We start from the raw sequence: 55,741 nt of genomic DNA, 5'->3' as shown, positions 1-55,741 counted from the left end.
CTGGGCGGCGGACGGCGCAAGGTAGTAGTGCTCGTCGATCAGGTCCGGCGTGCGGCTCGTCACCGTCGTCGTGGCGATCAGCTTCAGGTGCGGGTACTTCGCCTTGATCGCGTCGTGGAAGGCCGTGAACCGGGCGTCGTAGGAGCCCGAGGAGTCGAACCAGTCCTCGTTGCCGATCTCCACGAACTCCAGCGGGAACGGCTTCGGGTGGCCGTCGGCCGCGCGCTTCGCGCCCCAGGTGCTGGTCACGGGGCCGGTGATGTACTCGATCTCGTCGAGGGCGTCCTGGATGTACGGCTTGAGCGCGTCGCCGGTGACGTGTTCGCCCTTCAGCGCGTAGCCGGCGAAGACGGCCAGGACCGGCTGGGCGTGCAGGTCCTCGACCCATTCGAGGTATTCGAGGAGACCGAGGCCGTCCGTGGACCAGTAGCCCCAGGCGTCGTCCATGTGGCCGGGGCGCTCCCAGACCGGGCCGATGGTGTTCTTCCAGTTGAAGCGGGTCGCGATCGTGTTGCCCTCCAGGAAGTTGCCGCCGGGGAAGCGCAGGAACTTCGGCTTCAGGGCGACCAGCTTCTCCATCAGGTCGATACGCAGGCCGTTGGGGCGGTTGTTGTAGGTCGGCGGGAAGAGGGAGACGTGCTGCAGCCACAGCGTCTCGCCCGCGGCGGTGGGGTCGGCCGTGGTGACGGTCAGCCTCGCGTCGCCGGTCACGGGCGCGCCCGAACCGGTGCGCAGGGTCAGCTCGAAGGGGCGGTCGGGGAACGCGGTGCCGATGTGGGGCACACGAGCGGACGCGTACACCGTTGCGCCGTCCGCCGACTCGATGGCCACCGTGAGGGGACCGATTCGGCGCGATGCCTTGGCGAAGAGCCGGGCCGTGTAGGTGGTTCGGGGGCGTACGGGTATGCCCCAGAAACCGTCGTTGGCGACTCCGGCCCGGCTGCCGGCTCCCGTACCGCTCGGCAGTACGACCTTGAGGGAACGCGTGAGTACGTCGTTGAGGGGCGTGGTGGTGTCGAGCGCGAGGGTCGTGCCGCCGACGGCGGACCAGTGCACGGGCGCGGTGTCGCTGGCCATCATCGAGCGGTTCTGCACCAGTTCGGCGTAGATGCCGCCTTCGCCGGAGTGGTTGATGTCCTCGAACATCAGGCCGGGGAGGATGGGGGACACGGCGTGTGCGGGGTGGGCGACATCGACGCTCAGCAGCGGGGTCGTGGTCTCCACCGGTACCCCGGCCAGCGTCGCGACCTGGTCGGAGGTGAGGGCGGTCGGGAACATCCACACGTCGTCGATCAGGCCGTGCCACTGGTCGACCTGTCCGCCGCCGTAGAGCGCCCGGCCGATCGCGGTGTCGCCGGTGCCGGCCCAGCCCGCGGTGTAGTCGGCCTGGCCCTCCAGCACACCGTTGACGTAGAGGCGGGTGACGCCGGCGGAGGGGTCGCTGACGCCGACCAGGTGGGTCCAGGTGCCGGTGGTGGGGGCCGAGGCGGCGGCCGCCACGGCGGCGCCCTGGGTGGCGTCCGAGGCGAGCCGGGCGAAGGCGAAGGTGCCGGTGTCGTCGCGCAGCCCGAGGTAGAAGGCGCTGACGACCTTGCCGTCGATGCTCACGGCGGTCTGGTAGCCGCCCAGCTGGCTGAGGTTGACCCAGGCGGCCACCGAGAACGCCTTGGAGGTGTCGAGGGCCGGCCCGGGGGCCGCAGCGTTGCCGCCGGCCGTGAGACTCAGGCTGTGGGCGCCGACCTTGCCGGTGTCCCAGCCGGCCGCACCTTGGAGGGTCGCGGCGTGACCGTTGCCGGTGGCGTCGGCGGCGGTGGTGCCGGAGCCCTCGTCGAAGCTCCAGTGCGCGGCCGCGGCGGGGAGTTCCGAGGCGGCGGCGTCCGTGGCCGCGCCGGAGCGCTCGGCGGCCCGGGCCGGAGCGGCAGCGGCGAAGGTCCCGGCCAGCGAGGCGGCGCCGAGGGCCGTCAGGACGGTTCTGCGGGGGAGTCCGGCTTGTGAAGGCATGCGGGAGTTCCTTTGCGAGACGGATTCATCGGGACGGGGACACGTCCGTAGGCAGTTGGACGTGGCGGCTGTTGGACGTGCGGGCGCCGCTGGACGTGCGGGCGCGACTGGACGTGCAGGCGCAGCTGGACGTCCGGAGGCAGCTGGACGTAACGCCCGTCCGTCGATCGCGCCGCAGGGCAGGCCGACGGTCCGCCGACGGTCCGCCGACGGTCCGCCGCCGGGCAGGCGGGCGGACCTTCGGCGAGCGGACCTTCGACGAGCAGACCATCGGCGAGCGGGCCGTCAGGTCAGGAAGCGATGTCCCACTGCTGGCAGGCGTTGTCCAGCTGGGCCCACTGGCGGACGAGCGTGCCGTTCGCGGTGCCGCAGTTGGTCACGTCCAGCGTCATGCCGCTGTTGACGTTGCTGATCGTGTAGTGGCTGCCGGCCGGGGTGACGTCCCACTGCTGGCAGGTGTTGCCCAGCGACGACCAGAGCTGTGTCGCGGTGCCGTTGCCGATGCCGCAGTTCTTGTCGTCCAGGACCTTGCCGCTGTTGACGTTGGTGATGGTGTAGTGGCCGTTGCCCGCGGCGGCGAACTTCCACTGCTGGCAGGTGTTGCCAAGAGAGGCCCACAGCTGCACGGCCGTGCCGTTCGCCGTCCCGCAGTTCTGGGCGTCCAGCACCTTGCCGCTGTTGGTGTTGGTCAGCCGGTAGGCGGTGCCGGTGACCGGGAAGGTCTGGGCGGCCTGGGTGTAGCCGACCGAGACGATGTCGGCCTGTACGGCGTTGTCGGCCGCGTCGGTCGGGTAGCCCGCGGTCATGACGCCCTCGAAGAACGAGCCGTCGGACCAGTTGCTGTCGTCACCGCCGGTGCCCAGGACGATGGCGCCCTCCTTGGACATCGGGATGTAGCCGCCGGTGGTCGGCAGGCTGCCGTTGTAGTCGGTCTTGAGGGAGCCCGACTGGGCGTTGCCGTCCTTGATGGCGTACGTACTGGTGCCGTTGTTCTTCAGCAGGGCCGTGACGAAGGTGCTGGAGTTGCCGGTGTTGTTGCTGTTGGTGCCGTTGCCGCCGGCGAACAGGCCGTTCTCCAGGTCGCCCATGACCCAGGGGCCGGAGCCGGCGCAGGGCGAGAACCAGCACTCGGTGCCGAAGTTGACGGCGTCCATGTGGCCGTTGCCGGTGTCCTTGCTGTTGGTCTCGGCGTTGCCGTAGTCGAAGCAGCAGTTGCCGTCGACATGGTGCCCGCTGGTGACCATGTAGGTGCCCTCCGGCCGGCTGCCGGTGGCGACGCCGGTGGTGCTGTTGTCGCGGTAGCCGACGCCGGCCTGGACGGAGACGCCGTAGACCTTGTGACCGCCTGCGGTCACGGGCAGGGCGTTGGCGATGGCGCCGACGTCCTGCCCGCCGTTGCCGCCCGGACCCTCGATCGTGAGGTGGTTGCCCTTGCCGCTCTGGTCGAAGATCTCGGTGATGATGCACTCGGTGCCGGAGCAGAAGGAGTCCTGGGCCGCGGCATTGGCGTAGCCGCCGGCGCTGAGCGTCCCGATGTTCGCCGTGGCGTTGTCGGAGAGGCGTTTGACCTGGTAGAGCGCTCCGCTGTACGAGGCGAGCAGGGCCCGCGTCGTGCTGTGCGCGGCGACACAGGGCGTGCCCGCGGCGGCGTAGACGTCACACGGGAGGGACGAGGCGGCCTGGGCCGTGCCCGCGGTGCCGATGGTCGCGGCCAGGATGCCGGCGACGAGTGCGAGGACGGCGCCCACCACCCTCAGCCGGAGAGCTGTCAGGTGTCTGACTGTCACTGTGAACCTCTTCCGTCTTGCGTTCTTCGCCGGCTCGGCGCCACGTGTGCGGGAATTGTGGGCGCTAACAATCGAGGCTGTCGTATGCCGCCGCTCACCTGGAGCTCTTTGGGGGACGGGGGAAGGGGAGGCGGTCGGAGTACGCGCTTCCCCGCAGGTCAGGCAGGTTGTCCGGGCTCTGTCGGGGTGTGGCGCGCATGGTGTTCTCGGGCGGTGGGGGGGTGATCGCCCGGTCTTGCGACTCCGTCTTTTTACGCCGGGATGAACAGCCGGTCAACACTGTTGCACGGTCAAGAGAGTGGAAACAGTAGGTGCGAACTCCGGCCCTTCCGGCGTGTGTTCTGGGCCTGATCGAGCTCTTCCTGAGGGTGAATGCGCTGTTCGCGGGGCCCTTACCTCTCTGGGGTTCTGTTGCTGTGCCGAGAGCGAGCCGTCCGGAGTCTTGACCCCGGCAGATTGTGCGCGCTAACAATTCCTCCGCAGCGAGTCGACCCCACTCGGAGGAGCAGCCCATCGGAAACATCGGAAACAATGGCAGTGACGAAGGGGGTGGAGCGTGGACGTGGAACGCGCACCGGTGATGGCGGACGTGGCCCGGCTCGCGGGCGTCTCGCACCAGACCGTCTCTCGGGTGCTCCACGACCACCCGAACGTACGGCCCACCACCCGGGACCGGGTGCTCGCCGCGGTCCGCGAACTCGGCTACCGCCCCAACGCCGCCGCCCGCACCCTGGCGACCCGCCGCACCCGCACCCTGGGTGTGATCAGCTTCAACACCACGCTGTACGGCCCGGCCTGCATGCTTTACGGCATCGAACAGGCGGCCAGGCAGCACGAGTACTTCGTCACCGTGGCCGCCGTGGGCACCCTCGACCGGCGTTCGGTGCTGGACGCCGTCGACCGGCTTCGCGGCCAGGGCGTGGAGGGCATCATCGTGATCGCGCCGCAGACCACCGCGGTCGCGGCACTGGCGAACGTACCGCCGGACGTGCCCCTGGTGGCAGTCGGCTGCGGCACCCACACCGAACTGGCCTCGGTCGCCGTGGACAACGAAGCGGGTGCCGAACTCGCCACCACCTACTTGCTCGACCTCGGCCATCGCACGGTGCACCACCTGGTCGGGCCGCGTTCCTGGCTCGACGCGCAGGAGCGCGAGGCCGGATGGCGCAGGGCCCTGGAAGAGCGGGGCGCTGCGGTGACGGAACCGCTGGCCGCCACCGACTGGACGGCTCGCACCGGATACGAGCTCGGTCGACGGATCGCCGCCGACCCCGAGGTCACGGCGGTGTTCTGCGCCAACGACCACATGGCCCTCGGACTGCTGCGGGCCCTCCAGCAGGCGGGGCGCAGAGTGCCCGAGGACATCAGTGTCGTCGGGTTCGACAACATGCCGGAGACCGAGTACTTCGGCCCCTCGCTGACCAGCGTCCACCAGGATTTCGACGAACTCGGCCGACGTGCCGTGGGCGCACTGATCGAGATCGTCGGCGCTCCCGAGGTGGGGCTGTCAGCGTCCGACCGGACACCTCACATCGTCATCCCGCCCACGCTCGTGGTGCGTACCTCGGCGACCCGCCCTCGCCCCTGAAACAAGGTGACGGTCGGTTCACGTGACGGTCGGTTCACGTGACGGTCGGTTCACGTGACGGTCGGTTCACGTGACGGTCGGTTCACCTGACAGTCGGTTCGCGGGAGCCCGCGGCGCAGCCCTAGTCACGCCGCAGCAGCGTCGACATCGTCGCCTCCAGATACCCCGGAAACTCCCCCGCCGACGGCAGCGCGCCCGGCACCGCATGGCCCAACTGGCTGTGTCCCAGATAGAAGCTGTACGCCATCAGCGCTCGCCCCCGCGCCGCCTCCTCCCCGAAACCCAGCTCGGCGAAGAGCCCCGTCAGGTAGTCGATCCGGCGCTCCGTGACCTGCCCCAGCGCGGCCGCGACCTGCGGGTGGTCCGTGCTGGCCAGGAGGGAGAGCTCCAGCGGGTCGGCTGCGCCCGGCTTGGTGACCCGGCGGAACAGGGCGCGCAGTCGCCGCTCCGGGTCCCGTTCCGTCTCCACCGTCGCGATGATCTCGTCCGTGTTCGACTCGACCCAGCGGGCCAGTGCTGCCTCGATCAGGGCCTCGCGGTTGGTGAAGTGCCAGTAGAAGCTGCCCTTCGTGGTGCCCAGGCGGGTGGCGAGCGGTTCGACTGCTACTGCTGCGAGGCCGCCGCCCTCCCGGATGGCGGCGAGGGCCGCGTCCGCCCAGTCGCGCGCGGTGAGCCTGGGCTTCCTGGTCTGCTGCTGCCGTTGTGCCATCTCCATACGCTACCGTATGGTTTCCGTACGCCAGCGTATGGAGGTGCGCGATGCGCAAGGACAGGCCCGTGGCGGTCGGGTTTCCCGAGGGGGCTCGGCTGATCAGGGCGGCTCTGGCCACCCCCGACTATCAGGACGCGTACGCCATGGAGCTGCGGCCCGGGATGCCGCGGGATCCGGCTGCCTGGACGGGCATCCTGCGCAAGGCCTTTCCGGTCGCCGCGCGGGAAGACGACGAGGTGCTCATGGAGGTCAGCGCGGGCGGGCTGGATGCCTGGGCTTCCATCCTCATCGATGCCGATCACGTCGTGCTGTGCAGCTCCGTGAGGACCAACTCATGGCGGTCCAGGCTGTATTGGGGTGTGGTGAAGAGGGTGCATCCCTTCATGGCCCGGCTCATGATGGTCCGCACCCATCGTCGGCTTGCCCTCGCAGCCCGGAACGGCGTCACCTAGGCAGCAGGACAGGACGTCACTTCGGCAGCCGGCCCGCCACGTACTCCTCCCGGAGCGTGTTCTTGCGGATCTTGCCCGAGCCGGTCAGGGGGAAGCCTTCGACGAACACCCAGGTGCGGGGCGTCTTGTGCGGGGCCAGGTGGGCGCGTACGTGGTCGAAGAGTTCCTTCTCCAGCACAGTCTCATCCACCGTCTCACCCACCGTCCCGCCCGCCCTGTGATCCGGGTTGAGGCGGACGAAGGCCGCGACCCGTTCGCCCCAGACCGGGTCGGGGACACCCACCACCGCGACCTCGGCGACCGCGGGGTGTTCGGCCAGGACCTGTTCGATCTCGCGCGGGTAGATGTTCTCGCCGCCTCGGATGATCATGTCCTTCAGGCGGCCTTCGATACGGCAGTAGCCGCGCTCGTCCATCGAGGCGAGGTCGCCGGTGTGCAGCCAGCCGTCGGGGTCGATGGCGGCCGCCGTCGCCTCCGGGGCGTCGAGGTAGCCGGTCATGACGTGGTAGCCGCGGGTGCAGAGTTCGCCGGTGGTCCCGGGTGGTACGACCGTTCCCGCCGCGTCCACGATCTTCACCTCCGCCAGGGGGAGGGGCTTGCCCACCGTGTGGGCGCGGTCTTCCGGGGTGTCGTCGAGGCGGGTGATGGTGATACCCGGGGACGCCTCGGTCTGGGCGTAGATGATGGCCATCGGGACGCCGAAGACCTCCTCGATCCGGCGGACCAGTTCGGGTGGGACCGAGGCGCCGCCGGACAGCATGAACCGCAGGGACGAGAGGTCGGTGCGGGGGAGTGCCGGGTGTTCGAGCATGGCGATGAGCATCGTCGGCACGCCTCCCAGCATCGCGCAGCTTTCGGACTCGGCGAGTTCGAGCACCAGGCCCGGCTCGAACTGCGGGGGCAGGACGTGGGTGCCCAGGCTGATGATCGAGGCCAGGGTGGCCAGTACGCAGCCCGCCGTGTGGAACAGCGGCATCGGGTTGAGCACCGCCTCGCCCGGCTGCAGCCCGAAGGTGCGGACGTAGGCCAGGCGCGCGTTGTTGGTGATCCCGCGATGGTGCAGGATCACGCCCTTCGGGATGCCGGTCGTGCCCGAGGTGTACTGGATCTGGGCCGGTGACGAGGCGTCGACCTCGGGCAGCGCGCGGTCGGTCGAGCCCTCGGCGCAGAACTCCGCCCAGTCCTCGAACAGCACGCTCGTGTGCAGGTCGGGCAGGTCGGCGCGGATGTCGGCCAGGGTTCGGGCCATCGGAGTGCCGCGGTACTCGCGGCGCAGGAAGACGCCCGCCGCACGGGAATGGCCGAGCACATGGCGCAACTCCGCCTCCCGCAGCGCCGGGTTGACCGTGACGAGCGTGATGTCCGCGAGGGCGGCGGCCAGTTCGAGGATCACCCACTCCGGGATGTTGTTCGCCCACACCGCGACGCGATCGCCCGGCGAGAAACGGCCGAGCAGGGCCCGCGCCGCGCGCTCGGACTCGTCGAGCAGTTCGCCATACGTCCACCGGCGGCGCTCGGCGGGGTCCGGCACGCCCTCGACCAGGGCGACCGTCTCCGGTGCCAGCCGGGCGGCGCGGCGCAGCAGTGATCCGACGGTCTCGTCCAGGAGTTCCTCGCCGGACTCGCCCGCCCAGTACGACGTTGCCACCATGTCAGCCCCCGGAATGCTGTGCGCCGTGCGTCTCGGATCGGATACGGCGTCAGTATCCGGACCGCGGCCCGCGATACGCCAGACCGCCCACCCCGTTCCGTGCCCGCGCGGCTACGCGGACGGCCCCAGGGAGCGCGCGGTCACCTTCGCCAGATGCCGGGTGAACACCTCCCGGGTGTCCGGCGTCAGGGTGCGCAGGGCCACCAGGGCCGTGATGACGACATCGCAGAGCTCGCCCTGGACGTCCTCCCAGGTGTGGGTGATCCCCTTGCGCGGGTTCTGGCCGGTCGCGCCGATCACCGCCTCCGCGACCTCGCCCACCTCCTCCGACAGCTTCAGCATGCGCAGGAGCATGCCCTCCTGGCCGCCGTGCGGACGGTTCGCGTCGAGCCAGGTCCACAGGTCGTCGATGGCCGCCCAGACGTCGGGGGAGGCCGGGGGCTCGGGAAGGGCGGGCGTCTCGGTGGGAGGGGCCTGATCAGTCATGGGCCCAGCCTGCCCGCCGAGGTCACTCCCTGAACAGCGCCTCCTCCTCCGCGAACAGGGCCTCCTGCTCGTCCGGCTTCTTGTCCCGCAACCGCTTGTTCCGCGCCCCCACGACCAGCGCCGTGGCCGCCGCCGTCACGCCGAGTGCCGTCGGGACCATCCAGCCGCGGTCGAAGACATGGCCGAGCGCGTGGTCGAGGGAGAGACGGCCGGGGCCGGCGACCGCGAGGCCGGTGGCGGCCAGGGCGAGGGTCGCCGCATACTCGTAGCCGCCCTCAGCGTTGAAGAAGCCGTTCGGGGCGTGCACCGCGGACGCCCCGGCCATCGCGCCGGCCGCCGCCGCGCCCGCCGCCGGGGTCGCGAGGCCCAGCGCCAGCAGTGCGCCGCCGCCGGCCTCCGCGAGGCCCGCCGCCGTGGCGCTCGCCTTGCCGGGTGCGTAGCCGACCGACTCCATGAACTGGCCGGTCCCCTCGATGCCGTGTCCGCCGAACCAGCCGAACAGCTTCTGCGCGCCGTGCGCCGCCAGCACGCCGCCGGCACCCAGCCGGAGCAGCAGCAGGCCCAGATCACGCCGGTCGTAAGAGCTCATGATTTCTCCCGGGACAGACAAGGGGACATGCAACGGGGACACACGACGGGGACATGCAACGGGTTCCGGCAAACGGGAACACTCCCCTCCGCGTGTCCACGGTCCCACTCCTCACACCTCCCGGACCCCTGCACGCAGCCGTTCGGGTGGCGGGTCCCGGCGGGCGGTGTGACTCTGCTGGCATGACGATTCAGCCAGCCAAACTCAGCGACCCGGTCGTCCGCGCGTTCGTCACCGCCGTCAATGCCCACGACCGGGACGCCTTCCTGGCCCTCCTCACGGAGGACGCGACCATGGCGGACGACGGCGCCGACCGGGACCTCGCCGACTGGATCGACCGGGAGATCTTCTCCTCCAACGGTTACCTGGACGTCGACAACGAGTCCCAGGGCGGCCGCGCCCTCCTCGCCCACTACCGCAACGACGCCTGGGGCGAGATGCGCACCCGCTGGAACTTCACCATCGAGGACGACGGCCGGATCTCCCGCTTCGAGACCGGGCAGGCGTAAGCCACAGCGGAAAGCGCGCCCGGAATGTTCACAAGCCAGGGAGAAACCTTTGAGCCGGACTGAGTAAAAGGTGTGTCAGGGCTGAGAAAGTCGGTTGCCGGGTCAGAATTCCGTAAGACAGGCAATTCCTGTGCCGTGGACGGCGTACTGCCGGGAAACTGCTGTTGGGTGGGTGTTACGGTCCCCGGGTGCATGGTTCTTCCCCCCTCTCCCGGCGTGCCGCTCTCGGCCTTGCCGCAGCCGCCTTTCCGCTTGCCTCGGCGACTCCCGCATCCGCTGCCGGCACCGTCGTCGGCGGTGAGCGACTCGCCCGTAAGGGAATTCAGGTGAGCGGCGCCACAGACCTGCCCGGGAAACTCACCGCAAGTGCCTGGATCGTCGCCGACTGCGAGAGCGGAGAGGTTCTCGCCTCGTTCGCCGCGCACCGGCGTCTGCCGCCCGCGTCCACGCTGAAGATGCTGTTCGCCGACACCGTCCTGAAGAAGTTCCAGCGGAGCGAGCGGTACAAGGTGACCGACGCCGACCTGGCCGACATCCCGGCCGGCTCCAGCCTGGTCGGGGTCAAGCCCGGGATCACGTACACCGTCGAGCAGCTGTGGCAGGGTGTCTTCCTTCGCTCCGGCAACGACGCCGTGCATGTGCTCGCGCACATGAACGGGGGAGTGGCCAAGACGGTCGCCGAGATGCAGGCCAAGGCCGAGGATCTGCAGGCCCTGGACACCCATGTGGTCAGCCCCGACGGCTTCGACCACAAGGGCCAGCTGTCCTCCGCCTACGACCTGACCCTCTTCGCCCGGCACGGACTGAAGAACGCCGACTTCCGTGAGTACTGCCACACCAGGATCGCCGACTTCCCGGCCGGCGGCAGGAAGACCTTCCAGATCCAGAACACCGACCGTCTGCTCACGGGCGCGTGGGGCCTGAAGACGTACGACGGACTGATCGGCGTCAAGAACGGTTACACCAGCCATGCCGGCAACACCTTCACCGGTGCCGCCACCCGCGGCGGCCGGACCCTGCTGGCCACCGTGATGCACCCCAAGAGCGGCTACAACGCCGTCTACGAGGAGACGGCCGCACTGCTCGACTGGGGCTTCACGCACGGCGGTTCGGCCGAACCGGTGGGCACGCTGGTCGAGCCGCTCAGCGAGGGCGGGGCCAGGGTGACACCCACCCGCAAGACGGCCCGGGCGGCGGCCGGCGCCCCGGGCGCGGGGTCGGACGACCCCTCGGCGTGGCGGCTGATGGAGGGCGCGGGCGGCACGATCGCCCTGCTCGCGGGCGGTGTCTGGGCGCTGCGCAGACGCGGCAAGGGCGGCGGCAGACACGCCAACTGACGGACGCCGCAGCCGACTCGCCTACGAGGCGGCCGACCGACGTTCGCGGCAGCCGTTCCATGCACCGGTGCGTACCTCGCGGTCCCACGCGAGATCCACCCCCACCCGATGCGATGGAACGGCTGCCGCCTCCCCCCTCGGTTTGGACTACGGAACTGCACTCCCCCAAGTGTGAAGCTCTTGTGGAGGAGATTTGAGCATAAGTCCACGACCGGCTGCAATGGTCCGGACGCACTAATTCCGCTTGTGCAAGTTGACGGTTTGAGGATCCGCAGGTCCGGTCAGCCGCGGCCCACATACGGCATCGCGGTCGCCAGAACCGTCGCGAACTGCACATTCGCCTCCAGCGGCAGCTCGGCCATGTGCCGCACCGTGCGCGCCACATCGGCGACGTCCATCACCGGCTCGGGCGCGATCTCACCGTTGGCCTGCAGCGCCCCGGTCTGCATCCGCGCGGTCATGTCGGTGGCCGCGTTGCCGATGTCGATCTGCCCGACCGCGATGTTGTACGGCCGCCCGTCCAGCGAGAGCGACTTGGTGAGCCCGGTCAGTGCATGCTTGGTCGCCGTGTAGGCGACGGAGTGCGGCCGAGGTGTATGAGCGGAAATCGAACCGTTGTTGATGATCCGTCCGCCCTGCGGGTCCTGCGCCTTCATCTGCCGGTACGCCGCCTGCGCGCACAGGAACGCCCCGTTGAGGTTGGTGTCCACCACATGCCGCCAGGCCTCGTACTCCAGCTCCTCCACCGGCACCCCGCCGGGACCGAACGTCCCCGCGTTGTTGAACAGCAGATCCACCCGCCCGAACCGCTCGACCACGGCGGCGAACAGTGCAGCCACGTCCTGTGGCCGTGAGACGTCGGTCCGTACGGCGAGACCGGCGCCGCCCGGCACCAGCGCCGCCGTCTCCTCCAGCGTCCCGGGGCGCCGCCCCGCCAGCGCCACCGACCAGCCCGCACGCAGCAGCTCCACGGCGACCGCCCGCCCGATGCCGGAGCCGGCACCGGTCACCACCGCGATCCTGGACCGCCCGCCGGTCCCCTGCTTCTCAGTCTCCATGGCATTCATGGGCCCGCAGCGTAGGCGAGGGTCCGGCATACGGGACGAGACCGTCCGCCATCCGGGTCCGGGCGGCCCGAGGGGCAAGTGACATTCGGCACTGTGTGCGAGCTGAGACCATAGGGGCGGAGCACTCGGAGAGGGAGGGGCGCATGCCCGAGCAGGGGGCGTCGACACCGGACATGTCGACACCGCACATACCGCAGGCGGCCGGACCCGGAGCGGAACCGGCCGCCGCCCGTACCGTTCCCCGTACCGGACTGCTCGTCACCCTGATCCTCGGCGGCCTCACCGCGACGCCCCCGCTGGCGATGGACATGTACCTCCCCTCGCTCCCCGAGGTCACGAACTCCCTGCACGCACCCGCGGCCACCGTCCAGCTCACGCTCACCGCCTGCCTGCTCGGGATGGCGCTCGGACAGCTGGTGGTCGGCCCGATGAGCGACCGGTGGGGCCGCCGCCGGCCCCTGCTGATCGGCATGATCGCCTACGTCGTCTCGACGGTCCTGTGCGCCTTCGCGCCGACCGTCGAGCTGCTGGTCGCGTTCCGGCTCGCGCAGGGGCTGGCGGGCGCGGCGGGGATCGTCATCGCACGCGCCGTGGTCCGCGACCTGTACGACGGCGCGGCGATGGCCCGCTTCTTCTCCACCCTCATGCTGATCGGCGGGGTCGCCCCGATCGTCGCGCCGCTGATCGGCGGGCAGATCCTGCGGGTGACGGACTGGCGGGGCGTGTTCGTGGTGCTCACGGTGGTGGGCACCGTGCTGACCGCCTTCGTCTGGACGAAGCTGCCCGAGACCCTCCCCGCGGCCGAGAGGCACGGCGGGGGAGTGGGCGAGGCCCTGCACTCGATGCGCCGCCTCCTCGCCGACCTGCCCTTCACCGGTTTCATGCTGTCCGGCGGGTTCGCGTTCGCCGCACTCTTCGCCTACATATCGGCCTCCCCGTACGTGATCCAGGAGATCTACGGGGCCTCCCCGCAGACGTTCAGCCTGCTGTTCGGCCTGAACTCGGTGGGGCTGGTGGCCGTGGGCCAGATCAACGGAAAGCTGCTGGTCGGAAGGGTCCGCCTGGACCGGGTGCTCGGCGCGGGCCTGCTCGTCGTCATCGCCGCCGCGACGGCCCTCCTGCTCATGTCCACCGGAGCCCTCGGCAAGGTCGGCCTGGCGCCCGTCGCCACGGCCCTCTTCGTCCTGATGTCCGCGATGGGGGTGACCCTGCCCAACGCCCAGGCCCTCGCCCTGATGCGCACCAAGCACGCGGCCGGGTCGGCGTCCGCGCTGCTCGGTACCTCCTCGTTCCTCATCGGCGCCGTCGCCTCCCCGCTGGTCGGGATCGCCGGAGAACACACCGCCGTCCCGATGGCCGTCGTCCAACTGGCCGCGGCGCTGGTGGCACTGGGCTGTTTCGTGGGAATGTGCCGACCCCGGAGCGGACGTACGAGCGTGGAAGGAGCGGGGAGCTGAGCGCACCGAGACTGCGCAGGGACAGTCCCGAGCGGGCCGGACTCGACCCCGGCGAACTGCGCCACCTCGTCCAGGAGGTCCACGACCTCACCACCGGGGACCGCCCCTGGGCCGCGGGCGCCGTCGTCGTCGCCGGGCGCGGGCCGGTGATCGCCGTCGAGGAGGCGGCCGGCTGGGCCGTCAGGTACTCGGCCTACGACCCCGACACGGACCGCGGTGTCGAGCTCCCGCCCGCGGAGCGGGTTCCGATGACCGTCGACACACCCGTCGACGTGGCCTCCCTCACCAAGCTGTTCACCGCGGTCGCCGCCGTGCAGCAGATCGAGCGGGGCACGCTCGGGATCGATGCGCGGGTCGGGGCGTACCTGCCCGAGTTCCGCGCGGCGGTCCGGCACGGCATCACCGTGCGGGAGCTGCTCACCCACACCTCCGGGCTGCGGCCCGAACTTCCGCTGTACGACTGTGCCGACGACACGGAGCGGCTGGAGAGGCTGCGGGCGGAGGTGCCGATCGGGGTGCCCGGCACGTACACGTACTCCGACCTCAACTTTCTGCTGTTGCAGTTCGTTCTGGAACGGGTTTCCGGGCGGACCCTGGACGTCCTGATCCATGACGGGATCACCCGTCCGCTGGGGATGCTGTCGACGGACTTCGGGCCCTGTCCCGGGGCGGCGGCCACGGAGGATCAGCGGCGGCCGTGGGCCAAAGTCGACCGGGGGATGGTGCGGGGTCTCGTCCACGACGAGAACGCGTGGGCGCTGGGCGGTATCGCGGGCCACGCGGGTCTCTTCTCGACGGGGCGCGACCTGGCGGTGTTCTGCCGCACGCTCCTCGCGGGCGGCTCGTACGGGCCCGCCCGCATCCTGGGCACGGACTTCGTGGAACTGCTGCTGGCCCCGCCGGGGCTGGGGTTCGCGGTGGACCAGCCGTGGTTCATGGGGGAGCTGGCGGGGCGGGGGGCGGCGGGGCACACGGGGTTCACGGGGACGTCGGTGGTGCTGGATCCGGCGACGGACACGTTCTTGGTGCTGCTGGCGAATGCGGTGCATCCGCGGCGGCGGGGCCCCGACAGCCGCCCCCGCGCGGCAGCGGCGACCCGCCTGGCACGGGCGGTGTACCGCAGCCCGTCCGGGGCCTGATTTTCGCCCCCGCCGCTATTTTTTCAGCCCGTCCGGCGTTCGAGGACAAGGCCGTTCAGGCCGACAGGGGGTCTGGGGGCGGAGCCCCCAGGGGACGGGGCGGGAAGGGGCGGCGGGGGCGAAATAGAATCGGCGGGTGAACGACCCCGTAGCCCCGGCCGAAGCCCTGCGCCGCAGTCTTGCCGGCCTCCTCGACGGGCTGCCGCCCAGGCAGGCCGCCCAGGCCGTAGACCGCCTCATCGCCAACTACCGCGGAGCCACCCCCACCGACGCCCCCATCCTCCGCGACCGCGCAGACGTAGCCGCCTACGCCGCCTACCGCATGCCCGCCACCTTCGAGGCCGTGCACTCCGCGCTGGAGGCGTTCGCCGACGCCGTGCCCGGCTGGACACCCGGGAGTCACACCGACCTCGGCGGCGGCACCGGCGCCGCCACCTGGGCCGTCACCGCCACCTGGGACGGCACCCGCCCCGTCACCGTCCTCGACTGGGCCGAACCCGCCCTGACCCTCGGCAAGGAAATCGCCGCAGCCAACCCCGCCCTGCACCAGGCCAGTTGGCGCCGCGCCCGCATCGGCTCCGCCCTCACCCTCGACGCCACGGACCTCCTCACAGTCTCCTACGTCCTCAACGAACTCACCGAACCCGACCGCACCGCCCTCGTCGACGCCGCAGCGGCCGCCGCGCAGGCCGTCGTGATCGTCGAGGCCGGCACCCCCGCCGGGTACGGCCGGGTCATCGAGGCCCGCGACCGCCTGATCGCCGCCGGGTTCCACATCGCCGCCCCCTGCCCGCACAGCGCCCGCTGCCCGATCGTCCCCGGCGCGGACTGGTGCCACTTCGCGGCCCGGGTCAGCCGTTCCTCCCTGCACCGCCAGGTCAAGGGCGGCTCCCTGCCGTACGAGGACGAGAAGTTCAGCTACGTCGCCGCCGCCCGCTTCCCCGTGGCCCCGGCGCCCAACCGTGTCGTACGCAAACCGCAGATCCGCAAGGGCCAGGTGCTCCTGGACCTGTGCGAGACCGCACCCTCCCTCGGCCGCACCACGGTCACCAAACGCCACGGCGACCTCTACAAGGCGGCCCGGGACGCGGACTGGGGCGACCCCTGGCCGCCGTACACCTCCCCGTCGTAGAACCGCAGGCCGTCGCACCACGAGCCGCGCGATCTACGACGCCGCCCTCGCACTGGTCGGTGAGATCGGCTACCCGAGGACGACCATCGAGGGCATCGCCGCCCGGGCCGGCGTCGGCAAGCAGACGATCTACCGGTGGTGGGGGTCGACGGCGGACGTCCTGCTGGAGGCGTTCCTCGACCTCGGTGCGCAGGCTGCGCGGGAGGCGGGCCAGGAGCCGTACGTCATCCCGGACACCGGCGACCTCGCCGCCGACCTCAAGGCCGTGCTGCGGATCACCGTCGACCAGCTGAAGCACCCCCGGTTCGAGGCGCCCTCCCGGGCGCCGGCCGCCGAGGGCACACCGACACCCTCGTCGAGTACGCCCTGCACGGTCTTGCCCCTCGTACCCCGGATGTCCCTTCTGGCACCCCGGAGCGCGGCGCGGTGGGACAATAGGGCATGCTGTTGCGCACGACAGCGAGGCGAGGGTGATAGATGAGCGCGGAGTTGGGCGGCCGAACCGGCCGGCAGGGCAAACTCTCCCAGTGGCTGCGTGGCCGCCGCCCGAAGGAGACCGGCGCCGACGACGCCGGCCGTGAGGCCCTGCTGCTCGCCGCCGCCGGAGCGGGTCTGCCGCTCGCCCCCGCCGCGCACCCCGCCCCCGGCTACCGCTGCTCCTGCGACCGCGTGGGCTGTCCCACTCCGGCCCGGCACCCGGTGTCGTTCGCCTGGCAGACGCAGTCCACCACCGACCGCGCCCAGATCGAGCGCTGGGCCCGCCACCAGCCACAGGCCAACTTCATCACCGCGACCGGCATGGTGCACGACGTCCTCGACCTGCCCCTGGAAGCCGGCCGGGAGGCGCTGGAGCGGCTGCTCGCCTCCGGCATCGAGGTCGGGCCCGTCGCCGAGAGCGACGACGGCCGCCTTCTGTTCTTCACCCTCACCCGGGGCACTCCCGAGGACGAGGACGAGTGGTGGCCGTGCGAGCTGGACTGTCACCCGGAGACGATGGACGAGCACCCGGGGCTGCGGTGGCACTGCCGTGGCTCGTACGTCCTCGTACCGCCTGCCCGGCTGCCCGGCGAGGCGAGCGTGCACTGGGTGCGGGGACTTGAGCATCCGCTGCCGGATCCGCTGAGTCTGCTGGAGATCCTCACGGATGCCTGCGCCCGCTATGCGGGGGAGGAGCCCGACCACGCGGGTGCGGGCTGGCCCCTGCGGCACTAGCTCCGCAGGGAGCGCGGTGACGAACCTGCGGGCCGGTGGGGGCTGGTCGCGCAGTTCCCTGCGCCCCTTTGGGGCGCGTCTACGACCCCTGCGCGGATGTCAACCCCTCCAGCCGGGACAACACTGACACCGAGTCGCCGCCGGTGCCCCGCTTCGGGTCCAGAGCCACCCCGTTCGACATGTACTCCAGCGTCAGCGACTGCTTGATCTCGCCGGTCGTCAGTGCCTTCACGCTCGCGGTCTGTGCGGGGATCGAGGTGCCCGTGGCGGCGGTCTGCTTCTCGTAGCGGCGGTTGGTGAAGAAGACCAGCGCACCGCCGTCCGCCGTGCGCAGCGCCAGGGGGGCGTAGCTGCCGCTGATGAGGGGCTCGTCGATGAACTGCGTGACCAGGCCCGGCTTCCTGGACAGCTTCTTGCGCTGGGCGCGCCACTGGTCGGTGTGCGGACCCGGGGCGAAGACCTTCCCGCCGTTCTTCAGGTAGGACGCGTAGTCCTTGCTCAAGTCCCCCGGCGGGACGGCGAATTCGGTGGAGTTCACCGGTACGGCCTCGGCCCAGCCGGCCGCGTCCTTCTTCACCTTCGGCAGCGTGCCGGGGCGGATGAGCGTCAGATACGCCACCTTCCACGGCCGGCCCAGGCCGTCGCGCTGGAACACCAGCAGCCAGTGCAGATTGCCGCCCTTGTTGCCCTGGGCCTCCGCGACGAACCAGCGGGGCCAGCCCGCCTTCTTGGGGATCGTGTACGTCACGTCGGTCAGCTGCAGCGGGGTGTGCGCCGGATTGCCGGCCGGGCTGAGCGTGTGACCGGCCTTGAGACGGGCCGCGTCGATGTCGCCCAGGGCGCCGGTGACATGGTCGGCGTCGAGCGAACTGTCGTACGCCTTGTCCGCCTTGTTGTACGCGGACGTGAACTGCTCGAGCGCCTTGGCCGCCTCGGCGCGGGTGGAGGAGGGGAGCACCTCGCGCTCCCCGTGCACCACCACACAACCGCTCGCCGTCAACGACAAAGCGGTCACCGAGGCCGCAATCAGTGCGAGTCGCTCAAGCCTGCGGAGCCTTCGAGGGCCGCGATCCCTGCTCATCAGGTGTCTTCACCTTCCCCTTCCCGGAGGCGAACCCTACCGGGGCGAAGAACAGCGCGAGCGTCGGGATCAGGTACAGCAGCCACACCGTGACCTGGAGGACGGTCGGGTCCGGCTGGAAGTTGAACACGCCCTTGAGGAGGGTGCCGTACCAGCTGTCCGGCGGGATGGTGTCGCTGATGTCGAACGCGAGGTGCGTCAGGCCGGGGATCCAGTCGGCCTCCTGAAGGTCGTGGAAGCCGTACGCGAGCACGCCCGCGGCCACCACGACCAGCATGCCGCCGGTCCAGGTGAAGAACTTCGCGAGGTTGATCTTCAGGGCGCCGCGGTAGAACAGCCAGCCCAGGAGGACCGCCGTGGCCAGGCCCAGCGCCACGCCGATCAGGGGGCGCGGGGTGCCGTCGCTGGCCGCGTGGACCGAGGCCCACACGAACAGGGCGGTCTCCAGGCCCTCACGGCCGACGGCGAGGAACGCGGTGGCGACCAGGGCGCCCGTGCCCATGGCGAGGGCCGCGTCCAGCTTGCCGTGCAGCTCCGACCTCAGATGCCGGGCGGTGCGCCGCATCCAGAAGACCATCCAGGTCACCAGGCCGACGGCGACGACCGAGAGCGAGCCGCCGAGGGCCTCCTGTGCCTCGAACGTCAGCTCCTGGGAGCCGAATTCGAGGACGCAGCCGAAGCCCATCGCGATCAGCACGGCGATGGAGATGCCGATCCAGATGGGCCGGATGGCGTCCCGGCGGCCCGTCTTGACCAGGTAGGCGATCAGGATGCAGACGACCAGGCTGGCTTCCAGCCCCTCGCGCAGACCGATCAGATAGTTCGAGAACACGGCTCACGCCTCCTTGGAGAACAGCGTGCTGCCCCACCAGTCGTCCTTGTCGCGGACGCCGGGCGGAACGGCGAACACCGCCGAACCCACGTGCTGGATGTACTCGTTGAGGGCGTCCTTCGCCGACAGGTTGCGCTGCAGCGGGATGAACCCCTTGCGCACGTCCCGCTGGTAGGCGAGGAAGAACAGGCCCGCGTCCAGCCGGCCGAGACCGTCGGTGCCGTCCGTGAAGGAGTAGCCGCGGCGCAGGATCGTGATCCCGTTGTTGGAGTCGGGGTGCGCGAGCCTGACGTGCGCGTCGGGCTTCATGGCCTTCAGGAACGGCTTGTCGTGCTCCTTGGCCTTGCCGACCGGAGCGCCCTCGCCCTTGTCCCGGCCGAAGACGTCCTCCTGCTCCTGCAGCGAGGTGCGGTCCCAGGTCTCGATGTGCATGCGGATGCGGCGGGCGACGAGATACGAGCCGCCGGTCATCCAGTCGGGGCCGTCCTTCTCGCCGACCCACACGAACTTCTTCAGACGGTCCGTCTCGGTGCCCGCGATATTGCGGGTGCCGTCCTTGAAGCCCATCAGGTTGCGCGGGGTCTGCGCGTCCGGGGTCGTCGAGGAGGTCTTGCCGAAGCCGAGCTGCGACCAGCGGACGTTGACCTTGCCGAAGCCGATGCGGGCCAGGTTGCGGATCGCGTGCACGGCGACCTGCGGGTCGTCCGCGCAGGCCTGGATGCACAGGTCGCCGCCGGTGCGGTTCTTGTCGAGGTTCTCGCCCGGGAACTGCGGCAGGTCCACCAGCGCCTCCGGCCGGTGGTCCTTCAGCCCGAACTTGTCGAACAGCGAAGGCCCGAAGCCGATCGTCAGCGTCAGCCGCGAGGGCTTGAGGCCCAGCGCCTCACCGGTGTCGTCCGGCGGGGCCTCGGCGAGACCGCCGTACGCGCCCTCCCCGACCGCCTTGCCTGCCGTCATCCGGCGCGCGGCCTCGGTCCAGTCCTTGAGCATCTGCACGAACTCGGCGCGGTCGTCCGTCTGTACGTCGAACGCGGCGAAATGCAGCCGGTCCTGTACGGGCGTGGCGATGCCGGCCTGGTTCACGCCGTGGAAGGCGACCGCGGCTCCGGCCTCGGCGGCGGTCGGGTCCACGTCGTTGCCGGCGCGGGTCATCGCGACCGCACCGCCGGCCGCGGCGGCACCGAGCGCGAGCCCCGCACCGCCCCAGCCGATCAGCGAACGCCGGGAGGGGGCCTTGGAGCCGGCCGCCTCGGTGGTGGCGGCTTCCTGGGTGTCCGTCATGGTGTTGTCCGTCCCCTACTTCACGACGGCGGCGGCGAGCTTGGACAGCGGCTCCGCGAGCGCGTTCACCGCGTCCGAGAGCTCCTTGCGCTGGTCCTCGGTGACCTTGTCGTACGACACGAAGCCGTCGGAGGTCTTGTCCGTGCGGTACTTGTCGAGCAGCGTGTTCAGCGCGGCGAACTGCTTGTCGAGCTCGGTGGTCAGCGCCTTGTCGTTCGCCTGCGCGACCGGCTTGAGCAGCTCGTACGCCTTCTCGGCGCCCTCGACGTTGGCCTTGAAGTCGCTCAGGTCGGTGTGCGAGTAGCGGTCCTCCTCACCGGTGACCTTGCCGGTGGCGACCTCGTCGAGGAGCTCCTTGGCGCCGTTGGCCATGGAGGTCGGGGTGATCACGGCCTTGCCGACCCGCTGCTGCCAGTCCTTCAGATCGGTGACCAGCTGGTCGGCGAGGGTCTTCTGCTCGGCGCCGATCTTCTTGTCCTGCCACAGCGCCTTCTCCAGCGCGTGCCAGCCGGTCCACTTCTGGCCCTTCTCCAGGCCGTCGGCGCGGGTGTCGGTCTTCGGGTCGATGTCACCGAAGGACTCCGCGATCGGCTCCGTGCGCTCCCAGCCGACGCGGGAGGGGGCGTAGGCGTCCTGGGCGGCCTTGAGGTCGCCGGCCTTGACGGCCTTGGCGAAGACCTCCACCTTCGGGAGGGTCGCGTCGGCCTGCTCCTGCGCCCACTCGCGGTAGTCGGCAACGGCCTTGTCCAGCTTGGGGTTCCGCTTCGTGGCGGCGCCGGATCCGGTGACGGTCAGCTTCTGCCGGACGCCGTGGCCCTTCATACCGGGCCGGCAGGCGATCTCGTACTCGCCCGCCTTCACCTCGGCGGTCAGCGTGTACTTCGTACCGGAGCCGATGTTCTCCTTCTCGGAGACGATCCGGTCGTCCGGGAAGAGGATCTCGACCTCGGTCGCCTGGGAGCCCTTGTTCTCGATCTTCAGGGTGACCTGTCCGGCCGGCACCGACTTGGTGGAGGTGTCGCACTTGGAGTCGGCGGCGGTCACCTGGACCGCGGCGTCACCGTCGCCCTTGCTCTTCTCCGTGCACCCGGTCACGGCGGTCAACGCAGCCGCGGTGGCGACGGCGGTGACGACGGAGAGTCTGGCGGCTCGCATGCAGGCTCCTGAGGCTGGCGAAAAATCGCGTGTCGAGGCTCACTAGGGATGGTGAGGCTCGCCTAACTTATCTAAGCCTTGCCTGCGTAATACCCAGCCATGCGGTGATTCAGCTCTCATGGACGCTGTATGAGCACGGCACGATCACGGTGGCTCAAAACGAATCCCAAGGTGAAGTCAAGGAATGGTCAAGCAAACGGCTTCGGGGTGATCGGAGGAGGGTGAGCGGGGCGTAAGACTGTGTCCATGGACAGGGGACGCCGTGAACTCCTCGGGCCGGGGCGGCTCGTACTGCATGTGCAGGACCGCCCTGCCCCGCCGACGTTGCGTTTCGAGACGGCGGGGGACGGCCGGATCCTGCTGCGGCAGGAGGAGCGGCCCGTGCTGCTGGGCCGGACGGCGGGCGACGGTTGCTGCAGGGAGCTGTATCTGCACGGCCTGGGCGGCTACCGCTCACCGCTCCCGCCCCTCCGCTCGACGCTCATGCGATCGTCGGTCAACTGGTTGCACCAGTACGCCCGTTGGCTGGAGGATGCGGACGGAACTCCGTTCCAGGACGGACGCTGGGAACTGGCCCATCGGCCGGTCTTCCAACCGGGAGTCTGGACCGAGGACTTCCTGCGGGACTGGCCGGCCGCCCGCCTTGGCCTGTACTGCGGGGGAGGATGGCACGGCGTCCTGCCCCTGCGCCGGCTCTCACCGCCGGACGCGGCGCGGGTGAGGGCGTACCGCAAGCACGCCCGCGAGGGCACCCTCGCACCCGTACTTCTGTGGTGGGTGACCTTCCTCGACGGCTGGGTCATCCTCGACGGTCACGACCGGGCGGTGGCCGCGCTCGCGGAGGGGCGGACGCCGGAGGGCGTGGAGGTGAGCCGGGTCCCGGACGAGGAGGATTGGCGTCGAGTGGCGGACGAGGTGACCGAGGGGCACGAGCACCGCATGGCACAGCTGGCGGACCATCCCGCCGGCCCCGCAGTCGACCGCCGGCGGGCGACCCTGGAGCGGGCGTACGCCGAAACCCTCGCCACCCTCCCGTACGGCGTGGGCCCCACTCCCTTCCTGCCCCTCTCCGATGGCCCCGCCACCTGGGAAGACCTCGCAGCCCGAGCAATGTTTCAATGCCCCCGTGACTGACTACGACGTGCTCCGCGTCTTCTGTGCCCCGAACGGCGGCTACGGCAACGAACTCGGTGTCGTCCGCGAGGGATCCGTCATGCCCGACCGGGCGGAGCGGCAGGCGTTCGCTGCGAAGCTCGGGTTCAGCGAGACCGTGTTCGTCGACGATCCCGAGCGCGGCGTCGTCGACATCTACACCCCCACCCTGCGCCTGCCCTTCGCCGGCCATCCCTGCGTCGGCGCGGCCTGGCTCCTGGACGTGGAGGAACTGGTCACGCCGGCAGGGCTGGTCGGGGCGCGCCAGGACGGGGAGTTCAGCTGGATCGAGGCCCGCGCCGAGTGGGCCCCGCCGCGCACATTGCGCCAGTACGCCACGGCCGCCGAGGTCGACGACCTGCCCGTCCCGCCGAAGGGGGAGTGGATCTACGCCTGGGCCTGGGAGGACGAGCCGGCGGGGCGGGTGCGCGCGCGTGGTTTTCCCGGCCGGGACGACGGCATCGATGAGGACGAGGCCACCGGGGCGGCCGCGCTGCTCCTCACCGAGCGGCTTGGGCGGGCGCTCAACATCACGCAGGGGGCGGGGTCGCAGATCCTTACGGCTCCGCAGCCTTATGGGTGGGTGGAGATCGGGGGGCGTGTGTATCTGGAGCGTCAGCCCGAACGCTAGGGCCCGGCCCCTATGCGCTCAGCGGGAACTCCTCGCCCAGCGCCCGGAACACCGCCGTGTTCAAGGCGAACGCGCACTTGCACTCTGCGACGATGCGCTGCTTCTCCAGGTCGTCCGCCCGGATGCTGTCCAGCAGTTCCCGGTAACCCCTCTTGAAAGCAGCCGGGTTGCCGACCCCCTCGAACACGTAGAACCGCACCCCGTCGCCCTTCCGCGCGAAGCCCCACGTCTTCTCCGCCTTGTGCCGGATGATCTGGCCGCCGGAGAGGTCTCCCAGATATCGGGTGTAGTGGTGGGCGATGTAGCCGCCGGGCCACCGCTCGGCGCACTGGCGCACCCGGGCCGCGTACGCCGCCGTCGCCGGGAGTGCGCGCATGGCCGCGCGCCAGTCGGGGCCCCGCAGATGGGCCAGGTCCCGCTCCAGCGCCGCCAGCCGGAAGAGTTCCGGCCGGATGAAGGGCCCGGCCACCGGGTCGGAGGCCAGCCGGTCGGCCTCGGTCTCCAGGGCCTCGTAGACGAACCACAACTGCTCGGTGTAGCGCGCGTACGCCTCCACGCCCAGCCGTCCGCTCAGCAGGTCGCTCATGAACGTCGAGGTCTCCGCCTCCGTGTGCTGCTCGTGGGACGCGGTGCGGATGACGGTCGAGAAGGAGTCCATGGGCCCCGTCTTTCGAGGTTGCCGACAGGCTGTCGGTAAAAGTGTACGAGAAAAGACCCGCCCCGGCAGCAGGGCGGGTCTTCGAAGATCGCTAGGGGATGGCCACGGGGTCGCTACGGCAGGGTGAGGATCTCCGCGCCCGACTCCGTCACCACCAGCGTGTGCTCGAACTGGGCCGTCCGCTTGCGGTCCTTCGTGACGACCGTCCAGCCGTCGTCCCACATGTCGTACTCGTGCGTCCCGAGGGTCAGCATCGGCTCGATCGTGAACGTCATCCCGGGCTGCATGACGGTCGTCGCGTGCGGGCTGTCGTAGTGCGGGATGATCAGGCCGGAGTGGAAGGACGAGTTGATGCCGTGGCCCGTGAAGTCGCGGACCACCCCGTAACCGAACCGCTTGGCGTACGACTCGATGACCCGGCCGATGATGTTGATCTGGCGGCCCGGCTTGACCGCCTTGATCGCGCGGTTCAGCGACTCGCGGGTCCGCTCGACCAGCAGCCGCGACTCCTCGTCGACGTCACCCACCAGGTAGGTCGCGTTGTTGTCGCCGTGCACCCCGCCGATGTACGCCGTCACGTCGAGGTTGACGATGTCGCCGTCGCGCAGCACCGTCGAGTCCGGAATGCCGTGGCAGATCACCTCGTTGACCGAGGTGCACAGGGACTTGGGGAAGCCGCGGTAGCCGAGCGTCGACGGGTAGGCGCCGTGGTCGCACATGTAGTCGTGCGCCACCTTGTCCAGTTCGTCGGTGGTGACGCCCGGCGCGATGAGCTTCGCCGCTTCCTCCATCGCCTGCGCGGCGATCCGGCCGGCGACCCGCATCGCCTCGATCGTCTCGGGCGTCTGCACCTCCGGCCCGGTGTACGGCGTCGGAGCGGGCTTGCCGACGTACTCGGGACGGCGGATGTTTCCGGGTACGGAACGGGTGGGGGACAGCTCCCCTGGTACGAGCAGCGACTGGCCAGACATGCCAGTGAGTCTAACGAGCGGGCGTGGGGGAACATGTCCCTGGCGAGAGGAGCAGGTCATGCCCTTGTTCAAGAAGCGCACGGTCGGCAAGCCGGGCGAGTGGTACTACTGCCTGGAGCACAAGAAGGTCGAGGAGGGGCCCGAGTGCCCCGCCAAGGACCGTTTCGGGCCGTACGCGTCCCGGCAGGAGGCCGAGCACGCGATGCAGACGGCGCGCGAGCGCAACCTCGAGTGGGAGAACGACCCCAAGTGGCACGACGCCCCCGCCGGAACCCCTGACGACGACTGATCAGGCCTGCGCCGCAGTCCGTGCCGGTGCGGCTGCCGTCCGCTGGTCGCGCAGCCGCAGTGCGTGCTCGTTCGTGCGCACGTCGTACGTCATCAGCTTGGGCAGGCACAGCGCCAGCAGCCCCACCGCGCCCGCGCAGAGCAGGCCGCCGGACCAGACGGACGTCCGTACGCCCCACCAGGCGGCGAAACCGCCGGAGCGGACCTGGCCGACGGTCGGCCCGACCGAGTACGACAGCAGTTCGATCCCGGCGAGCCTGCCGCGCAGCTCGTCCGGGATCGTCTGGTTCCACATGGCCCCGCGGAAGATCCCGCTGACCATGTCGCAGGCGCCGGCCACGGTCAGGAACAGCAGCACCAGCCATACGTCGCCGACGACGCCGGCGGCCGCGATCGCCAGGCCCCACAGGGCGGCCGACAGGACCACCATCCGCCCGTGCCGGTGCACCCGTGAGGTCCAGCCGCCGGTCAGCCCCACCAGCATCGACCCGAACGGGACCGCCGCGTACATCAGGCCCAGCGCCCAGTTCGCGTCCAACTCGTCCGCGAGGAAGGGCAGTACGGCGAGCGGCATGGCCAGGAACATCGCGGCGAGGTCGACGGCGTAGGTGCCGAGGAGTTCCTTGCGGCTCCAGGCGTATCGGGCGCCCTCCGCGATCGCCTTCAGCGAGGGCTTCGCGGCCTCGTGGGCGGCGGGGGAGGCGGCGATGCGGACGATGAGGAGCACGGAGACGACGAAGGTCGCGAGGTCCGCGCCGTACGCCCAGCCGAGGCCCGCGTACGCCACGACCACGCCCGCAAGCGCCGGGCCCGCGACGCCGCCGACCGTCCAGCGCAGGGAGTTCAGGGCGGAGGCGGCGGGCATGTGCTCGTGCGCCACGATCCGGGGCCAGAGGGAGTCGATGGCCGGGCGCTGTACGGAGACGAGGGCGGAGGACAGGGCGGCGACGGCGTACAGCGGCCATACGGCAGGGTGCGGGAGCAGGGCATTGGCCAGCAGCGCCGCGCTGAGCAGGCCCTGTCCGGCCTCGGTCCACACGATCAGTTTCCGCTTGTCGAGTGCGTCGGCGAGGGCGCCGCCGTACAGTCCGAACACGAGCAGCGGCAGCAGTTCCACGGCTCCGATCGCGCCGACCGCGGCTGCGGAGCCGGTGAGTTCCTTGAGCTGCACCGGCAGTGCGACGAACGTCAGGAAGCTTCCGAAGTTCGAGATCGTCCCCGAGACCCACAGGCGCCGGAAGTCGGCGGAGGCCTGCCAGGGGGTGAGGTCGGGGAGCAGCGCGCGTAGCCAGGTCACGAGGGGCCATGGTCGGCGTGTCCGCCCACCCCAGGCAACTGGTTTTCGCCCCCGCCGCCCCTTCCCGTCCCGACCCTGGGGGCTGCCGCCCCCAGACCCCCGCTCCTCAGCCCCTCCGGCGTTTGAGGAGCGGGGGTCCGGGGGCCGGCCCCCGGTACGGGACGGGAAGGGGCGGCGGGGGCGAAATCCTCGGGCAAGGTCACCAGCGGGCCGGCGGCGGAGCCGTCAGCTGTTCCGCCAGGCGGTACAGGCGGTCCCGCAGGCGCCGGTTCCCCCGAGGCGCCGGCAGCGCGTTCTCACCGGCCGCCGCACTCACCAGGTGCTGCACCGTGTCCAGGTCCAGCTCGGACCCCTCCGGCACAGCCAGCGATTCGTGAGCCATGGCAGCGAGCTCGCCCTCCCCCGCCCCGAGCGCCATCACCGTCGCCCCGGCCCGCCGCACGTCATGCACCCGCTCCAGCAGCGAACCCTCCGGCCCGGTGGGCGACACCACCAGCAGCGTCTCCCCCCGCCGCGCAGCCGCCAACCGCCCCAGCCCCACCGCCAGATGCGCCGGATCCGAGGCACGCGCCCCGTGCCGTACGAGCGTCGGAGTCAGCTCCGGCGTCCCCGACCACGCCGCCTCGTCCACCAGATGCGCCGCCAGATGCCACGGCTCGTACTCCTCCGTGCCCACCAGCAGCAGCCCCCCGCCGTGCGACACCACCGACCCGCGCAGCACCCCCGCGAACCGCCGCGCGGCCCCCAACCACTCGGTCCCGGCGAGCACTTCACGCAGCAACGCGACACGTACGGCGTCCATGCCTGCGCATCCTGCACCAGTCGGCCACCCGTGACCGGGCGTTCACCCCGAATTCGCCCGACCTGGCGACAGGGGCGATGACAGAAGCCACCCGCCCTCCGTCGAGCGCTCACGTGACCCGGCTCACCTGACCGACAGGGCCGGCCGGGGCGGACGTAAAGTCGGCCCATGACCTCTACCGACAGTGCTGCACAGACCCCCGCGAAGGCCCCCGCCAAGGACCCCTGGGACCTGCCCGACGTCTCCGGGCTCGTCGTCGGCGTCCTCGGTGGGACCGGGCCGCAGGGCAAGGGCCTCGCCTACCGGCTGGCCAGGGCCGGCCAGAAGGTGATCATCGGCTCGCGTGCCGCCGAGCGCGCCCAGGCCGCCGCGGACGAACTCGGGCACGGCATCGAGGGCGCCGACAACGCCGAGGCCGCGCGCCGCAGCGACGTCGTCATCGTCGCCGTACCGTGGGACGGCCACGGCAAGACGCTGGAGTCCCTGCGCGAGGAACTGGCCGGCAAGCTCGTCGTCGACTGCGTCAACCCGCTCGGCTTCGACAAGAAGGGCGCCTACGCGATCAAGCCGGAGGAGGGCAGCGCGGCCGAACAGGCCGCCGCCCTGCTGCCGGACTCGCGGGTCACCGCCGCCTTCCACCACCTGTCGGCGGTCCTCCTCCAGGACCCCGAGATCGCCGAGATCGACACCGATGTGATGGTGCTCGGGGAGGAGCGGGCCGACGTCGAGATCGTGCAGGCGCTGGCCGGGCGCATCCCGGGCATGCGCGGCATCTTCGCCGGCCGGCTGCGCAACGCCCACCAGGTCGAGTCGCTGGTCGCCAACCTGATCTCCGTGAACCGCAGGTACAAGGCACACGCCGGGCTCCGCGTCACGGACGTGTGAGCGGATGGGGGACACTGGACGCCGTAACGGTGTCCCCCGGCCCGCCGACAGGAGTCGAACGAAATGCCCCGCCTTGGCCTCTATGCCCTGATCGTCTTTGTGCTCGCCGTGGCCGCGGCCGTGGTCTCCTTCGCGCAGGGCAGCTGGCTGGGGATCGTGTGGATCCTGCTCGCGGGGCTGTCCAGCAACATGTGCTGGTACTACTGGAAGCGGGGCCGGGCCGAGCGCCGGTCCTCCGTCACTGGCTGACCGAGCAGACCTCGTTCGTACCCTGCCAGAAGCGGTAGAGCTCCTGGCCGCAGTACGTGCCGAAGTCGCTGATCCCGAGGCTGCGCAGGATCGCGTCGATCACGTCGAAGAACGCGGTGTTGACCGACGGCACCCACAGCAGCGCGAACACGAACAGCAGGCCGAACGGCGCGAAGGGCTCCACCTGCCGCTTGATCTTGTACGACAGCCAGGGCTCGATGACGCCGTAGCCGTCCAGGCCGGGCACCGGCAGGAAGTTCAGGATGGCGGCCGTGACCTGGAGCAGGGCGAGGAAGGCCAGCGCGAACTGGAAGTCGCGCGGCACGCCGTCCAGCGCGTGCAGCCAGAACGGGGCGGTGCACACGGCCGCGAACAGGACGTTCGTCAGCGGACCTGCCGCCGAGATGAGACTGTGCCGCCAGCGGCCCTGGATGCGGCCTCGTTCGATGAACACCGCGCCGCCCGGCAGCCCGATCCCGCCCATGATCACGAACAGCACCGGCAGCACGATGCTCAGCAGCGCATGCGTGTACTTCATCGGGTTCAGCGTGAGATAGCCCTTCGCGCCGACCGAGATGTCACCGCTGTGCAGGGCGGTACGCGCGTGTGCGTACTCGTGCAGACACAGGGAGACGATCCAGGCCGCCGTCACGAACAGGAACACGGCCACGCCCGGCTGCTCGGCGAACCCGGTCCAGGTGGCCCATCCCGTGACCGCGGTGACGGCCAGGATCCCCAGGAAGACGGGGCTGATCCGCCGGTCGCTGCGGCTGGTGGTGGCGGTGGTCATGGGACTCCCTGGACAGTGCGTGCACGCGGTGGGACTGCCCGACGGTACCGGGCGTACGTGGAAAACGTCTCGCGGGGGGACGGTGGTTCCGTGGAAGGGTGGGGACATGGGGGATCGGCATGTGTGTTCTGCGCGGCCCGGCAGAGAGCACGGTCGCACCGCCCCCTGACCGCGCCGCTCGCCCGAATCCCATGACCGCCCCTGACGTCAACGGAGACAATGGACCCCGTGCGCTATCGCATCCTCGGCACCACTCAGGCGCTCCGCCCCGACGGCACCCCCGCCCCGGTCGGCGGGGCGCGGCTGCGTGCACTGTTGACCGTGCTGGCGCTGCGCGCCGGGCGTACCGTGCCGGCCGGCGTCCTCGTCGACGAGGTGTGGGGCGGTGAGCCGCCCGCCGACGCGCCGGGTGCGCTGCAGGCGCTGGTCGGCCGGCTGCGGCGGGCGCTCGGCGCGGACGCCGTCGCCTCCGTGGAGGGCGGCTACCGGCTCGCCGCCCGGCCCGACGACGTCGACCTGCACCGTTTCGAGCGGCTGACCGGCGAGGGTATGCGCGCGCTCGCCGACGGCGACCCCGCCAAGGCGGCCGTCGTCCTCGACGACGCCCTCGGCCTGTGGCGCGGGCCGGCCCTGGCCGACCTCCCCGACCGCACCGCGGAGGCGGCCCGCTGGGACACCCGCCGCCTCGACGCCCTGCGCACCCGCCACACCGCCGCCCTCGCCCTGGGCCACGCCGAGCAGTCCCTCCCCGAACTGACCGCCCTGTGCGACACCCACCCCCTCGACGAGCCCCTCCAGGCCCTACGCCTGCGCGCCCTCCGCGACGCGGGCCGCACGGCGGAGGCACTGGCCGCCTTCGAGGACGTACGACGCCTCCTGGCAGACCGCTTGGGAGCAGACCCGGGGAGCGAACTGAGGGCGCTGTACGGGGAGTTGCTGCAGCCGGAGGTCCGCGGCTCACGGGCACCGGCCCGCGGCAGCGGCACCCCGTGGGGCGGTTCCGGGCGGGAGGTCGGTGAGCGGTCGGGGGAGTTGTCGGGGGCGGAGGAGGAGGATGCGTGGGCGCGCGGTCATGTGACCGGCGCTCCCTCGGGCGGCTACAGGCCGAACAGTGGCGAGCGGTCAGGCGGCCACGAGCGGCACCGTGGCCGGCGGTCGGACGGCTACGGGCGGCACAGCGCGGAGCCGGCGGCCGACTGGCCGGGCACCGTCGGTGGAGGTCCCGTCGGCGCGGCGTCCGGTGCCGGGCCCGCGGCGGACGGCCTGCCAGACCACGGGCCGGGGGCCGACGGTCGGCCGGACCACAGGCCCGCCGCACGCCCGGCGGCTTCCGCCGCTGCCGTCCACGCCCCGGCCACTCCCGTGGCCGACGGCCCACAACCCCGTGGCAACCTCCGCGCCCGCCTCACCTCCTTCGTCGGGCGGGAGGCCGACATCGAGGCGATCCGGGGCGATCTCGCGGCGGCCCGGCTGGTGACGTTGCTCGGGCCCGGCGGGGCCGGGAAGACGCGGCTGTCGCAGGAGGCCGCGGAGGCCGTGCGGTATGCGGCTCGGGACGGGGTGTGGCTGGCCGAGCTGGCGCCCGTCGACGACCCGGACGCCGTACCGGAGGCCGTGCTGACCGCCGTCGGGGCCCGCGAGACCGTGCTGTACGGCGCGGGGGCCGAGGCGATGCGGGCAGCAGGGGCCGAGCGGCACGACGACCCCGTCGAGCGGCTCGCCGAGCACTGCGGGCGGCGGCGCATGCTGATCGTCCTCGACAACTGCGAGCACGTCGTCGAGGCCGCCGCCCGGCTGGTGGAGGAGCTGCTCGAACGCTGTCCGGAACTGACGGTGCTCGCCACCAGCCGTGAACCCCTGGGCGTACCGGGGGAGTTGCTACGGCCGGTGGAGCCGCTGCCCGAGCCGGTCGCGCTGCGGCTGCTCGCCGACCGGGGCGCGGCCGCCAGGCCCGGATTCCGGGTCGACGAAGATCCCGAGGCCTGCGCCGAGATCTGCCGGCGGCTCGACGGGCTGCCCCTGGCCATCGAGCTGGCCGCCGCCCGGCTCCGTATGCTGACGCCCCGCCAGATCGCCGACCGGCTCGACGACCGCTTCCGGCTGCTGACCTCCGGCAGCCGTACCGTCCTGCCCCGCCAGCAGACCCTGCGCGCGGTCGTCGACTGGTCCTGGGATCTGCTCGACCAGGAGGAGAAGGAGGTCCTGCGGCGGCTCTCCGTCTTCGCGGGCGGCTGCGATCTCGCCGCCGCCGAGGCCGTCTGCGGTCCCGCAGCGCTGGAAACCCTCGGTTCGCTCGTCGACAAGTCCCTGGTCGTGGCCGCCCCTTCGGGCGCCGGAGGCATGCGCTACCGGCTGCTCGAAACCGTCGCCGAGTACGCCGGCGAGCGCCTGGACGAGGCCGGGCGGCGCCCGGAGACCGAGCGCGCGCACCTGACGTACTACCGCGAACTCGCCCGCACCACCGACCCGGTGCTGCGCGGCCCCGGCCAGCTCGCCGCGATCGAACTGCTGGAGCGCGAGTACGAGAACCTGCGCACCGCCCTGCGCCACGCCGTCGCCGAGCGCGACGAACAGGAGGCCATCTGCCTCGTCCTGTCGCTGTCCTGGTACTGGCAGATGCGGGACGCACGCATCGAGGCCCGCAACTGGTGCGCCGAGGTCATGGCCCTCGGACCCGACCCCTTCGCCGCCCCCGCCCAGCCCGCCGAACCGCTCTGGCAGCGCTGCACCGACGTCCCGCCCCCGCTGTCCGGCGAACTCCTCGCCGAGGCCCGGCGCGGTGTCCACCTCGCCCATCTGGCCTGCATGGACACCGAGTTGGATGCCTGGGAGTCACCGCAGGCGAAGCAGAAACTGCGCACCATAACCGAGGTCTACCGGCCCGGCCTCCCGCAGAACTGCCGTACCCCCGGCATCCTCTGGTTCTACGCCGTGATGCTGACCGGCAACGTGGAGCAGCTGCCGGGCATCCTCGACGCGAGCGTCGACACCTGCCGTGCCACCCCCGGCATGGAGTGGGAACTCGCCGCCACCCTGCAGATGCGCGCCAACCTCCTTGCCAACCGCAGCGACTGGGCGGGCGACGCCCGGCGCGACGCCGACGAGTCGCTGGAGATCTACCGGCGGATCGGCGACCTGTGGGGCACCGCCGAGGCGCTGTCCGCCCGCGGCGAGGCCCGTGAACGGATCGGCGAGTACGCGGCGGCCGCCGCCGACTACGAGGCGGCGATGGAACAGGCCGAACGCCTCGGCGCCCGCGCCCAGGTGGCCGTGCTGGGTGCCCGGCTCGGCAGCGCACTGCTGGAGGCGGGTGAGACGGAGCGCGGCGAGCGGCTGCTGCGCGAGGTGATCGGGCGGAAGGACGGCTCGGGCAACGAAGCCATGCCCGCCGCCCGGATGTTCCTCGCCGGGCGGCTCGCCATGACCGGCCGGATGCCGGAGGCACGCGAACAACTGCGGCTGCTGCGCGAGGAGTTCAGAATCGCCCACTTCATCGTCTTCGACGCGTTCATCCTCGGCTCGGAGGCCTTCGTGGAGGCGGTCGACGGCAACTACTCGCAGTCCCTGGACAAGGCCCGGCAGGCGCTGGAGCGGGCCGGGGACCCGCTGTCCGAGGCCATCGCCCCGCATATGCGGCCCCTGCACCTGGCCCTCGCCGCGATGGGCCTCGCGGGTGTCGACGGCGGCAGCCGGGCCCGGGACGCCGCCCGCTGCCTCGGGGCCGCGCGGACACTGCTGCCGGCCGGCCATGTCGCGACGGCCATGGAGCGCGAGGTGTACTCCCGGGCCGAACGGCTCGCCCGCGCGGCCCTCGGCGACCGGGCCTACGAGGCCGCCCACGCGGAGGGCTGCGGCCTCTCCGTGGAGGAGGCCGCAGCCCTGGTCTGACGCGGAACCGACCCTGAACTTCAGCTGTTCGTACGGAACTTGTGGATCGCGACCGGCGCCATCACGGCCGTGATCCCTACCGACCAGGCCAGTGTCATCCACAGTCCGTGCGCGACCGGGCCGCCCACCATCAGTCCGCGTGCCGCGTCGGCGAGCGTGGACAGCGGGTTGTACTCGGTGAAGTTCTTCAGCCAGCCCGGCATCGTCGTCGGCGGGGCGAAGATCGACGAACCGAACTGAAGAGGCATCAGCACCAGGAAGCCCATGGCCTGCACCGACTGTGCGCTCTTCATCGTCACGCCGAGGGTGAGGAACACCCACATCAGCGCCGAGCCGAACAGGGTGGCCAGGCCCACGGCCGCGAAGAGCCCCGGCCAGTGGGTGATGTGGAAGCCCACCAGCACGGCCACCACCATGAGGATCACGCATGCGACGAGCATGCGCATCAGCTCCACCATGATCTTGGCGACCAGCACCGAGCCGCGGCCGATCGGCAGGGACCGGAAGCGGTCCATGACCCCGGAGTTGAAGTCCGTGTTGAATCCGGTGCCCACGCCCTGGGCCATGTTCATCCCCATCATGGCCAGCAGCCCGGGGATGACGTACTGGACGTATCTCTCCTGTCCGCCGCCCAGCGACTGCCCGATGGAGCCGCCGAAGACGTACACGAACAGCAGTGTGAAGATCACCGGGAACAGCACGGCGTCGAACATCGACTCCGGGTCCTGCCGGATCCAGAGCAGGTTCCGGCGGATCAGGGCGCCGGTGTGGCGCAGATGGCCGCGCAGCGGGATGTGCGCATCGGCGGCCGGAGCGGTGGCGGTTGCCGCGCTCATACGGCGACCTCCTCGAGGGTGTCGTTGGGTACGGCGTCCTGCGGGGCACTGGCGCGGTGGCCGGTGAGGGACAGGAACACCTCGTCCAGGCTGGGCAGTTCGGTGGTGATGGAGCTGATCGTGATGCCCTGTGCGATGACCACGCCGGTCACGGCGGTCAACTGTTCGTCGCTGAGGATCGGCACGAGCACCGAACCGCTCTCGGTGTCGACGGTCGTCGTGGCGAGACCGGTGATGCCGAGGTCGTCGAGGGTGGCGGCGAGCGGCCGCAGCTGCTGCGGGTCGGCGGGGCGCACCCGCAGGGTCCGTCCGCCCACCTTGGCCTTCAGCTCGTCGATCCCACCGCCCGCGATGACCTTGCCGCGGTCCACGACGGTCAGCTCGCCGGCGAGCTGCTCGGCCTCCTCCATGTACTGGGTGGTGAGCAGAACGGTGACCCCCTCACCGACCATCCGCTTGACCTCGTCCCACACCTCGTTGCGGGTGCGCGGGTCGAGCCCGGTGGTCGGCTCGTCGAGGAACAGCACCTCGGGCCGCCCGATCATCGAGGCGGCGAGGTCGAGGCGCCGCCGCATACCGCCGGAGTAGGTGCCCGCGGGCCGCCTGGCGGCCTCGGTCAGCGAGAACCGCTCCAGCAGCTCGTCGGCACGCGCGCGTGCCTCCTTGCGGGGCAGGTCGAGCAGCCGCCCGATCATGTAGAGGTTCTCCCAGCCGGGGAGCTTCTCGTCGACCGAGGCGTACTGCCCGGTCAGGCCTATCACCCGGCGCAGCTGCCGGGGCTGGTGCAGCACGTCGTATCCGGCGACGGTCGCCTGCCCGGAGGTGGGGGCGAGCAGCGTGGACAGGATCCGCACCAGGGTGGTCTTGCCGGCGCCGTTGGGCCCGAGCACACCCATCACGGTGCCCTCGCGCACATCCAGGTCCACCCCGTCCAGCGCCTTGGTCTCGCCGTAGTGCTTGACCAGCCCCCGCACGGTGACGGCGCTACCGCCGTCGCTGGGGTTCTTGTCGATTCGCGTCATGCCGATGACGGTGTCAGGGCCGACCGACAAACGACCGACAGGTCACCGACACGGCTTTGCCGACACCTACAGACCGCCGACACTCCGTCCCGGGGCTGGATTTTTCAGCCCGTCCGGCGTTTGAGGACGAGGCCGTTCAGGCCGAAAGCGGGGGGCTGGGGGCGGCAGCCCCCAGGGTCGGGACGGGAAGGGGCGGCGGGGGCGAGGAAACAAAACGGCAGCCCGTCGACGGGGGAAGATCGACGGGCTGCCTCTGTGCCGCTGTGGCTCTAGTGGACGGAGTTCTCCTCCGACGGGAACACCCCGCCGACGACATCCTCCGCGAACTCCTTCACCGCGTTCCCCATGACCTCACGCAGGTTCGCGTACTTCTTGACGAACTTCGGCACCCGACCGGAGGTCAGCCCCAGCATGTCCGTCCACACCAGCACCTGCGCATCCGTCTCGGGCCCGGCCCCGATCCCGACGGTAGGGATGTGCAGCACCCGCGTCACCTCGGCCGCCAGCTCCGCCGGCACCAACTCCAGCACGACCGCGAACGCACCCGCGTCCTGCACGGCCTTCGCATCCCGCAGCAACTGCTGCGCCGCCTCCTCGCCGCGCCCCTGCACCCGGTAACCCATCGCGTTCACGGACTGCGGGGTCAGCCCGATGTGGGCCATGACGGGGATACCGGACTCGACGAGGAGCCGGATCTGCTCGTGCGAGCGCTCCCCGCCCTCCAGCTTCACGGCACCCACCCCGGCGTCCTTGACCAGCCGGGTCGCCGAGCGCAGCGCCTGCACCGGACCCTCCTGGTAGGAGCCGAAGGGGAGGTCGCCGACGATCAGGGCGCGCTGCGTGCCGCGTACGACGGCGGCGGACAGCATGGTCATCTCGTCCATGGTGACGGGCACGGTCGTCTCGTACCCGAGGTGGCAGTTGCCCGCCGAGTCGCCGACGAGGATCACCGGGATGCCGGCTTCGTCGAAGACGGACGCGGTCATCGCGTCGTAGGCGGTGAGCATGGGCCACTTCTCGCCGCGTTCCTTGGCGAGGGCGATGTCGCGAACGGTGATACGGCGTGTGCCCTTGCCCCCGTACAGCGCCTTGCTGCCGTCGGAGGACCTGTTCTGGACAGTCTGGGCAGCCGAAAGCTGCGTCATTGCAACGGCTCCTTCAGTCATCTCGAGGCGCCCTGACGGCGTCCCCGGATCACCCCCATGGTGGCACTTCGTGCCAGCCAGGGCCAGAGGGAACTCCGTCACGTGGGCACGGATGCCGTAGGCGTCGGCGGGCGTAAGGTCCAGGTAAAACATTTACGATACGGCACCGTCTCGTATCGGAATTCGCCTAGTCTGGAGAGCATGACGACTCCACCCGTTCCCGCACCCCGGATACCCGAGGCGGTGCACCGGCGCCGCTGGGCCATCCTCGGCGTCCTGATGCTCAGCCTGCTGATCGTGGTCCTCGACAACTCGATCCTGAACGTCGCCATCAAGACGATCTCCACCCCGGCCCCGACCGGGCTGGGCGCCACCCAGAGCGAGCTGGAGTGGGCGATCAACGCCTACACGCTCGTCTTCGCGGGTCTGCTGTTCACCGCCGGGCTCATCGGCGACCGGGTGGGCCGCAAGAAGGTGCTGCTCGGCGGTCTCGTCGTGTTCGGCGTCGGCTCCGCCCTCGCCGCCGAGTCCGGCTCGCCCGGCCAGCTGATCGCCTACCGCGCCCTGATGGCGCTCGGCGCGGCCTTCGTCATGCCGGCCACCCTCGCCGTCCTCATGAACGTCTTCGAGCGCGAGGAGCAGCCCAAGGCCATCGGCATCTGGGCCGGCGGTGTCGGCCTCGCCATCGCCATCGGCCCGATCACCGGCGGTGTGCTCCTCGACCACTTCTGGTGGGGCTCGGTCTTCCTGATCAACGTGCCGATCGTGCTCCTCGCGCTCGCCCTGATGATCTGGCTCGTCCCCGACTCCCGCGACCCGCGGCCCGGCCGACTCGACCCCATCGGCGTCGTGCTGTCCGTCGTGGGCCTGGTCCTGCTCGTCTACGGCATCATCAAGGGCGGCGAGCTCGCCGACTTCAGGGACGCCCAGGTGTTGTCGACCATCGCCGCCGGTCTCGTCGTACTCACCGCGTTCGTCGTCTTCGAGAAGCGCAGCGACCACCCCTCGCTCGACGTCACGTACTTCAAGAACAAGGTGTTCTCGGCCGCCATGGCCGCCATCGCGCTGGTCTTCTTCGCGCTGATGGGCGTCACGTTCTTCGCCGTGTTCTACACCCAGAGCGTGCGCGGCTACTCGCCGCTGCAGTCCGGTCTGCTGATGCTGCCGCTGGCCGCCGCGCAGATGATCTTCGCGCCGCGGGCCCGGCTGATCGTCGACCGGTTCGGCAACAAGGTCACCACCGGGGTCGGACTGCTGCTGCTCGCCGGGATGCTCGCCGCGTTCGCGGGCTTCGAGGCGGACACCCCGATCTGGGTCCTGGAGGTCGTGTTCTTCCTCATGGGTGCCGGCATGGCCCACGTCATGACCCCGACCAGCGTCGTCATCATGCAGTCCCTGCCGCGCGAGAAGGCCGGCTCCGCGTCCGCGCTGAGCAACACCTTCCGCCAGGTCGGCGGCGCCCTCGGCATCGCGGTCCTCGGCTCGGTGCTGTCGACGGCGTACCGCAACGGCATCGAGGGCAAGCTGGGCCACCTCCCGGCCGGGCTGCGGGAGACGGCAGGCGAGTCCATCGAGGCCACCCTCGGCGTCGCGGCGAAGCTGGGCCCGCAGGGCAGGGCCCTGGTCACCCCGGCCAACGACGCCTTCCTGCACGCCATGCACGTCACCGCGCTGTGCGGCACGGTCGTCGCGATCCTCGGCGCGCTCGTGGCCTTCGTGTTCCTGCCCGGGAAGCCGCCGGCCCGTCAGGAGGGCGAGGAGGAGCAGGAGTTGGTGGCCGCGGCGGAATAGCGTCTTCCGCCGCACTGGGGGGCAGGGAGAATTGCTCCAGCACGACGAAAGGACGCAGCAGTGAGCCTCGCCGACAGCCCGGCCCCTCCCGGGGCGCCCTCCCGGGGACGCCCCCGCAGTGAGGCGGTCGAACGCGCCGTCATAGAGGGTGTGCTGAAGCTCCTGGAGGACGGCGTCACGCTCGCCGAACTCTCCATCGAGCGCATCGCCCGCACGGCGGGCGTCGGCAAGGCCACCATCTACCGCCGCTGGAGCGGCAAGGAGGAGCTCTTCGTCGACGTCGTACGCGCCGCCGAGCCCCCGGACGCCGAACTCCCCGGCACCTCCATGCGCGACGACCTGGTGGCCCTCCTGGAGCAGCTGCGGCAGCGCGGCGTCGCGACCCGCAGCTCGGCTCTCCTGCACAACGTGTTCGCGCAGATGAAGAGCAGCCCCAAGGTCTGGGCCGCCTACCACGCCTCCGTCGTCCGGCCGCGGCGCAGACTGCAGATCGAGATCCTGCGCCGCGGTCAGCAGAACGGCGAACTCCGCGAGGACGTCGACATCGACCTGCTGAACGACCTGATCATCGGCCCGATGCTGGTGCGCACCGTCATGCGTCCGGAGGTGGACGCGGAGATCGACCTCTCCGAGGGACTGTCGGAGCGGATCGTGGACACCCTTCTCGAAGGGCTACGGCCCGTCGAGGGACTACGGTCCGTCAAATCCTCAACCACCTAGACCGAATGTGCGCGTTGCGTCACAGAGGGCGCTTTCCGGGGTTGCGTTCGGAACTCGCCGCGCCGGGTTCGTCGTCCTCGTGCCCGTACGGCCGTCATGCGACGGCAGGGACGGGCTCGATCATCCCCTAGGGTTTCAGATACGGGGGGATGGACGGTTGCACGGCAGGCAGTGAGGCGACACGGTATGGCGCAGCAGGCGTATGTGACGGAGACGGACAACGGCGGCTCGGGACCCGAGCACCGGGGAGACCGGCTTCGGCGCCTGCTCAACCGCATGGTCTCCGGATGGCGGGGCGACCCGAGAATCTGGCGCCGTGGCCTGGTCGTCGCCGCGCTCGCGGTGGTCCTCGCCCTGGTGATGCTGCTGCACGCCCGCATCCCCAACCGCATCGGCAACCTGGGCAGTCTCACCGAGACCTTCCTGCCCTGGCTGGGTCTCCTGGTCCCGCTGCTGCTCCTGCTCGCGCTGGTGCGCAGGTCGGCGACCGCGCTGATCGCGGTCGTGCTGCCCGCGGCCGTTTGGCTGAATCTCTTCGGCGGGTTGCTGACGGACAAGACCGTCGGCGGCGGCGACCTGACGGTCGCCACGCACAACGTCAACGCCGACAACCCCGACCCCTCGGGAACGGCCCGTGACGTGGCCGCGTCCGGCGCGGACGTGCTGGCTCTGGAGGAGCTGAACCCGTCGGCGGTGCCGGTGTACGAGAGGGCGCTGGCGTCGACGTACAGGTACCACTCGGTGCAGGGCACCGTCGGGCTGTGGAGCAAGTACCCCATGACCGGGGTCAGGGCCGTCGACATCAAGCTGGGCTGGACGCGCGCCATGCGCGCCACCGTGACCACGCCCGAGGGGCAGGTCGCCTTCTACGTCGCCCACCTGCCGTCCGTGCGGGTGAAGCTGGAGGCCGGCTTCACGGCCCGGCAGCGCGACAAGAGCGCCAACGCGCTCGGCGAGGCCATCTCCCATGAGCCGCTGAAGCGGAAGGTGCTGCTCGGCGACCTGAACGGCACGATGAACGACCGCTCCCTCAACGGCGTCACCTCCCAGATGCGTTCCACGCAGGGCGCGGCGGGCAGCGGGTTCGGGTTCAGCTGGCCGGCCTCGTTCCCGATGGCGCGGATCGACCAGATCATGGTCCAGGGCATCGAGCCGGTGACCTCGTGGACGCTGCCCAGGACCGGAAGCGACCACCTCCCGATCGCAGCCCGTGTGAGCCTCGCCACCGGCTCGTAACCTCCCGGAATACTGGGCCCGAGAGACTTTGTTCCGTAACTGAACTTAAGCTGGTACGGAACTCAGCTCTCCCTTTGACCTTGAAAGGAACAGGCCCCTTCATGCCCCTGGCCCTGCTCGCCCTGGCCGTCGGCGCTTTCGGGATCGGCACCACCGAGTTCGTGATGATGGGCCTGCTGCCCGACGTCGCGGACGACCTGCACGTCTCCATCCCCACCGCCGGGCACCTGGTCTCGGCGTATGCGCTGGGCGTCGTCATCGGCGCCCCGCTGCTGGCCGCGGTCACCGCACGGATGTCCCGCCGCACGGTGCTGATCGGTCTGATGGCGCTGTTCGTGGCGGGCAACGCGCTCTCCGCCTTCGCCCCCGGCTACGACTCCCTGCTGGCCGCCCGCTTCCTGAGCGGTCTGCCGCACGGCGCCTTCTTCGGCGTGGGCGCGGTCGTCGCCACGAACATGGTCGCGCCGGAGCGCAAGGCCCGCTCGGTCTCGCTGATGTTCCTCGGCCTGACGGTCGCCAACGTCGCGGGCGTGCCGGTCGCCACGCTGACGGGCCAGCACCTGGGCTGGCGGGCCACGTTCCTCGGCGTCAGCGCGATCGGCCTGGCGGCGATCGCCTCGCTGGCGGCGCTGATCCCGCACGACCACACCCACGCCGCCCCGGCAACGGGCCTGCGCGGTGAACTGGCCGCCCTGCGCTCTCTGCCGGTCTGGCTGGCGCTCGGTACGACCGTGGCAGGCTTCGGCGCGCTGTTCGCCGCGTACAGCTACATCACGCCGATGCTGACGGACTCCGCCGGGTTCGCCGAGAGCAGCGTGACCGTGCTGCTGGCGCTGTTCGGTGTGGGCGCGACGGTGGGCAACCTGGCGGGCGGCCGCCTGGCGGACCACTCCCTGCGGGGGACGCTGTTCGGCGGCCTGGTCTCCCTGGCGGGCGTCCTCGTCCTCTTCCCGCTGCTGATGTCGACGCAGTGGACCGCGGCCCTGGCGGTGATGCTGCTGGGCGCGGCGGCCTTCGTCACGGGCTCGCCACTCCAACTGATGGTCATGGAGAAGGCGTCGGCGGCGCCGTCGCTGGCGTCCTCCGCCAACCAGGCGGCGTTCAACCTGGCGAACGCCGGGGGAGCGTGGATCGGGGGCGTCGCGCTGGCGGCGGGCTTCGGGGTCACCTCTCCGGCGTCGGCGGGGGCGGGGTTGGCGGTGCTCGGACTGGCTGTCGCGGGTGCCGCGTATGCGGTGGACCGGCGGCGCGTTCCTGCCGGGGGGCGGGGGCGCGTGGTGGCGGCACACGTTCCGCGGGGGGCGGGGGCGGTGCATCGCTGAGGGCGGCGGGCCTCGCACTCACCGCGCCTTCGGCGTGCCCGATGCCCGGGCCGGCGTGGTCGAGAGAAGCGGGCCCGCCGAAGCCTGAGCACGGACAACTCGGCTTCGGCGGGGCACCGATAGTCAGGTCAGCGGATGCGTGAACGGTCCCGCAACACTCTCAAGGCTTCGAGGGTGATCTCCGGGACGAACAGGGAATCGTTCTCCATGCCCTCGGGAAGAAGAGCCCTCGTGTCCTCCCGGCACAAGAACGTGCCGGGAGGAATGAGGATCGCTCCGCTGGCACGGTTCGCCAGCTCAATGATGATCTTCCACACGTCACCGGCTTGCGGACGTTCGACGCCGATGACGCAGTCGACGACATCCACCTCGGCTTCACTGCCATCGGAGGCACGGATCCAGCACTCCGAGTTGTCGCCGGTCGCTTTCTCGGACGCCGCCTCATGGGGCGACAGTATCGCCCGCACCACGTCTTTGTCCGGCCGGACCGGCTCGCCATCCACGAACTTGTACAGACTCAGGCCCTTAACTCACGTCGACGACCCTGCCCTGAACACAAACTTTATCCCCTTGAGGTGAACAGTCAGGAACGTCGTAGACCGATCAGGGCGCCCTCGACAGCCTCTCCCATCATCTCGATGACAACAGCGTCGTCCCGCATCTTCGGGGGGAGATGTGCGTACTCTTCGTCCCGGCATACGGTCCTTCCGTTACTCAGGTCGAGAATCACTGCTCCCAGCTTGATTGCCACTTCGGCAACGATGCTGAAGGCGCCTGTTCCGCTGCTGTTGTCACTGCGAGTGGGGCGGTCGAAGGAAATACAGTACTCGTCGACGGTTACGTCAGCAGAGCTTCCATCTGCAGCGCGGACCCAGAATTGAAGGTTTCCCTCTTCGTCGACTGTGAGGCCAGTTGCTCCGGAATCGTGAGGCCCCAGGATGTCTCGCACCATTTCCTTGTCGAGCGGAACAGGGTCCTCTCTTTGTTTGACGAACTTGTAGATCCACACTTGGTAGCTCACGGATTTTCCTCTATTGCCGTGAGGCGGGGCGGTATGCGATCTCTATCCCTTGATTCTTGTCGACCACAGCATGCTGAAGAGCGGTAGCCTCTTCTTGGGCGGCGACGTACCACACGACAGGAACACCCTCTGTCGCTGCGACTTGCTTCTTCATGTCGTTGATCGGCTTCGTCGCGAACGGTTTGAACTTGCCTGTGCTGTCATCGATGATTGGGCATGCATGCGGGAGACACCCCGGGGGTTTGTCACTGGGGGCCGACTCGCTGTCGATCATCATGTGCTATGTCGCTGGTCTGAAGCTGAAGTGCGCAAAGGCCGAGGGGGTCCGCACAGTCGGTGTGCGGACCCCTGTCCAGGCTCGCTCTTGGGGGAGGATTAGCCAAGCTTCTGACGGCACTCGGCGAGCATGAACTCGCCGAAGTTGTCCGAGATCTTCTCCATGAGCCCGCCCTCCAGAACCCCGGGGTTCCACGCGTAAACCGGGTACTCGCCCGCCTGGTCCGGCTGCGAGGTGTCGAGGACGACAACTTCCCAGACGTCGTCATGCATGACGACCAAGAAGTGGTGCGGCAGTCCCAGTACCTCGCGGTCCTCCAGGGTGTACGCAGGAGAGCCCAACAACTTGTCTCCCAGGACCGGAGTTTTATATACGCCAGGGAACTCGGTGGGGGGAATCTCCCATGTTCCGAACTCTTCGATCAGGCGCCGATATGAGGGAGGGAAAGCAAGACCCATCTCGGCCTCGGCTCTGGCGATCACCTCTGCTGGGCAGCCGTCGCCATGTTGCACAATGTCCTCGTGGGCACGCATCAGCCTGATCGCCTGTTCGGCTGCCTGTAGACCGCTCGTCATCCGAAATCCTTCGCTCTGTTCTGCCAGTACGCTTTCTTCCACTTCTCGAACTCGGGCCGGTCGATTCCGCTGGGGATCTTGGTGCCCGACTTCCAGTGAAGTTTGCCGTAGTTGTCGAAGTGCATGGCATCCGTCACCTCGGCGATCGGCCCGTCCTGAGTCTGAAGCATGTGGTGCAGATTCAGAGGCTTGTCCGCTCCACCACTCGCAGTCCTGCCCGGACCCATCGGGGCGAGCCCCTGCTGCATGCGCTTCAGGTTGGTCCGACCGTAGGGGTCTTGGGGAGAAACGTAGTCGGGGTTGATCAGGTCGTCCCGCTGGTAGACACGCTGACCTTCGAAGTCGGTCAGCTTCCAGAACTTGCACGGAGGGCCGACGCCCGCTGCTGCCATCCTGGTGATACCAGGGGCGCTGACGGCCTGGCAGGCGGTTGCGACGTCGTCCTCGTACGCGGACACCGTACGCCCGATGTTTGCGACGGCGCCGGGGTCCATGTCCAGAGCCCTGAGAGCCTTGTATGCATCGCCGACGCCGATCCCGGTACGCAGTGAGGCGTCAAGGGCGCGGATGCTGTTGACCACGGCTTCGGTGATCTTGCCGCCGAAGACGAAGGCTGCGATGTCCACGCCTGCCCAGCCACAACCGCCCCAGCTTCCGCCATCGACTCCCGGGGCCACCTTTTTCGCGCAGTCGATCCAGTGCCCGACGAGGATGTCCACCGGGTCGATACCCGAGTTGAACTCAGTCATCGAGAGAGTAGGTGCGGGCGTCGGCGGCGTACTGGGCCGCGTTCGCCGCGTGCTGGTAGGCCTCCTTGGCGTCGCCCTTGGCCTGGTCGGCGAGGTTCTTGGCGGTGTCGGCCTCGGCTGCGGCGTTCTTGGCGTGCGCGTCGGCGACCGCCTGCTGCTGCTCCGCGATGGACTTCGATGCCTGGCCGGTCAGGACGACCAGACCGGCGGCCGAGTCGGTGTCGACGTAGGCGGAACCGAGCTGGATGGCGTCGTTGGCCGGGTTGGCGACCTGCTTTGCTGCTTCGCCCGCGTCCACGGCCGCCTGTGCGGCGACATGCGCATACCCGGCTGCCTTGGCGGAGGCGGCGAGCGCGTTTCCGGATTCCTTGTTCGCGGCGTCGGCCTGGGTCTTGGCGTCCTTGGCGTGCTGCTCGGCCTCGTCGGCCAGCTTCACCGCGGTCTTCGCCTCGCCGGCGGCGTCCTGGGAGGCCTTGATGGCGTCGGCTGCCGCGCTGGTTGCGGTCTTCACCGCCGCGTCGGCCTTCAGCTTGTCGGCCTGGGCGGCGTCCGCGTCGGAGCGGGCGCGCTTGGCGGCTGCCTCGGCGCGGGTGGCCGCCGCGTCGGCGTCGGCCGCCGCCTGAGGGGAGGGCACCGCAGACGGCTCTCGGAGACGACTGATGGGGGCAGGCTCAGGGACGCTCCCTGGGCCTGCCCCCATCAGCGAGCCCCAGGGGCGACCAGCGCCCCTGGGGCAACTCGCTCAGGCCTTGGCGAGGATCTTCCCCTTGGGGTCAATCATGAGGTAAGTACCCTTGATCGTTTTGCCGCTGCCGTCGGCGACCCAGATCTCGGTCTGGTAGACCAGCTTGTAGGTTTTGGCCGGCACCATTGCGTCGAACGAGCCGTTGTTCGGCACCTTCTTGCCCCAGACGTGGGCGGCTTCGCCGTTGTGGTCCTTGTACGTCAGTTCCACGTGGGCGTGACAGCGGGGGTCGCTGAGAGCGGCGGAGTAGTAGGCGATGCCGGAGACGAACACATGCTCACCGTGGTGTCCCGGAAAGCCCTTTGTGTCGGCCTGGGTCCAGTTGTAGGCGCATTCGTTGTGGCTGCCACCGCCGTTCAGCCCATGGGATGTCGGGTAGTGCGGGCCTTCCGCGAAGGCCGAGGTCGCACCGCCCAGCACAATGGCTGCACCGAGGGCGGTGGTTGCGAAAGCCCTTTTCTTCCACTTCATGATTGTTCCCCCTGATCAGTTGTGAATGGTCGCGCAGGGCTTGCCGCCCCAGCGTTTTCTGGTCTTCACCTCGAGGAAATAGGCACACACCTTGGTGTTGTTCGGCCACCAGGTGTCTTTGGCGAGGTGAAAGTAGACGTCAGCAGCCGAACAGTGTTTGTCGCCGTCTTCGCGATATGCGGGATAGGTGGCGGGCTGCTGCCCGGGCGGCTCGAAACGGAGGTAGCCGTCCCGGCATGCTTTCGTGTCGGGGTTACTGGCGTAGATGGTCGTGTCGGCGACGTGCAGCTTTTTACCGTCGATCCAGAGCTGCACGTGATCATCGGTCCGGTGTGCATCCGCGTCGGCCTGGCCGGCGAATGCTATGGCTGAAAGTGCCGCTGAAGCAGTCACCGCTAGTGCCTTGCGGTAGTACTTCAATTCTCACCTTCCCCCTGGGTGAGCCCCTCCGCCGTGACATGGTCGTGTGTCGGGAGGGGCTTACAGCGAACTGAACTCCCTTTGCGAGAACAAAGTTGACCATGCCAGAAGCGTTTGCCATGCTCAAGACAATTGAGCCGAATTTGAGGTGCTCCAGCCCGTCGCATTTGTGTGGCCGCCGGGCGCCTGCGGCAGCGACGACCTTTCGAGGGCGTCCATGACCCCCTCGCCGGTCCGCATCCCGGCTGCGTCGTGGTGGGCGCGGGCCGCCGTGGAATCCGCGCCGACCAGGGACAAGTCGTCGGATCCCCCTTCCCGAGGGACCCGGACCCACAAGACTGATCACGACACCGCACAGGCCCTAGTCGAACCGCGAAAGATCCCGCAGCCAGGCCGTCGCCGAACTGTCCGACGGTGCCCGCCAGTCCCCCCGCGGCGACAGCGAACCCCCCGCCGACACCTTCGGCCCGTTCGGCATCGCCGAGCGCTTGAACTGGGCGAAGGCGAAGAAGCGGCGGCAGAAGACCTCCAGCCAGTGGCGGATCTCCGGCAGGTCGTACGCGACCCGCTTGGCGTCGGGGAAGCCCGGCGGCCAGCCGCCCGCGTCCGCGTCGTGCCAGGCGTGCCAGGCCAGGAAGGCGATCTTCGATGGCCGGAAGCCGTACCGCAGCACATGGAAGAGTGTGAAGTCGTGCAGCGCGTACGGCCCGATCTTCGACTCCGTCGACTGCATCTCCTCGCCCGGCACCAGCTCCGGGCTGATCTCGGTGTCGAGGATCGCGGCCAGGATCTTGCCCGTCTCCTCGTCGAACTGCCGGCTGCTGATGACCCATCGGATGAGGTGCTGGATCAGGGTTTTCGGCACTCCGCCGTTGACGTTGTAGTGGCTCATCTGGTCGCCCACGCCGTACGTGGACCAGCCGAGCGCCAGCTCCGACAGATCACCGGTGCCGAGCACGATCCCGCCGCGCTGGTTGGCCAGCCGGAAGAGATAGTCCGTGCGCAGGCCCGCCTGCACGTTCTCGAAGGTGACGTCGTACACCGGCTCACCCGAGGCGAACGGATGCCCCATCTCCTGCAGCATCAGCCGTGCCGTCGGCGTGATGTCCAGCTCGGCTGCCGTGACGCCCAAAGAACGCATCAGCGCGTGCGCGTTGTCCTTGGTGTGGTCGCTGGTGGCGAAGCCGGGCAGCGTCCACGCCAGGATGTCGCTGCGCGGCCGCCCCGCACGGTCCATCGCCCGCGCGGCGACGATCAGCGCATGCGTGGAGTCCAGACCGCCGGACACCCCGATGACCACCTTCGGGCCGCCGATCGAGGCGAGGCGCTGCTGCAGGCCCGCCACCTGGATGTTGTAGGCCTCGTAGCAGTCCTGGGCGAGCCGCTCGGCGTCGGCCGGCACGAACGGGAAGCGCTCCAGGCGGCGGCGCAGTCCCAGGTCGGTCAGCGGCGGGTCGAGTTCGAAAGCGACCGTCCGGAAGTCGGCTGTCCGTGCCCGGTGCGTACGGCGGTTGTCGTCGAACGTGCCCATCCGCTGCCGCTCCTGGCGCAGCAGGTCGAGGTCGACGTCGGCCACGGCGTACTCGTCGCCGAGCGGGAAGCGCTCGGTCTCGGCCAGCAGCGCGCCGTTCTCGTAGACCATGGCCTGGCCGTCCCAGGACAGGTCGGTGGTCGACTCGCCGAGCCCGGCCGCCGCGTAGACGTACGCGGCGAGGCAGCGGGAGGACGCCGAGCGGCACAGCAGCTTGCGGTCCTCGGCCCGCCCGACCGTGATCGGGCTGCCCGACAGATTCACCAGAAGAGTCGCGCCTGCCAGTGCCGCCTCCGCGCTGGGCGGCACCGGCACCCACATGTCCTCGCAGATCTCCGCGTGCAGCACGAGACCGGGGACGTCGTCGGCGGCGAACAGCAGGTCCACGCCGAACGGCACGTCCGACCCGCCCACCCGGATCGAGCCACCGCGCTCGTCCGCCCCGTCGCCGATCTGCCGACGCTCGTAGAACTCCCGGTAGTTCGGCGGATACGACTTCGGTACGACCCCCAGGACACGGCCGCGGTGCACGATCACCGCGCAGTTGTAGACCCGGTTGCGGTGGCGCAGCGGGGCCCCCACGACCAGGACCGGCAGCAGGCCCGCCGAGCCGGCCACCACCTCTCCGAGCGCCTGCTCGACCTGGTCGAGCAGGGCGTCCTGCAGCAGCAGGTCCTCGATGGAGTAGCCGCACAGCACCATCTCCGGGAAGACGGCGACCGCGACACCCTCCTCGGCGCACCGGCGGGCATGGCGCAGGACCGCTTCGGCGTTGGCCTGCGGCTCGGCGATGACGGTGTGACCCGTACACGCCGCGACGCGGGCGAAGCCGTGCTGATAGATCGACCAGAAGTTCAATTCAGGCACGGGCCCAGTGTAATCGTCAGAGCGACGCGATCGCCGGGTGCGGGGTGTGCGTCACCCCACGCACGCCGAAGGGGCGCGGGATGACCACATCCCGCGCCCCTCAGGTTGCCGTGACCGGCGGTGCCTCAGTGACCCTTGTACGACTCGACGTAGCCGTTCGCGGGCGAGCCCACGCCGGTGACGTCGTCGTAGCCCTTCACGGCCTTCAGCGAGCTGTCCTTGCCGAGGCTGCGCACCGAGGTGATCAGACCACCGGTGGCGTCATAGCCGTTGGCGAAGTCCACGCGTGCCTCCGCCAGGCCGGAGCCCGTCGGGTTGTCGGTCACGTCGTGGAACACACTCTTGCCGTACCGGGCGTAGATCTCCGGGTTGGCGAAACCGAGCGCCTTGCCGTGCGCCTCCTGGGCCAGCGCCTGGACGGCCGCGATGACCGGAGCGGCGAGCGAGGTGCCGCCGATGCGGTACTCGTCGTACGCCTGGGTCTTCCCGTCCGGCAGGGTCTGGGTCTGGCCGACCAGGAAGCCGGTGTTCGGGTCGGCGATCGCCGCGATGTCCGGGACGACACGGTTGCCGTCGGCGCTGTTGGCCGTGGCGAGCGCGTTCGGGACGACACCCTTCTGGTAGTACGGCTCGGCGACCGTCTTGCTGGTGCCGCCGCCCGCACCCGAGGTGAACGCGCCGGGGAAGTTCGTCCAGCTCTTGCCGTCCGCGGACAGCAGAGCCTTCTCGGTGCCCCAGCCGGTTTCCCACTGGTAGGTGTTGCTCTTGCCGACCGCCAGCGAGGTACCGCCGACCGCCGTCACCCAGGCCGAGTTGGCCGGGGTGTCGACCTGCTTCGTACCGGTGTTGGCGACCTCGTCGCCGTTGTCACCGGAGGAGAAGTAGAAGCCGATGCCCTCGACCGCGCCGAACTGGAACACCTGGTCGTAGGCGGCCGCGAGGTCCGGCGTCTGGTTGGCCTCGATGTCGCCCCACGAGTTGGAGACGATGTCGGCGAGGTGGTTGTCGACCACCTTGCTCAGCGAGTCCAGCAGGTCGTCGTCCATGCAGGACGCGGCGCCCACGTAGGTGACGTCCGCGGCCGGCGCGACCGCGTGCACGGCCTCGACGTCCAGGGTCTCCTCGCCGTACCAGCCGGCGGCGGAGCAGTCCTTGGTGTTCGTGTACTTCTTCGGCAGGACCTGGTGCAGCTGCCCGGTCGTCCACTTGGCGTCGCCGTGCTTGCCCGCGTACGTCTGCGCGTCGAAGGCGATCGACGGCGAGGCGTAGGCGTCCGTGATGGCGACCTTGACGCCCTTGCCGGTGTAGCTGCCCGCACCGTAGGCGGCGCGCAGCTGCTTGCCGGTGTAGCCCTTGATCGCGTACGGGATCTTCGCACCGTAGGCGTCGGGCAGCGTGCTCGCGATGTTCGAGCCGAAGTACGACGAGAACGGCCCGGAGTTGCGGAACACGGTCTCCGGCGGCGGCAGCTGGTCGTCGTGGGTCGACTTGTGCGGCGCGTTGTCCAGGCCGGTGACGGTCAGGACGGCGCCCTTGAGACTGTCCGGGACGGAGGCGGCCTTGGCCGGCGCCCGGTAGGTCTTCGAGCCCTTGGTGTAGTTGTGCAGCTGGGTGCCGAACGCCTTCTCGGCGGCGGCCACGTCACCGGTGACGGAGACGTAGTGCTGCGTGGTGCCCGTGACCTTCAGGCCCGAGGCCTTCAGCCAGGACTTGACCGCGGCCACCTGGGCCTTGGTCGCGCCGAATCGGGCCTGGGCCTTCTTGGCGCTCAGGTACTTGCCGTACGAGGCCGAGCTCGGGTCGGACACGGCCTTCGCGTACTCGGCGAGACCGGCGGCGTCCTTGCCCGCGAAATAGACCCGGAGGTTGACCTGGGAGCCGTTCGAGGCGTCACCCTTGTCCGCCTTGGCCGTCGCCCACGCGGGCTTGGTGCCCGCGAGTGCGTTCCGGCCCGGGTTGTCCGCGGCATGCGCCGCGGGTATGCCGAGCGCCAGCGCACCCGCGACCATGGGCAGAGTTGCTGCCATGCTCACGGCGCGCAGTTTGGCGCGGTTGGATCTCATAGAACCCCCTGCGATGCGGTTCTTCGCATGTGTGGTCGGTCGTCGCTGTTGATCCGCGTAGACGACCCGCTCCGCGGCGGAGGCGCGGGCATTGGATCAAGCGATGGGGGCCACTCTTTCCCTGAACCGTCCATGCCAGGGGAATGCTAAAGCCAAGAGAAGCTCAAGGAATGGTCAGGCGGGGGGATTTGGGGCTTTCGTTCCCGCTGGAGGGTTATGAACGCGCTTTCGCCCCACGCTCCTTGAGCATGCCCGCCATCAGCTCGATCTCCGACTGCTGGGCGTCGACCATGCCCTGCGCGAGACTCTTCTCCACCCCCACCTTGCACTTGGCGACACAGCCCTCGGCCATGTGGATGCCGCCCTTGTGATGGTCCGTCATCAGCTGCAGATAGAAGACCTCGGCCTGCTTGCCGTTGAGCGTGCCCAGCTTCTTCATCTCCGTGTCCGTCGCCATGCCGGGCATCAGCGAGCCGTCGCCGCGCTCGGGCATGTCGCCCATGCCCATCCACGACATCGGCGGCTTCGCCGACACCTTCGGCAGCCCCCACAGATCCAGCCAGCCCAGCAGCATGCCGCGCTGGTTGGCCTGGGTCTGCGCGATGTCGTAGGCGAGCCGCCGCACCTCCGCGTTCTGCGTACGGTCGCGCACGATGTACGACATCTCGACGGCCTGCTGGTGATGCACCGCCATGTCCCGCGCGAACCCCGCGTCCGCGGAGTCGGCGGCGGGCGTGCTCATGCCCGTGTCCGACCCGCCGTCCTCGGCGACCGCGTAGGTGATCGCGCCCGCGGCGACGAGCGCGGCCGCCGTGGCCCCCGCGATCCAGCCGATGTGCTTCTTCATGTCACATCGTCCCGCCGGTGCACGAGGCGCCCGGCTCGGGGGTCTGCTTGCCCTGCACGTACGTCTCGAAGAACTTGGCGACCTTCGGGTCGTCGGCGCTTGTTACGCTCAGCTGGTGGCCCCACGCCGACAGCTCGATCGGGGAGCTCTGGTTCTGGTACGGGCTCATCAGCGTGTACGGCGTCTGCTTCACCTTCGCCGCCAGCTTGTCCACGTCGGACTTCTTCGCCTTGTCGGTGTACGTCACCCAGACCGCGCCGTGCTCCAGGGCGTGCACGGCGTTCTCGTCGTGCACGGCCTTGGTGTAGACGTCGCCGTTGCAGTTGAGCCACACCTGGTTGTGGTTGCCGCCGACCGGCGGGTGCATCGGGTAGTTGACGGTCCCGGTGACATGGGTGCGGGCGAGCTTGCCCGTCCAGGTCCGCACCCCGTCCTTGCCGGTGACGAAGTGCCCCTTGCCGTCGCCCGAGGACGTCGTGTCGCTCGCCTTGTCGTCCTTCTTGCCGTCCTGCGACTTCACGATGAGGACACCGCCGACCACCAGAGCGGCGACGACCAGCACGCTCGCGCCGATCGTCAGGATCCGGTTGCGCCGCTCGCGGGCCTGCTCGGCGCGCCGCATCTCCTCTATTCGCGCCTTGCGTGCCGCGCTGCTGCTCTTCTTGGCGGTGGCCATCGCAGTGTCCTTCTGGGGGAATCGGGTGGGGAGTGCAAAAAAATGTCGGTCGGGTCGCCTGATCGTAGTGGGAGACCAGTGATGTTTTGCAGACGGGGCAAGGGAAAGCCGGGTCCTGCGGAGGCGCTCGTTACCTTCTGCCGGGCCTCCCATTACGGATGTCGGTCCGAGCAGGCAAGATGGGCGGTGAGCAGTACACCCGCCGTTGGTGAGGCGTTCAGGCCGCGGTCGGCCGGCCGATCATGGTCGGCAACGCGCACGAAATGCTGTTGTGGTGTGATGCTCAGGTGCCCGACCGCCTCCTGCGGGACAGGGAGACAGGCGGCCTGACCAGCAAGGATGGGGAAGCGGAAGATGGACAAGCAGCAGGAGTTCGTGCTCCGGACACTGGAGGAGCGCGACATCCGGTTCGTACGGCTGTGGTTCACGGACGTGCTGGGCTTCCTCAAGTCCGTCGCCGTGGCCCCGGCCGAGCTGGAACAGGCCTTCGACGAGGGCATCGGCTTCGACGGCTCGGCCATCGAGGGCTTCGCCCGCGTATACGAGTCCGACATGATCGCCAAGCCGGACCCGTCCACCTTCCAGATCCTGCCCTGGCGCGCCGAGGCCCCCGGCACCGCCCGCATGTTCTGCGACATCCTCATGCCGGACGGCTCCCCGTCCTTCGCCGACCCGCGCTATGTCCTCAAGCGCGCCCTGACGCGCGGCTCCGACCTGGGCTTCACCTTCTACACCCACCCGGAGATCGAGTTCTTCCTGCTGAAGGACCGCCCGCTGGACGGCACGCGCCCCACGCCCGCCGACAACTCCGGCTACTTCGACCACACCCCGCAGAACATCGGCATGGACTTCCGCCGCCAGGCGATCACCATGCTGGAGTCGATGGGCATCTCGGTGGAGTTCTCCCACCACGAGGGCGCCCCCGGCCAGCAGGAGATCGACCTCCGCTACGCCGACGCGCTGTCCACGGCGGACAACATCATGACGTTCCGCCTGGTCATGAAGCAGGTGGCGCTGGAGCAGGGCGTCCAGGCGACGTTCATGCCGAAGCCGTTCTCGGAGCACCCGGGCTCCGGCATGCACACGCACCTGTCCCTGTTCGAGGGCGACCGCAACGCGTTCTACGAGTCGGGTTCGGAGTACCAGCTCTCCAAGGTCGGCCGCTCCTTCATCGCGGGCCTGCTCAAGCACGCGGCGGAGATCTCCGCGGTCACCAACCAGTGGGTCAACTCCTACAAGCGCATCTGGGGCGGCTCCGAGCGCACCGCCGGCGCCGGCGGCGAGGCCCCCTCCTACATCTGCTGGGGCCACAACAACCGCTCGGCCCTGGTCCGCGTCCCGATGTACAAGCCCGGCAAGACCGGCTCCGCGCGGGTCGAGGTCCGCTCCCTGGACTCCGGCGCCAACCCGTACCTGGCCTACGCGGTCCTGCTGGCCGCCGGCCTGAAGGGCATCGAGGAGGGCTACGAGCTCCCGCCGGGCGCCGAGGACGACGTCTGGGCCCTCTCGGACGCCGAGCGCCGCGCGATGGGCATCGAGCCCCTTCCGCAGAACCTCGGCGAGGCCCTGACCCTCATGGAGCGCAGTGACCTGGTCGCCGAGACCCTGGGCGAGCACGTCTTCGACTTCTTCTTGCGCAACAAGCGCCAGGAGTGGGAGGAGTACCGCAGCGAGGTCACGGCGTTCGAGCTGCGGAAGAACCTGCCGGTTCTCTAGATCCGGACCTCCGGCTCTCCGCTCACGGAACGCACGGGAAGGCCGCGGCGCCGATGCGCCGCGGCCTTCGTCGGCTACTGCCGCTGGGCGGCCAGGTCGGCCAGGACCTTGTGCAGGGGTTCCGTCTCCCGGCGCTTGTACTCCTGGATCGCCCAGCCGTTGCCGTCCGGGTCCTTGAAGTACATGAAGGTGGCACCGTCCTGCGGGGCGAACTGGACCGGTTCGCTGATGTCCAGGCCTCGGGCGGTGAGCTCCTCGTAGGCCGCCTTCGCGTCCGTGACGCACAGCTGCATGCCGTGGTACGTGCCCGGCTGCGGCGTCCCGGTCGGCACCTGCAGCCCGTCGACCAGCGCGATCGAACACCCCGAGCCGGGCGGGGTGAGCTGCACGATCCGCACCCCCTCCATCACTTCGCCGTCGAGGTCCACATGGAAGCCGACCTTGTCCCGGTAGAACTCCTTCGCCCGGTCCACGTCCGAGACCGGCAGCAGGATCACTTCGAGGCTCATCTCCATGGAGCGACTCCCTTGTCGTTGCGTCGGTCGTACGTCACTCGAATCGCCACCGCGTCTGGCTGAACGGCTCCCCCTTACCGAAGCCGAAAACGGTGCGGGGCGCCACAGAGAATACGAACGCGGGCCCGCCACCGTGGTGGAACGCCCCGTCCCGCACCTCGAAGTGCCAGAAGCTGCCGTACTTGGCCTCCCACGCGGCGGCCGGCTCACGCAGCCGGCCGTCCTCGGACACCCGCACCGCCTCGCCCTCCACCACCAGGTCGCAGCCCTTGTTCCAGCTGTTGCTGCCGGTCGTCAGCACGACGTGCGGACTGGCCGCGAGGTTCTTCGCCTTGCGTTCCTCGGGACCCGTGCAGAAGTGCAGTGCGCCGTCCGCCCACACGGCGGGCAGCGGTGTCACATGCGGTCGTCCGTCCGGCCGCACGGTCGAGATCCAGAACAGCTCGGCCTCCCTGAGCTGCGCCTCGGCCTCGGACCAGGGGGTCGCGGTGGCCTGCGGGTCGCTGTAGCGGGGGTCGAGACGGGTCTGCGGTTCGTCTGTCGCCATGGGCTGTCACTCCTCGTACCGGAGAATCCGTGCGGAAGTCTCTGCCGCAACCTCTACGGAGCAGGGACCGCGTCCGCCGGGCGAACTCATCGGCCGTCCGCCCCGGCGCCTGTGTCAGAGTCTCCGGTTAGGCTCGGGCCAGTACGACCTTGATCCGACAGGAGGACGGGGATGACCGTGCCCGGGCGCAGGAGCAGTACCTTCACGCGGCTGCTGCGGCACGGTTTCACCGATCCCTCCGCCGCGGAGCGGCTGCTGGACAGCGTGGAGCTCATGCACGTGCGGGACGACCCGGTGCTGCTCGACGCGCTGGGTGCGACCGCCGACCCGGACCTGGCGCTGCTCGGTCTGGTACGGCTCCTGGAGGCCCAGCCGGGCCCAACCGCGCGCCGCGAGCTGCTCGACACGCTGATAGCGGCCAAGCCGCTGCGCGACCGGTTGCTCGGCGTGCTCGGCGCCTCCGCCGCGCTCGCCGACCATCTGGCCCGGCACCCGCGCGACTGGGAGGCGCTGGTCACCTACGAGCCGCGGGACCTGCACCCGGGGGTGGAGGAGTTCGAGCGGGGCCTGGCGGAGGCCACCGACCCCGTCTCCCTGCGCGTCGCCTACCGCCGCTGCCTGCTGTCCATCGCCGCCCGTGACGTGTGCGGCACCACCGACCTCGCCGAGACCGCCGCCGAACTCGCCGACCTCGCCACCGCCACGCTGCGCGCCGCCCTCGCCATCGCCCGCGCCGCGGCCCCCGAGGACGCCGCGCTGTGCCGGCTCGCGGTCATCGCGATGGGCAAGTGCGGCGGCCACGAGCTCAACTATGTCTCCGACGTCGACGTGATCTTCGTGGGCGAGGCCGTCGACGGGGCCGACGAGGGCAAGGCCCTGCGCTCTGCCACCAAGCTCGCCTCCCACATGATGCGGATCTGCTCGGAGACGACCGTGGAAGGGTCGATCTGGCCCGTCGACGCCAATCTGCGCCCCGAGGGGCGTAACGGCCCGCTGGTGCGCACCCTCTCCAGCCACCTCGCCTACTACCAGCGCTGGGCCAAGACCTGGGAGTTCCAGGCCCTGCTCAAGGCCCGCCCGGTGGCCGGCGACATCGAGCTCGGCGAGGAGTACGTCACCGCGCTCGAACCCCTCGTCTGGAAGGCCGCCGAGCGGGAGAACTTCGTCGCCGACGTCCAGAAGATGCGCCGCCGGGTCGTCGAGAACATCCCCGCCGCCGAGATCGACCGCGAGCTGAAGCTCGGCCCCGGAGGCCTGCGGGACGTCGAGTTCGCCGTACAGCTGCTGCAGCTGGTGCACGGGCGGGCGGACGCGGCGCTGCGCAGCGGCACCACCCTGGACGCGCTGCAGGCGCTGGCGGCGGGCGGTTACGTGGGGCGGGCCGATGCCGTGCAGCTCGACGAGGCGTACCGCTTCCTGCGGTCCATGGAGCACCGCATCCAGCTGTACCGGCTGCGGCGCACCCACCTCGTCCCCGAGGACGAGGCGGACCAGCGGCGCATCGGGCGCTCGCTCGGCCTGCGCGTCGACCCGGTCGCCGAGCTGAACCGCGAATGGCGGCGGCACGCGG

General features: G+C 70.1%; 52 protein-coding genes and 1 pseudogene (2 of these 53 cut by a window edge). 21 read left to right on the top strand and 32 right to left on the bottom strand.

Features of this window, described 5'->3' with window-relative positions; all coding sequences use genetic code 11:
* Positions 1 to 2,001: the 5' portion of a LamG-like jellyroll fold domain-containing protein gene (locus ACFY1E_RS00975; RefSeq protein ID WP_389069855.1), read on the bottom strand. Its footprint begins 618 nt before the window's first position; only the first 2,001 of its 2,619 coding nucleotides appear in the window; its start codon is at positions 1,999 to 2,001; the stop codon falls past the left edge of the window.
* Between the two features lie 290 nt (positions 2,002 to 2,291).
* A complete protein-coding gene (locus ACFY1E_RS00970) occupies positions 2,292 to 3,788 on the bottom strand; it encodes an arabinofuranosidase catalytic domain-containing protein (RefSeq protein ID WP_389069852.1) in 1,497 nt (498 codons plus the stop codon).
* Between the two features lie 580 nt (positions 3,789 to 4,368).
* Between ACFY1E_RS00970 and ACFY1E_RS00965 the strand changes: the two genes are divergently transcribed.
* Positions 4,369 to 5,376: a substrate-binding domain-containing protein gene (locus ACFY1E_RS00965; RefSeq protein ID WP_389071557.1), complete on the top strand. Its 1,008-nt coding sequence runs from the start codon at positions 4,369 to 4,371 to the stop codon at positions 5,374 to 5,376.
* Between the two features lie 121 nt (positions 5,377 to 5,497).
* Here ACFY1E_RS00965 and ACFY1E_RS00960 read toward each other — a convergent pair whose 3' ends face one another.
* Positions 5,498 to 6,085: a TetR/AcrR family transcriptional regulator gene (locus ACFY1E_RS00960; protein ID WP_389069849.1), complete on the bottom strand. Its 588-nt coding sequence runs from the start codon at positions 6,083 to 6,085 to the stop codon at positions 5,498 to 5,500.
* A 50-nt stretch (positions 6,086 to 6,135) separates the two neighbouring features.
* Between ACFY1E_RS00960 and ACFY1E_RS00955 the strand changes: the two genes are divergently transcribed.
* Complete coding sequence (locus ACFY1E_RS00955; protein WP_389069847.1) at positions 6,136 to 6,540, top strand: hypothetical protein; 405 nt, start codon at positions 6,136 to 6,138, stop codon at positions 6,538 to 6,540.
* 16 nt (positions 6,541 to 6,556) lie between these two features.
* Here the strand turns inward: ACFY1E_RS00955 and ACFY1E_RS00950 are convergent, their stop codons facing one another.
* From ACFY1E_RS00950 to ACFY1E_RS00940, 3 genes are all read right to left on the bottom strand, one after another.
* Positions 6,557 to 8,191 (bottom strand): AMP-binding protein, encoded by a 1,635-nt coding sequence (locus tag ACFY1E_RS00950; RefSeq protein WP_389069844.1) that lies wholly within the window; start codon positions 8,189 to 8,191, stop codon positions 6,557 to 6,559.
* 111 nt (positions 8,192 to 8,302) lie between these two features.
* Entirely contained in the window at positions 8,303 to 8,677 is a 375-nt protein-coding gene (locus ACFY1E_RS00945; RefSeq protein ID WP_389069843.1) for a MazG-like family protein, read from the bottom strand.
* A 22-nt stretch (positions 8,678 to 8,699) separates the two neighbouring features.
* Entirely contained in the window at positions 8,700 to 9,266 is a 567-nt protein-coding gene (locus ACFY1E_RS00940; RefSeq protein WP_389069840.1) for a DoxX family membrane protein, read from the bottom strand.
* Between the two features lie 182 nt (positions 9,267 to 9,448).
* Between ACFY1E_RS00940 and ACFY1E_RS00935 the strand changes: the two genes are divergently transcribed.
* Positions 9,449 to 9,775, top strand: a complete 327-nt coding sequence (locus tag ACFY1E_RS00935; RefSeq protein ID WP_389069838.1) for a nuclear transport factor 2 family protein — start codon at positions 9,449 to 9,451, stop codon at positions 9,773 to 9,775.
* Between the two features lie 164 nt (positions 9,776 to 9,939).
* Positions 9,940 to 11,112, top strand: coding sequence for a D-alanyl-D-alanine carboxypeptidase family protein (locus ACFY1E_RS00930; protein WP_389069836.1), 1,173 nt, complete (start codon positions 9,940 to 9,942; stop codon positions 11,110 to 11,112).
* Positions 11,113 to 11,393: 281 nt separating this feature from the next.
* Here the strand turns inward: ACFY1E_RS00930 and ACFY1E_RS00925 are convergent, their stop codons facing one another.
* On the bottom strand, positions 11,394 to 12,179 hold the full coding sequence (locus ACFY1E_RS00925; protein ID WP_389069834.1) for an SDR family oxidoreductase: 786 nt from the start codon (positions 12,177 to 12,179) through the stop codon (positions 11,394 to 11,396).
* Positions 12,180 to 12,322: 143 nt separating this feature from the next.
* Between ACFY1E_RS00925 and ACFY1E_RS00920 the strand changes: the two genes are divergently transcribed.
* The 5 genes and pseudogenes from ACFY1E_RS00920 (at position 12,323) to ACFY1E_RS00900 (ending at position 17,119) form a co-directional block, all read left to right on the top strand.
* Complete coding sequence (locus ACFY1E_RS00920; RefSeq protein ID WP_389069831.1) at positions 12,323 to 13,636, top strand: multidrug effflux MFS transporter; 1,314 nt, start codon at positions 12,323 to 12,325, stop codon at positions 13,634 to 13,636.
* The gene (locus ACFY1E_RS00915) at positions 13,588 to 14,775 is read left to right on the top strand and encodes a serine hydrolase domain-containing protein (protein ID WP_389069829.1); all 1,188 of its coding nucleotides are present in this window, start codon (positions 13,588 to 13,590) and stop codon (positions 14,773 to 14,775) included. The genes ACFY1E_RS00920 and ACFY1E_RS00915 overlap by 49 nt, the downstream gene beginning before the upstream one ends.
* 136 nt (positions 14,776 to 14,911) lie before the next feature.
* Positions 14,912 to 15,907 carry a small ribosomal subunit Rsm22 family protein gene (locus tag ACFY1E_RS00910; RefSeq protein WP_389069827.1) on the top strand — a complete coding sequence of 332 codons (996 nt, stop codon included), beginning with the start codon at positions 14,912 to 14,914 and terminating at the stop codon, positions 15,905 to 15,907.
* A gap of 31 nt (positions 15,908 to 15,938) precedes the next feature.
* Positions 15,939 to 16,251 (top strand): annotated as a pseudogene (locus ACFY1E_RS00905) (TetR/AcrR family transcriptional regulator); the annotation flags it as partial.
* A gap of 133 nt (positions 16,252 to 16,384) precedes the next feature.
* Complete coding sequence (locus ACFY1E_RS00900) at positions 16,385 to 17,119, top strand: bifunctional DNA primase/polymerase (protein WP_389069824.1); 735 nt, start codon at positions 16,385 to 16,387, stop codon at positions 17,117 to 17,119.
* A 79-nt stretch (positions 17,120 to 17,198) separates the two neighbouring features.
* Here ACFY1E_RS00900 and ACFY1E_RS00895 read toward each other — a convergent pair whose 3' ends face one another.
* Genes ACFY1E_RS00895 through efeO form a run of 4 tightly spaced genes read right to left on the bottom strand, consistent with a single transcriptional unit; the run spans position 17,199 to position 21,468 of the window.
* Entirely contained in the window at positions 17,199 to 18,200 is a 1,002-nt protein-coding gene (locus ACFY1E_RS00895) for a hypothetical protein (protein WP_389069822.1), read from the bottom strand.
* Entirely contained in the window at positions 18,160 to 19,032 is an 873-nt protein-coding gene (gene efeU, locus ACFY1E_RS00890; RefSeq protein ID WP_389069819.1) for an iron uptake transporter permease EfeU, read from the bottom strand. Before efeU ends, ACFY1E_RS00895 begins: the two co-directional genes overlap by 41 nt.
* A gap of 3 nt (positions 19,033 to 19,035) precedes the next feature.
* Positions 19,036 to 20,313, bottom strand: a complete 1,278-nt coding sequence (efeB, locus tag ACFY1E_RS00885; RefSeq protein WP_389069816.1) for an iron uptake transporter deferrochelatase/peroxidase subunit — start codon at positions 20,311 to 20,313, stop codon at positions 19,036 to 19,038.
* A gap of 15 nt (positions 20,314 to 20,328) precedes the next feature.
* Positions 20,329 to 21,468, bottom strand: a complete 1,140-nt coding sequence (gene efeO, locus ACFY1E_RS00880; protein ID WP_389069814.1) for an iron uptake system protein EfeO — start codon at positions 21,466 to 21,468, stop codon at positions 20,329 to 20,331.
* A 246-nt stretch (positions 21,469 to 21,714) separates the two neighbouring features.
* On the opposite strand from efeO, the gene ACFY1E_RS00875 reads away from it, so the two are divergent.
* The gene (locus tag ACFY1E_RS00875) at positions 21,715 to 22,602 is read left to right on the top strand and encodes a hypothetical protein (RefSeq protein ID WP_389069811.1); all 888 of its coding nucleotides are present in this window, start codon (positions 21,715 to 21,717) and stop codon (positions 22,600 to 22,602) included.
* Entirely contained in the window at positions 22,595 to 23,251 is a 657-nt protein-coding gene (locus ACFY1E_RS00870) for a PhzF family phenazine biosynthesis protein (protein WP_389069809.1), read from the top strand. The genes ACFY1E_RS00875 and ACFY1E_RS00870 overlap by 8 nt, the downstream gene beginning before the upstream one ends.
* A gap of 10 nt (positions 23,252 to 23,261) precedes the next feature.
* Here ACFY1E_RS00870 and ACFY1E_RS00865 read toward each other — a convergent pair whose 3' ends face one another.
* Together ACFY1E_RS00865 and map are read right to left on the bottom strand one after the other, a co-directional pair.
* Positions 23,262 to 23,909, bottom strand: a complete 648-nt coding sequence (locus ACFY1E_RS00865; RefSeq protein ID WP_389069806.1) for a heme oxygenase (biliverdin-producing) — start codon at positions 23,907 to 23,909, stop codon at positions 23,262 to 23,264.
* 113 nt (positions 23,910 to 24,022) lie between these two features.
* Complete coding sequence (map, locus tag ACFY1E_RS00860) at positions 24,023 to 24,880, bottom strand: type I methionyl aminopeptidase (protein WP_115908504.1); 858 nt, start codon at positions 24,878 to 24,880, stop codon at positions 24,023 to 24,025.
* Positions 24,881 to 24,938: 58 nt separating this feature from the next.
* On the opposite strand from map, the gene ACFY1E_RS00855 reads away from it, so the two are divergent.
* Entirely contained in the window at positions 24,939 to 25,169 is a 231-nt protein-coding gene (locus ACFY1E_RS00855; RefSeq protein ID WP_266954613.1) for a hypothetical protein, read from the top strand.
* On the opposite strand, the gene ACFY1E_RS00850 is transcribed toward ACFY1E_RS00855, so the two are convergent.
* Both ACFY1E_RS00850 and ACFY1E_RS00845 read right to left on the bottom strand, forming a co-directional pair.
* Positions 25,170 to 26,465 (bottom strand): MFS transporter, encoded by a 1,296-nt coding sequence (locus ACFY1E_RS00850; RefSeq protein WP_389069803.1) that lies wholly within the window; start codon positions 26,463 to 26,465, stop codon positions 25,170 to 25,172. It lies immediately after the preceding gene.
* Positions 26,466 to 26,664: 199 nt separating this feature from the next.
* Positions 26,665 to 27,267 (bottom strand): hypothetical protein, encoded by a 603-nt coding sequence (locus ACFY1E_RS00845; RefSeq protein WP_389069800.1) that lies wholly within the window; start codon positions 27,265 to 27,267, stop codon positions 26,665 to 26,667.
* A gap of 168 nt (positions 27,268 to 27,435) precedes the next feature.
* Between ACFY1E_RS00845 and npdG the strand changes: the two genes are divergently transcribed.
* Both npdG and ACFY1E_RS00835 read left to right on the top strand, forming a co-directional pair.
* A complete protein-coding gene (npdG, locus tag ACFY1E_RS00840) occupies positions 27,436 to 28,152 on the top strand; it encodes an NADPH-dependent F420 reductase (RefSeq protein ID WP_344406402.1) in 717 nt (238 codons plus the stop codon).
* A gap of 63 nt (positions 28,153 to 28,215) precedes the next feature.
* Positions 28,216 to 28,401, top strand: coding sequence for a hypothetical protein (locus ACFY1E_RS00835; protein ID WP_344406401.1), 186 nt, complete (start codon positions 28,216 to 28,218; stop codon positions 28,399 to 28,401).
* On the opposite strand, the gene ACFY1E_RS00830 is transcribed toward ACFY1E_RS00835, so the two are convergent.
* Positions 28,391 to 29,191 carry a site-2 protease family protein gene (locus tag ACFY1E_RS00830; protein ID WP_389069797.1) on the bottom strand — a complete coding sequence of 267 codons (801 nt, stop codon included), beginning with the start codon at positions 29,189 to 29,191 and terminating at the stop codon, positions 28,391 to 28,393. The genes ACFY1E_RS00835 and ACFY1E_RS00830 overlap by 11 nt on opposite strands.
* 219 nt (positions 29,192 to 29,410) lie before the next feature.
* Between ACFY1E_RS00830 and ACFY1E_RS00825 the strand changes: the two genes are divergently transcribed.
* Positions 29,411 to 33,079, top strand: a complete 3,669-nt coding sequence (locus ACFY1E_RS00825) for a BTAD domain-containing putative transcriptional regulator (RefSeq protein ID WP_389069795.1) — start codon at positions 29,411 to 29,413, stop codon at positions 33,077 to 33,079.
* Positions 33,080 to 33,099: 20 nt separating this feature from the next.
* Here ACFY1E_RS00825 and ACFY1E_RS00820 read toward each other — a convergent pair whose 3' ends face one another.
* The 3 genes from ACFY1E_RS00820 to panB form a co-directional block, all read right to left on the bottom strand.
* Positions 33,100 to 33,915 (bottom strand): ABC transporter permease, encoded by an 816-nt coding sequence (locus ACFY1E_RS00820; RefSeq protein WP_389069793.1) that lies wholly within the window; start codon positions 33,913 to 33,915, stop codon positions 33,100 to 33,102.
* On the bottom strand, positions 33,912 to 34,937 hold the full coding sequence (locus tag ACFY1E_RS00815) for an ATP-binding cassette domain-containing protein (protein WP_389069790.1): 1,026 nt from the start codon (positions 34,935 to 34,937) through the stop codon (positions 33,912 to 33,914). The genes ACFY1E_RS00820 and ACFY1E_RS00815 overlap by 4 nt, the downstream gene beginning before the upstream one ends.
* 269 nt (positions 34,938 to 35,206) lie before the next feature.
* Positions 35,207 to 36,082 carry a 3-methyl-2-oxobutanoate hydroxymethyltransferase gene (gene panB / locus ACFY1E_RS00810; RefSeq protein ID WP_351483262.1) on the bottom strand — a complete coding sequence of 292 codons (876 nt, stop codon included), beginning with the start codon at positions 36,080 to 36,082 and terminating at the stop codon, positions 35,207 to 35,209.
* A gap of 201 nt (positions 36,083 to 36,283) precedes the next feature.
* On the opposite strand from panB, the gene ACFY1E_RS00805 reads away from it, so the two are divergent.
* From ACFY1E_RS00805 to ACFY1E_RS00790, 4 genes are all read left to right on the top strand, one after another.
* Positions 36,284 to 37,873, top strand: coding sequence for an MFS transporter (locus ACFY1E_RS00805; protein ID WP_389069788.1), 1,590 nt, complete (start codon positions 36,284 to 36,286; stop codon positions 37,871 to 37,873).
* A 60-nt stretch (positions 37,874 to 37,933) separates the two neighbouring features.
* On the top strand, positions 37,934 to 38,593 hold the full coding sequence (locus ACFY1E_RS00800) for a TetR/AcrR family transcriptional regulator (RefSeq protein ID WP_389069786.1): 660 nt from the start codon (positions 37,934 to 37,936) through the stop codon (positions 38,591 to 38,593).
* Positions 38,594 to 38,869: 276 nt separating this feature from the next.
* A complete protein-coding gene (locus tag ACFY1E_RS00795) occupies positions 38,870 to 39,829 on the top strand; it encodes an endonuclease/exonuclease/phosphatase family protein (protein ID WP_389071555.1) in 960 nt (319 codons plus the stop codon).
* A gap of 101 nt (positions 39,830 to 39,930) precedes the next feature.
* Positions 39,931 to 41,151 (top strand): MFS transporter, encoded by a 1,221-nt coding sequence (locus ACFY1E_RS00790; RefSeq protein ID WP_389069784.1) that lies wholly within the window; start codon positions 39,931 to 39,933, stop codon positions 41,149 to 41,151.
* Between the two features lie 128 nt (positions 41,152 to 41,279).
* Here the strand turns inward: ACFY1E_RS00790 and ACFY1E_RS00785 are convergent, their stop codons facing one another.
* The 11 genes from ACFY1E_RS00785 to ACFY1E_RS00735 all read right to left on the bottom strand — a co-directional run bounded on the left by ACFY1E_RS00785 (position 41,280) and on the right by ACFY1E_RS00735 (position 51,393).
* Positions 41,280 to 41,654: a hypothetical protein gene (locus ACFY1E_RS00785; RefSeq protein ID WP_389069782.1), complete on the bottom strand. Its 375-nt coding sequence runs from the start codon at positions 41,652 to 41,654 to the stop codon at positions 41,280 to 41,282.
* A gap of 80 nt (positions 41,655 to 41,734) precedes the next feature.
* Positions 41,735 to 42,172, bottom strand: a complete 438-nt coding sequence (locus ACFY1E_RS00780; protein ID WP_389069780.1) for a hypothetical protein — start codon at positions 42,170 to 42,172, stop codon at positions 41,735 to 41,737.
* 375 nt (positions 42,173 to 42,547) lie between these two features.
* Positions 42,548 to 43,024, bottom strand: a complete 477-nt coding sequence (locus ACFY1E_RS00775) for an SMI1/KNR4 family protein (RefSeq protein WP_389069777.1) — start codon at positions 43,022 to 43,024, stop codon at positions 42,548 to 42,550.
* A complete protein-coding gene (locus tag ACFY1E_RS00770) occupies positions 43,021 to 43,773 on the bottom strand; it encodes an HNH/ENDO VII family nuclease (protein WP_389069775.1) in 753 nt (250 codons plus the stop codon). Before ACFY1E_RS00770 ends, ACFY1E_RS00775 begins: the two co-directional genes overlap by 4 nt.
* Positions 43,766 to 44,407, bottom strand: coding sequence for a hypothetical protein (locus ACFY1E_RS00765; protein ID WP_389069773.1), 642 nt, complete (start codon positions 44,405 to 44,407; stop codon positions 43,766 to 43,768). The genes ACFY1E_RS00770 and ACFY1E_RS00765 overlap by 8 nt, the downstream gene beginning before the upstream one ends.
* 108 nt (positions 44,408 to 44,515) lie before the next feature.
* A complete protein-coding gene (locus tag ACFY1E_RS00760; protein WP_389069771.1) occupies positions 44,516 to 44,989 on the bottom strand; it encodes a hypothetical protein in 474 nt (157 codons plus the stop codon).
* A 15-nt stretch (positions 44,990 to 45,004) separates the two neighbouring features.
* The gene (locus tag ACFY1E_RS00755; protein WP_389069768.1) at positions 45,005 to 45,409 is read right to left on the bottom strand and encodes a hypothetical protein; all 405 of its coding nucleotides are present in this window, start codon (positions 45,407 to 45,409) and stop codon (positions 45,005 to 45,007) included.
* A gap of 361 nt (positions 45,410 to 45,770) precedes the next feature.
* Positions 45,771 to 47,807 (bottom strand): NAD(+) synthase, encoded by a 2,037-nt coding sequence (locus tag ACFY1E_RS00750; RefSeq protein ID WP_389069767.1) that lies wholly within the window; start codon positions 47,805 to 47,807, stop codon positions 45,771 to 45,773.
* Between the two features lie 125 nt (positions 47,808 to 47,932).
* A complete protein-coding gene (locus tag ACFY1E_RS00745; RefSeq protein WP_389069765.1) occupies positions 47,933 to 49,870 on the bottom strand; it encodes a protease pro-enzyme activation domain-containing protein in 1,938 nt (645 codons plus the stop codon).
* Positions 49,871 to 50,084: 214 nt separating this feature from the next.
* Positions 50,085 to 50,717: a DUF305 domain-containing protein gene (locus tag ACFY1E_RS00740; protein WP_389069762.1), complete on the bottom strand. Its 633-nt coding sequence runs from the start codon at positions 50,715 to 50,717 to the stop codon at positions 50,085 to 50,087.
* A gap of 1 nt (position 50,718) precedes the next feature.
* Complete coding sequence (locus ACFY1E_RS00735; protein ID WP_389069760.1) at positions 50,719 to 51,393, bottom strand: DUF3105 domain-containing protein; 675 nt, start codon at positions 51,391 to 51,393, stop codon at positions 50,719 to 50,721.
* A gap of 354 nt (positions 51,394 to 51,747) precedes the next feature.
* Here ACFY1E_RS00735 and ACFY1E_RS00730 point away from each other — a divergent pair, with 354 nt between their 5' ends.
* Complete coding sequence (locus ACFY1E_RS00730; RefSeq protein WP_099934097.1) at positions 51,748 to 53,109, top strand: glutamine synthetase family protein; 1,362 nt, start codon at positions 51,748 to 51,750, stop codon at positions 53,107 to 53,109.
* 74 nt (positions 53,110 to 53,183) lie between these two features.
* Here the strand turns inward: ACFY1E_RS00730 and ACFY1E_RS00725 are convergent, their stop codons facing one another.
* Entirely contained in the window at positions 53,184 to 53,624 is a 441-nt protein-coding gene (locus tag ACFY1E_RS00725; RefSeq protein ID WP_389069758.1) for a VOC family protein, read from the bottom strand.
* Positions 53,625 to 53,658: 34 nt separating this feature from the next.
* A complete protein-coding gene (locus ACFY1E_RS00720) occupies positions 53,659 to 54,171 on the bottom strand; it encodes a pyridoxamine 5'-phosphate oxidase family protein (RefSeq protein WP_389069756.1) in 513 nt (170 codons plus the stop codon).
* A gap of 171 nt (positions 54,172 to 54,342) precedes the next feature.
* Between ACFY1E_RS00720 and ACFY1E_RS00715 the strand changes: the two genes are divergently transcribed.
* A protein-coding gene (locus tag ACFY1E_RS00715; protein WP_389069753.1) for a bifunctional [glutamine synthetase] adenylyltransferase/[glutamine synthetase]-adenylyl-L-tyrosine phosphorylase crosses the window boundary here: on the top strand, positions 54,343 to 55,741 show its 5' portion. Its footprint extends 1,598 nt past the window's final position; 1,399 of the gene's 2,997 nt are visible here — the first part of the coding sequence; it begins with the start codon at positions 54,343 to 54,345; the stop codon falls past the right edge of the window.

The organism is Streptomyces sp. NPDC001604 (assembly GCF_042893475.1).
Lineage (GTDB): Bacteria > Actinomycetota > Actinomycetes > Streptomycetales > Streptomycetaceae > Streptomyces.
Note: the sequence above shows the minus strand (reverse complement) of the source record. Positions and strands in the feature narration are given on the sequence as shown.

What these genes read in the sequence shown, in the direction of transcription:
- ACFY1E_RS00965 (WP_389071557.1), top strand. Translation starts at nt 4,369, where the DNA reads ATGGCGGACGTGGCCCGGCTCGCGGGCGTCTCGCACCAGACCGTCTCT.
- ACFY1E_RS00960 (WP_389069849.1), bottom strand. Translation starts at nt 6,085, where the DNA reads ATGGCACAACGGCAGCAGCAGACCAGGAAGCCCAGGCTCACCGCGCGC.
- ACFY1E_RS00955 (WP_389069847.1), top strand. Translation starts at nt 6,136, where the DNA reads ATGCGCAAGGACAGGCCCGTGGCGGTCGGGTTTCCCGAGGGGGCTCGG.
- ACFY1E_RS00950 (WP_389069844.1), bottom strand. Translation starts at nt 8,191, where the DNA reads ATGGTGGCAACGTCGTACTGGGCGGGCGAGTCCGGCGAGGAACTCCTG.
- ACFY1E_RS00945 (WP_389069843.1), bottom strand. Translation starts at nt 8,677, where the DNA reads ATGACTGATCAGGCCCCTCCCACCGAGACGCCCGCCCTTCCCGAGCCC.
- ACFY1E_RS00940 (WP_389069840.1), bottom strand. Translation starts at nt 9,266, where the DNA reads ATGAGCTCTTACGACCGGCGTGATCTGGGCCTGCTGCTGCTCCGGCTG.
- ACFY1E_RS00935 (WP_389069838.1), top strand. Translation starts at nt 9,449, where the DNA reads ATGACGATTCAGCCAGCCAAACTCAGCGACCCGGTCGTCCGCGCGTTC.
- ACFY1E_RS00925 (WP_389069834.1), bottom strand. Translation starts at nt 12,179, where the DNA reads ATGAATGCCATGGAGACTGAGAAGCAGGGGACCGGCGGGCGGTCCAGG.
- ACFY1E_RS00920 (WP_389069831.1), top strand. Translation starts at nt 12,323, where the DNA reads ATGCCCGAGCAGGGGGCGTCGACACCGGACATGTCGACACCGCACATA.
- ACFY1E_RS00900 (WP_389069824.1), top strand. Translation starts at nt 16,385, where the DNA reads ATGAGCGCGGAGTTGGGCGGCCGAACCGGCCGGCAGGGCAAACTCTCC.
- ACFY1E_RS00895 (WP_389069822.1), bottom strand. Translation starts at nt 18,200, where the DNA reads ATGAGCAGGGATCGCGGCCCTCGAAGGCTCCGCAGGCTTGAGCGACTC.
- efeB (WP_389069816.1), bottom strand. Translation starts at nt 20,313, where the DNA reads ATGACGGACACCCAGGAAGCCGCCACCACCGAGGCGGCCGGCTCCAAG.
- efeO (WP_389069814.1), bottom strand. Translation starts at nt 21,468, where the DNA reads ATGCGAGCCGCCAGACTCTCCGTCGTCACCGCCGTCGCCACCGCGGCT.
- ACFY1E_RS00875 (WP_389069811.1), top strand. Translation starts at nt 21,715, where the DNA reads ATGGACAGGGGACGCCGTGAACTCCTCGGGCCGGGGCGGCTCGTACTG.
- ACFY1E_RS00865 (WP_389069806.1), bottom strand. Translation starts at nt 23,909, where the DNA reads ATGGACTCCTTCTCGACCGTCATCCGCACCGCGTCCCACGAGCAGCAC.
- map (WP_115908504.1), bottom strand. Translation starts at nt 24,880, where the DNA reads ATGTCTGGCCAGTCGCTGCTCGTACCAGGGGAGCTGTCCCCCACCCGT.
- ACFY1E_RS00855 (WP_266954613.1), top strand. Translation starts at nt 24,939, where the DNA reads ATGCCCTTGTTCAAGAAGCGCACGGTCGGCAAGCCGGGCGAGTGGTAC.
- ACFY1E_RS00845 (WP_389069800.1), bottom strand. Translation starts at nt 27,267, where the DNA reads ATGGACGCCGTACGTGTCGCGTTGCTGCGTGAAGTGCTCGCCGGGACC.
- npdG (WP_344406402.1), top strand. Translation starts at nt 27,436, where the DNA reads ATGACCTCTACCGACAGTGCTGCACAGACCCCCGCGAAGGCCCCCGCC.
- ACFY1E_RS00835 (WP_344406401.1), top strand. Translation starts at nt 28,216, where the DNA reads ATGCCCCGCCTTGGCCTCTATGCCCTGATCGTCTTTGTGCTCGCCGTG.
- ACFY1E_RS00830 (WP_389069797.1), bottom strand. Translation starts at nt 29,191, where the DNA reads ATGACCACCGCCACCACCAGCCGCAGCGACCGGCGGATCAGCCCCGTC.
- ACFY1E_RS00825 (WP_389069795.1), top strand. Translation starts at nt 29,411, where the DNA reads ATGGACCCCGTGCGCTATCGCATCCTCGGCACCACTCAGGCGCTCCGC.
- ACFY1E_RS00820 (WP_389069793.1), bottom strand. Translation starts at nt 33,915, where the DNA reads ATGAGCGCGGCAACCGCCACCGCTCCGGCCGCCGATGCGCACATCCCG.
- ACFY1E_RS00815 (WP_389069790.1), bottom strand. Translation starts at nt 34,937, where the DNA reads ATGACGCGAATCGACAAGAACCCCAGCGACGGCGGTAGCGCCGTCACC.
- panB (WP_351483262.1), bottom strand. Translation starts at nt 36,082, where the DNA reads ATGACGCAGCTTTCGGCTGCCCAGACTGTCCAGAACAGGTCCTCCGAC.
- ACFY1E_RS00805 (WP_389069788.1), top strand. Translation starts at nt 36,284, where the DNA reads ATGACGACTCCACCCGTTCCCGCACCCCGGATACCCGAGGCGGTGCAC.
- ACFY1E_RS00795 (WP_389071555.1), top strand. Translation starts at nt 38,870, where the DNA reads ATGGTCTCCGGATGGCGGGGCGACCCGAGAATCTGGCGCCGTGGCCTG.
- ACFY1E_RS00790 (WP_389069784.1), top strand. Translation starts at nt 39,931, where the DNA reads ATGCCCCTGGCCCTGCTCGCCCTGGCCGTCGGCGCTTTCGGGATCGGC.
- ACFY1E_RS00775 (WP_389069777.1), bottom strand. Translation starts at nt 43,024, where the DNA reads ATGACGAGCGGTCTACAGGCAGCCGAACAGGCGATCAGGCTGATGCGT.
- ACFY1E_RS00770 (WP_389069775.1), bottom strand. Translation starts at nt 43,773, where the DNA reads ATGACTGAGTTCAACTCGGGTATCGACCCGGTGGACATCCTCGTCGGG.
- ACFY1E_RS00760 (WP_389069771.1), bottom strand. Translation starts at nt 44,989, where the DNA reads ATGAAGTGGAAGAAAAGGGCTTTCGCAACCACCGCCCTCGGTGCAGCC.
- ACFY1E_RS00745 (WP_389069765.1), bottom strand. Translation starts at nt 49,870, where the DNA reads ATGAGATCCAACCGCGCCAAACTGCGCGCCGTGAGCATGGCAGCAACT.
- ACFY1E_RS00740 (WP_389069762.1), bottom strand. Translation starts at nt 50,717, where the DNA reads ATGAAGAAGCACATCGGCTGGATCGCGGGGGCCACGGCGGCCGCGCTC.
- ACFY1E_RS00735 (WP_389069760.1), bottom strand. Translation starts at nt 51,393, where the DNA reads ATGGCCACCGCCAAGAAGAGCAGCAGCGCGGCACGCAAGGCGCGAATA.
- ACFY1E_RS00730 (WP_099934097.1), top strand. Translation starts at nt 51,748, where the DNA reads ATGGACAAGCAGCAGGAGTTCGTGCTCCGGACACTGGAGGAGCGCGAC.
- ACFY1E_RS00725 (WP_389069758.1), bottom strand. Translation starts at nt 53,624, where the DNA reads ATGGAGATGAGCCTCGAAGTGATCCTGCTGCCGGTCTCGGACGTGGAC.
- ACFY1E_RS00720 (WP_389069756.1), bottom strand. Translation starts at nt 54,171, where the DNA reads ATGGCGACAGACGAACCGCAGACCCGTCTCGACCCCCGCTACAGCGAC.